The 57,671-nt window shown below is 72.9% G+C and carries 47 protein-coding genes (2 of these 47 only partly in view); 13 read left to right on the plus strand and 34 right to left on the minus strand.

Going from position 1 to position 57,671, the window contains the following annotated elements; genetic code table 11:
- From IF01_RS0101855 to IF01_RS0101865, 3 genes are all read right to left on the minus strand, one after another.
- Positions 1–65: the beginning of an NYN domain-containing protein gene (locus tag IF01_RS0101855; protein ID WP_030391422.1), read on the minus strand. 1,207 nt of this gene lie to the left of the window's left edge; only the first 65 of its 1,272 coding nucleotides appear in the window; the start codon lies at positions 63–65; the stop codon falls past the left edge of the window.
- A gap of 241 nt (positions 66–306) precedes the next feature.
- Positions 307–1,353: an aspartate-semialdehyde dehydrogenase gene (locus tag IF01_RS0101860; RefSeq protein ID WP_030391423.1), complete on the minus strand. Its 1,047-nt coding sequence runs from the start codon at positions 1,351–1,353 to the stop codon at positions 307–309.
- 108 nt (positions 1,354–1,461) lie between these two features.
- On the minus strand, positions 1,462–2,352 hold the full coding sequence (locus tag IF01_RS0101865; RefSeq protein ID WP_030391424.1) for a dihydrodipicolinate synthase family protein: 891 nt from the start codon (positions 2,350–2,352) through the stop codon (positions 1,462–1,464).
- Positions 2,353–2,424: 72 nt separating this feature from the next.
- Here IF01_RS0101865 and IF01_RS0101870 point away from each other — a divergent pair, with 72 nt between their 5' ends.
- Complete coding sequence (locus IF01_RS0101870; RefSeq protein WP_030391425.1) at positions 2,425–3,312, plus strand: LysR family transcriptional regulator; 888 nt, start codon at positions 2,425–2,427, stop codon at positions 3,310–3,312.
- A 37-nt stretch (positions 3,313–3,349) separates the two neighbouring features.
- Here the strand turns inward: IF01_RS0101870 and dnaE are convergent, their stop codons facing one another.
- Positions 3,350–6,919, minus strand: a complete 3,570-nt coding sequence (gene dnaE, locus IF01_RS0101875) for a DNA polymerase III subunit alpha (protein WP_051754815.1) — start codon at positions 6,917–6,919, stop codon at positions 3,350–3,352.
- A 191-nt stretch (positions 6,920–7,110) separates the two neighbouring features.
- On the opposite strand from dnaE, the gene IF01_RS0101880 reads away from it, so the two are divergent.
- Positions 7,111–8,439 carry a DUF2252 domain-containing protein gene (locus IF01_RS0101880; RefSeq protein WP_030391427.1) on the plus strand — a complete coding sequence of 443 codons (1,329 nt, stop codon included), beginning with the start codon at positions 7,111–7,113 and terminating at the stop codon, positions 8,437–8,439.
- Here IF01_RS0101880 and IF01_RS0101885 read toward each other — a convergent pair.
- Both IF01_RS0101885 and IF01_RS0101890 read right to left on the minus strand, forming a co-directional pair.
- The gene (locus tag IF01_RS0101885) at positions 8,436–9,659 is read right to left on the minus strand and encodes a hypothetical protein (protein WP_030391428.1); all 1,224 of its coding nucleotides are present in this window, start codon (positions 9,657–9,659) and stop codon (positions 8,436–8,438) included. The genes IF01_RS0101880 and IF01_RS0101885 overlap by 4 nt on opposite strands.
- 23 nt (positions 9,660–9,682) lie before the next feature.
- Positions 9,683–10,090 (minus strand): ATP-binding protein, encoded by a 408-nt coding sequence (locus IF01_RS0101890; RefSeq protein WP_051754816.1) that lies wholly within the window; start codon positions 10,088–10,090, stop codon positions 9,683–9,685.
- Between the two features lie 164 nt (positions 10,091–10,254).
- Between IF01_RS0101890 and IF01_RS0101895 the strand changes: the two genes are divergently transcribed.
- From IF01_RS0101895 to aspS, 3 genes are all read left to right on the plus strand, one after another.
- Entirely contained in the window at positions 10,255–11,130 is an 876-nt protein-coding gene (locus tag IF01_RS0101895; protein WP_030391430.1) for a helix-turn-helix domain-containing protein, read from the plus strand.
- Positions 11,127–11,354: a DUF397 domain-containing protein gene (locus tag IF01_RS0101900; RefSeq protein WP_030391431.1), complete on the plus strand. Its 228-nt coding sequence runs from the start codon at positions 11,127–11,129 to the stop codon at positions 11,352–11,354. The genes IF01_RS0101895 and IF01_RS0101900 overlap by 4 nt, the downstream gene beginning before the upstream one ends.
- Positions 11,355–11,616: 262 nt before the next feature.
- The gene (gene aspS / locus IF01_RS0101905) at positions 11,617–12,924 is read left to right on the plus strand and encodes an aspartate--tRNA(Asn) ligase (protein ID WP_030391432.1); all 1,308 of its coding nucleotides are present in this window, start codon (positions 11,617–11,619) and stop codon (positions 12,922–12,924) included.
- A gap of 308 nt (positions 12,925–13,232) precedes the next feature.
- Here the strand turns inward: aspS and IF01_RS0101910 are convergent, their stop codons facing one another.
- Positions 13,233–13,817 (minus strand): dienelactone hydrolase family protein, encoded by a 585-nt coding sequence (locus IF01_RS0101910; RefSeq protein ID WP_030391433.1) that lies wholly within the window; start codon positions 13,815–13,817, stop codon positions 13,233–13,235.
- A 193-nt stretch (positions 13,818–14,010) separates the two neighbouring features.
- On the opposite strand from IF01_RS0101910, the gene IF01_RS0101915 reads away from it, so the two are divergent.
- On the plus strand, positions 14,011–15,645 hold the full coding sequence (locus IF01_RS0101915) for an alkaline phosphatase D family protein (protein WP_030391434.1): 1,635 nt from the start codon (positions 14,011–14,013) through the stop codon (positions 15,643–15,645).
- An 85-nt stretch (positions 15,646–15,730) separates the two neighbouring features.
- Here IF01_RS0101915 and IF01_RS0101920 read toward each other — a convergent pair whose 3' ends face one another.
- The 6 genes from IF01_RS0101920 to IF01_RS41180 form a co-directional block, all read right to left on the minus strand.
- Complete coding sequence (locus IF01_RS0101920) at positions 15,731–16,597, minus strand: ABC transporter permease (RefSeq protein ID WP_051741992.1); 867 nt, start codon at positions 16,595–16,597, stop codon at positions 15,731–15,733.
- Positions 16,594–19,425, minus strand: a complete 2,832-nt coding sequence (locus tag IF01_RS0101925; RefSeq protein ID WP_030391436.1) for an alpha/beta fold hydrolase — start codon at positions 19,423–19,425, stop codon at positions 16,594–16,596. The genes IF01_RS0101920 and IF01_RS0101925 overlap by 4 nt, the downstream gene beginning before the upstream one ends.
- 124 nt (positions 19,426–19,549) lie before the next feature.
- A complete protein-coding gene (locus tag IF01_RS0101930) occupies positions 19,550–20,011 on the minus strand; it encodes a GNAT family N-acetyltransferase (RefSeq protein ID WP_030391437.1) in 462 nt (153 codons plus the stop codon).
- A 103-nt stretch (positions 20,012–20,114) separates the two neighbouring features.
- The gene (locus IF01_RS0101935; protein ID WP_030391438.1) at positions 20,115–21,053 is read right to left on the minus strand and encodes an RluA family pseudouridine synthase; all 939 of its coding nucleotides are present in this window, start codon (positions 21,051–21,053) and stop codon (positions 20,115–20,117) included.
- An 89-nt stretch (positions 21,054–21,142) separates the two neighbouring features.
- Positions 21,143–21,907 (minus strand): signal peptidase II, encoded by a 765-nt coding sequence (gene lspA, locus IF01_RS0101940; RefSeq protein WP_445972082.1) that lies wholly within the window; start codon positions 21,905–21,907, stop codon positions 21,143–21,145.
- Between the two features lie 147 nt (positions 21,908–22,054).
- Entirely contained in the window at positions 22,055–22,570 is a 516-nt protein-coding gene (locus tag IF01_RS41180) for a TraR/DksA family transcriptional regulator (protein ID WP_244215398.1), read from the minus strand.
- Between the two features lie 580 nt (positions 22,571–23,150).
- Between IF01_RS41180 and ileS the strand changes: the two genes are divergently transcribed.
- Positions 23,151–26,282: an isoleucine--tRNA ligase gene (gene ileS / locus IF01_RS0101950; RefSeq protein ID WP_030391441.1), complete on the plus strand. Its 3,132-nt coding sequence runs from the start codon at positions 23,151–23,153 to the stop codon at positions 26,280–26,282.
- A gap of 170 nt (positions 26,283–26,452) precedes the next feature.
- Here the strand turns inward: ileS and IF01_RS0101955 are convergent, their stop codons facing one another.
- From IF01_RS0101955 to rsmH, 16 genes are all read right to left on the minus strand, one after another.
- Complete coding sequence (locus tag IF01_RS0101955) at positions 26,453–27,793, minus strand: DivIVA domain-containing protein (protein ID WP_030391442.1); 1,341 nt, start codon at positions 27,791–27,793, stop codon at positions 26,453–26,455.
- 59 nt (positions 27,794–27,852) lie between these two features.
- Complete coding sequence (locus IF01_RS0101960) at positions 27,853–28,134, minus strand: YggT family protein (RefSeq protein WP_030391443.1); 282 nt, start codon at positions 28,132–28,134, stop codon at positions 27,853–27,855.
- A 94-nt stretch (positions 28,135–28,228) separates the two neighbouring features.
- The gene (locus IF01_RS0101965) at positions 28,229–28,831 is read right to left on the minus strand and encodes a cell division protein SepF (RefSeq protein ID WP_030391444.1); all 603 of its coding nucleotides are present in this window, start codon (positions 28,829–28,831) and stop codon (positions 28,229–28,231) included.
- A 227-nt stretch (positions 28,832–29,058) separates the two neighbouring features.
- Positions 29,059–29,865, minus strand: coding sequence for a YggS family pyridoxal phosphate-dependent enzyme (locus IF01_RS0101970; protein ID WP_078879577.1), 807 nt, complete (start codon positions 29,863–29,865; stop codon positions 29,059–29,061).
- Entirely contained in the window at positions 29,865–30,596 is a 732-nt protein-coding gene (gene pgeF, locus IF01_RS0101975; RefSeq protein WP_030391446.1) for a peptidoglycan editing factor PgeF, read from the minus strand. The genes IF01_RS0101970 and pgeF overlap by 1 nt, the downstream gene beginning before the upstream one ends.
- On the minus strand, positions 30,593–31,819 hold the full coding sequence (gene ftsZ / locus IF01_RS0101980; RefSeq protein WP_030391447.1) for a cell division protein FtsZ: 1,227 nt from the start codon (positions 31,817–31,819) through the stop codon (positions 30,593–30,595). Before ftsZ ends, pgeF begins: the two co-directional genes overlap by 4 nt.
- 410 nt (positions 31,820–32,229) lie before the next feature.
- The gene (locus tag IF01_RS0101985; RefSeq protein ID WP_051754818.1) at positions 32,230–33,006 is read right to left on the minus strand and encodes a cell division protein FtsQ/DivIB; all 777 of its coding nucleotides are present in this window, start codon (positions 33,004–33,006) and stop codon (positions 32,230–32,232) included.
- The gene (gene murG, locus IF01_RS0101990) at positions 32,999–34,105 is read right to left on the minus strand and encodes an undecaprenyldiphospho-muramoylpentapeptide beta-N-acetylglucosaminyltransferase (RefSeq protein ID WP_030391449.1); all 1,107 of its coding nucleotides are present in this window, start codon (positions 34,103–34,105) and stop codon (positions 32,999–33,001) included. The genes IF01_RS0101985 and murG overlap by 8 nt, the downstream gene beginning before the upstream one ends.
- Positions 34,106–34,111: 6 nt before the next feature.
- Positions 34,112–35,425 (minus strand): putative lipid II flippase FtsW, encoded by a 1,314-nt coding sequence (ftsW, locus tag IF01_RS0101995; protein ID WP_030391450.1) that lies wholly within the window; start codon positions 35,423–35,425, stop codon positions 34,112–34,114.
- A 136-nt stretch (positions 35,426–35,561) separates the two neighbouring features.
- Positions 35,562–37,028, minus strand: a complete 1,467-nt coding sequence (murD, locus tag IF01_RS0102005) for a UDP-N-acetylmuramoyl-L-alanine--D-glutamate ligase (RefSeq protein ID WP_051754819.1) — start codon at positions 37,026–37,028, stop codon at positions 35,562–35,564.
- Positions 37,025–38,086 (minus strand): phospho-N-acetylmuramoyl-pentapeptide-transferase, encoded by a 1,062-nt coding sequence (gene mraY / locus IF01_RS0102010; RefSeq protein ID WP_030391452.1) that lies wholly within the window; start codon positions 38,084–38,086, stop codon positions 37,025–37,027. The genes murD and mraY overlap by 4 nt, the downstream gene beginning before the upstream one ends.
- Complete coding sequence (locus IF01_RS0102015; RefSeq protein WP_030391453.1) at positions 38,086–39,486, minus strand: UDP-N-acetylmuramoyl-tripeptide--D-alanyl-D-alanine ligase; 1,401 nt, start codon at positions 39,484–39,486, stop codon at positions 38,086–38,088. The genes mraY and IF01_RS0102015 overlap by 1 nt, the downstream gene beginning before the upstream one ends.
- Complete coding sequence (locus IF01_RS0102020; RefSeq protein WP_078879579.1) at positions 39,483–41,144, minus strand: UDP-N-acetylmuramoyl-L-alanyl-D-glutamate--2,6-diaminopimelate ligase; 1,662 nt, start codon at positions 41,142–41,144, stop codon at positions 39,483–39,485. Before IF01_RS0102020 ends, IF01_RS0102015 begins: the two co-directional genes overlap by 4 nt.
- 6 nt (positions 41,145–41,150) lie before the next feature.
- Positions 41,151–43,517, minus strand: coding sequence for a peptidoglycan D,D-transpeptidase FtsI family protein (locus IF01_RS0102025; protein WP_078879580.1), 2,367 nt, complete (start codon positions 43,515–43,517; stop codon positions 41,151–41,153).
- Positions 43,514–44,140, minus strand: coding sequence for a cell division protein FtsL (ftsL, locus tag IF01_RS0102030; RefSeq protein ID WP_208624267.1), 627 nt, complete (start codon positions 44,138–44,140; stop codon positions 43,514–43,516). The genes IF01_RS0102025 and ftsL overlap by 4 nt, the downstream gene beginning before the upstream one ends.
- A gap of 45 nt (positions 44,141–44,185) precedes the next feature.
- A complete protein-coding gene (gene rsmH, locus IF01_RS0102035) occupies positions 44,186–45,160 on the minus strand; it encodes a 16S rRNA (cytosine(1402)-N(4))-methyltransferase RsmH (protein ID WP_030391457.1) in 975 nt (324 codons plus the stop codon).
- A gap of 506 nt (positions 45,161–45,666) precedes the next feature.
- Between rsmH and IF01_RS0102040 the strand changes: the two genes are divergently transcribed.
- From IF01_RS0102040 to IF01_RS0102055, 4 genes are all read left to right on the plus strand, one after another.
- Complete coding sequence (locus IF01_RS0102040; RefSeq protein ID WP_030391458.1) at positions 45,667–46,209, plus strand: beta-class carbonic anhydrase; 543 nt, start codon at positions 45,667–45,669, stop codon at positions 46,207–46,209.
- Between the two features lie 387 nt (positions 46,210–46,596).
- Entirely contained in the window at positions 46,597–47,562 is a 966-nt protein-coding gene (locus tag IF01_RS0102045; protein WP_037778790.1) for an AAA family ATPase, read from the plus strand.
- A 1-nt stretch (position 47,563) separates the two neighbouring features.
- Positions 47,564–48,886: a DUF58 domain-containing protein gene (locus IF01_RS0102050; protein ID WP_037778622.1), complete on the plus strand. Its 1,323-nt coding sequence runs from the start codon at positions 47,564–47,566 to the stop codon at positions 48,884–48,886.
- Positions 48,883–51,327: a transglutaminase TgpA family protein gene (locus IF01_RS0102055; protein ID WP_030391461.1), complete on the plus strand. Its 2,445-nt coding sequence runs from the start codon at positions 48,883–48,885 to the stop codon at positions 51,325–51,327. Before IF01_RS0102050 ends, IF01_RS0102055 begins: the two co-directional genes overlap by 4 nt.
- Positions 51,328–51,415: 88 nt before the next feature.
- Here the strand turns inward: IF01_RS0102055 and IF01_RS0102060 are convergent, their stop codons facing one another.
- The 3 genes from IF01_RS0102060 to IF01_RS0102075 all read right to left on the minus strand — a co-directional run bounded on the left by IF01_RS0102060 (position 51,416) and on the right by IF01_RS0102075 (position 53,670).
- Positions 51,416–51,808 carry an SCO2097 family morphological protein gene (locus IF01_RS0102060; protein WP_030391462.1) on the minus strand — a complete coding sequence of 131 codons (393 nt, stop codon included), beginning with the start codon at positions 51,806–51,808 and terminating at the stop codon, positions 51,416–51,418.
- Between the two features lie 408 nt (positions 51,809–52,216).
- The gene (locus IF01_RS0102070; RefSeq protein ID WP_030391463.1) at positions 52,217–52,969 is read right to left on the minus strand and encodes a methyltransferase domain-containing protein; all 753 of its coding nucleotides are present in this window, start codon (positions 52,967–52,969) and stop codon (positions 52,217–52,219) included.
- Positions 52,970–53,076: 107 nt separating this feature from the next.
- On the minus strand, positions 53,077–53,670 hold the full coding sequence (locus tag IF01_RS0102075) for an SAV_6107 family HEPN domain-containing protein (RefSeq protein ID WP_051754820.1): 594 nt from the start codon (positions 53,668–53,670) through the stop codon (positions 53,077–53,079).
- Positions 53,671–54,270: 600 nt separating this feature from the next.
- Here IF01_RS0102075 and IF01_RS0102080 point away from each other — a divergent pair.
- Together IF01_RS0102080 and IF01_RS0102085 are read left to right on the plus strand one after the other, a co-directional pair.
- Positions 54,271–54,906, plus strand: coding sequence for a DUF4126 domain-containing protein (locus IF01_RS0102080; protein ID WP_030391465.1), 636 nt, complete (start codon positions 54,271–54,273; stop codon positions 54,904–54,906).
- Between the two features lie 9 nt (positions 54,907–54,915).
- On the plus strand, positions 54,916–56,427 hold the full coding sequence (locus IF01_RS0102085; RefSeq protein WP_030391466.1) for a phytoene desaturase family protein: 1,512 nt from the start codon (positions 54,916–54,918) through the stop codon (positions 56,425–56,427).
- Between the two features lie 51 nt (positions 56,428–56,478).
- Here the strand turns inward: IF01_RS0102085 and IF01_RS0102090 are convergent, their stop codons facing one another.
- Entirely contained in the window at positions 56,479–57,483 is a 1,005-nt protein-coding gene (locus IF01_RS0102090; RefSeq protein WP_030391467.1) for a hypothetical protein, read from the minus strand.
- 143 nt (positions 57,484–57,626) lie between these two features.
- Positions 57,627–57,671 carry the 3' end of a methylenetetrahydrofolate reductase [NAD(P)H] gene (gene metF, locus IF01_RS0102095; protein WP_030391468.1) on the minus strand. The gene runs 870 nt beyond the window's last position, so 45 of the gene's 915 nt are visible here — the last part of the coding sequence; the start codon falls outside the window, past its right edge; its stop codon occupies positions 57,627–57,629.

Genomic DNA, 57,671 nt, shown 5'->3' on the forward strand with positions numbered 1-57,671 from the left:
GCGAGCAGGCTGGCGGCGGCGCCCAGCAGGTATCCGGCATCCACGAGGACGACACAGCGGTCCATCGCGCACCTCTTTCCGCTCGCCCTCGGGGTGGGGGCTCCGCCGGGCCGACGGTGCCGGGGTGGGCGCGCTCCGCCCGGCGGCCGGGCGGGGTGGGGTGAGGGGGTGCCCGCTGCCGCCCGATCGTTGGGTCACCTTTTCCCACTGACCCGCCCGCCGAACCTCGGGCTCCGCCGCTGTCCCGCGACAGGCCGAAGGGCCCCGTCCGGTCGTGGACGGGGCCCTTCGGCGGGATGCGGCAGGTCAGCCCCGGAGCTCGGCGGCGACCAGCTCGGCCAGCTGGACGGCGTTGAGCGCGGCGCCCTTGCGCAGGTTGTCGTTGGAGACGAAGAGCGACAGGCCGTTCTCGACCGTCTCGTCGACCCGGATCCGGCCGACGTAGCTCGGGTCCTGGCCGGCGGCCTGGAGCGGGGTGGGGATCTCGCTCAGCTCGACGCCGGGGGCGCCGGTGAGCAGCTCGACCGCGCGCTCGGGGCTGATCGGGCGCTCGAAGCGGGCGTTGATCTGCAGCGAGTGGCCGGAGAAGACCGGGACGCGCACGCAGGTGCCGGCCACCTTGAGCTCGGGGATGCCGAGGATCTTGCGGCTCTCGTGGCGGAGCTTCTGCTCCTCGTCGGTCTCGTTGGAGCCGTCCTCGACGATCGAGCCGGCCAGCGGGACGACGTTGAAGGCGATCGGGCGCTTGTAGACCTTGGGCTCGGGGAACTCGACCGAGGAGCCGTCGTGGGCGAGCGCGGCCGCGCCGTCGACGACCTTGGCGGCCTGCTCCTGGAGCTCGGCCACGCCGGCCACGCCGCTGCCGGAGACGGCCTGGTAGGTGGAGACGACCAGGGCGGCGAGGCCGGCCTCGTCGTGCAGCGGGCGCAGCACCGGCATGGCGGCCATGGTGGTGCAGTTCGGGTTGGCGACGATGCCCTTGGGGCGGTCGGCGATGGCCTGCGGGTTGACCTCGGAGACGACCAGCGGGACCTCGGGGTCGCGGCGCCAGGCGGAGGAGTTGTCGATGACGACGGCGCCCGCGGCGGCGGCCTTGGGGGCGAGCTCCTTGGAGGTGGAGCCGCCGGCGGAGAAGATCACGATGTCCAGGCCGGTGTAGTCGGCCGTGGCCGCGTCCTCGACGGTGATCTCGGTGCCCTGCCAGGGCAGGGTGCGCCCGGCCGAACGCGCCGAGGCGAACAGCCGCAGCTGCTCCACCGGGCCGACGCCGCCCGGGAGGTCCGCGCGCTGCGCCAGGATCTCGCGGACCACGCCGCCGACCTGACCGGTGGCCCCGACAATGCCGATCTTCATCCGTCTGCTCCTCTTGATGTCGCCGTTCGATGTCGCCGTGCACGGCCGCACTCCGCCCATCATGCCTTGTCACGGGCGTCGGACAGCCGGATATTCCACCCTGTGGTCTCAGTGGTCCAGACCACTGAGCAGTTCCAGCGCCCGCTCGACCTCCGCCGGCCCGGCCGGCAGCAGCGGCAGCCGCACGTCCGGCGTCGGGATCCGCCCCTGGGCGTGCAGCACCCCCTTGACCACCGCCGGGTTCGGCGCCGCGAAGGCCGCCACCGCCAGCCCGGCCAGCCGGTGGCCCAGCGCCCGGGCCCGCGCCGCGTCCCCGGCCCGCCACGCCTCGGCCAGCTCGACCCAGTGGGCGGTGGCCAGGTGGGCGGAGGCCAGGATGCCGCCGGCCGCACCCAGCGCGAGCAGCGGCGCGAACACCGCGTCGTCCCCGCCCAGCACCGAGAACCCGGCCGGAGCGGACGCCAGCAGCTCCACCACCGCCTGGTCCACCCCGCCGGTCGCGTACTTCACACCCACCACCCCGGGCAGCGCGGCCAGTTCCAGCAGCGCGGCACCCGACAGCTGCTGCCCGGTCCGGTAGGGGATGTGGTAGAAGACCAGCGGCACCGAGCTGGCCTCGGCCAGCGCCCGGAAGTGCGCCACCGTCCCGGCCTCGCCCGGCCGGACGAACGACGGCACGGTGACCAGCGCGCCCGCCACCCCCGGCACCCGCCCGGCCAGCCCGGCCAGCTCCTCGGCGGCCAGGGCGGTGCCCGGCCCGCCCGCGCCGACCAGCAGCGGCACGCCCCGGTCGGCGCAGAGCGCCGCGCAGACGCCGATCACCGCCTGCCGCTCGTCCGCCGTCAGCGCGGCCGGCTCACCGGTGGTGCCGAGCGCGACCAGACCGGCCGCGCCCTCGTCCAGCAGCGAGCCGGCCAGCTTCTCCAGCGCGTCCAGCGCCACCGAGCCGTCGGCCGCGAACGGGGTGACCAGGGGGACGAGAATGCCCTTGAGTTCCATGGCCACGATCCTGCGGCCGGGCGAACCTCCAGGTCCAGTTCATGTTTCCGACGCTTCTCGTAAGCTGGGCCGATGCTCGACGTCCGACGCCTGCGCCTGCTGCGCGAACTCGCCCACCTCGGCACCATCGCCGCCGTCGCCGAGGCGCTCAGCTTCAGCGCCTCGGCGGTGTCCCAGCAGCTGTCCGTGCTGGAGAAGGAGGCCGGCGTCCCGCTGCTCGAACGCACCGGCCGCCGGGTCGTCCTCACCCCCGCCGGACGCAACCTGGTCCGGCACGCCGAGGCCGTGCTCGAACGGCTGGAGCAGGCGGGTGCCGAACTCGCCCACGCCCGCGAGGGCCTGGCCGGCCCGCTGCGGATCGGCACCTACCCGTCGGCGGCCCGCGCGATCGTCCCGGCCGTGCTCGCCGAACTCGCCGGCTGGCACCCGGGGCTGGAGCCGATGGTGACCGAGGTCGACCCGGCCGAGGTCGCGGCGGCGCTGCGGGCCGGCGAGCTGGACGTCGCCCTGGTGCACGAGTACGACCTGGTCCCGGCCGACCCGGAACCCGGCCTGGCGGTGACCCGACCCGTCTTCACCGAACCGATGTACCTCGCCGCCCGCGCCCCCGGCACCGTCGCCGACCAGCGCGCCGAACCGTGGATCCTCTCCCCGCCCGGCACCCTGTGCCACAGCATGGCCGTCCGGGCCTGCGAGAGCGCCGGCTTCGCGCCCCGGATCCGGCACCGGATCGACGACTTCGCCACCGTGCTCGCCCTGGTGGCGGCCGGTCAGGGCGTGGCGCTGGTCCCGCACCTCGGCATCGACCGGCCCCCGCCCGGGGTCGTCCTCACCCGGCTGCCGATGTACCGCCGCACCCGCGCCGCCTTCCGCGCCGGCGCCGGGGCCCACCCGGCGATCTCCGCCTTCGTCTCCGCCCTGCACACGGCCGTCCCGGCCCCGCTGCGCAACTCCGCCTGAGCCGGGGGCGCCCGGCCCGGGCGCCCCCGCCGCAGCGTCAGCCCGCCGCGCCGCCCGGCCCGTTGGCGGCCCCGTTGGCGGCCAGACAGCTCGGCCCGAGCAGCTGCTTGAGGTCGCCGAACAGCGCCGGGTCCGACTTCACCCGGTGCCGGTCCAGCCGCAGCAGCGTCGTCCGGTGCTCCTCCTCCAGCCGGACCCGGACCTCCGTCGTCCCCCGGTGGCTGCTCAGCACCTCGCCGAGCCGCGCCACCAGCGGCGGCGTCACCTTGCCGTCCGGGATGATGATGACGATCGGCGGCTCGGCGTGCGCGTTCGACAGGTCGGGGGCGCTCAGCTCCATCCCCATCAGCCGCGGCACGTCCTCCCGCTTGTCCACCTTGCCACGGACGAACACCACCGCGTCCTCGACCAGTTGCGAGGACACCAGCTGGTAGCTGGCCGGGAAGAACATGCAGTCGATCGAGCCCGCGAGGTCCTCGACCGTCGCGATCGCCCAGGCGTTGCCCTGCTTGGTCATCTTCCGCTGGAGGCCCGAGATGATGCCGCCGATGGTGACGAACGACCCGTCCGGCCGCTCGGCGAGCTCCGCCACCGCGCAGTCCGCCTTCTCCGCGAGCACGTGCTCGATGCCGTGCAGCGGGTGCGAGGAGACGTACAGGCCCAGCATCTCCCGCTCCTGGGCGAGCAGGAAGGACTTCTCCCACTCCTCCTCGGAGAAGACGACGTCCAGCCCGAAGGTCGGCTCGTCGCTGGTCGCGTCGCCGCCGAAGAGGTCGAACTGCCCCTCGGCCTCCTTGCGCTTGATGCCCACCACGTTGTCGATCATCGGCTCGAACTCCGCGCTCAGGCCCTTGCGGGTGTGCCCGAGCGAGTCGAAGGAGCCGGCCTTGATCAGCGATTCGACGGTCCGCTTGTTGCAGACCACCGACTCCACCTTGTCCAGGAAGTCCGGGAAGGAGGTGAACTTCCCCTTGGCCCTCCTGGTCCGGATCATCGACTCCACGACCGGCCCGCCGACGTTGCGGATCGCGGTCAGGCCGAACCGCACCGTGGTGTCCCCGTGCGGGGTGAAGTCCGCGTCCGACTCGTTGACGTCCGGCGGCAGGACGTTGATGCCCATCTTGCGGCACTCGTTGAGGTAGACCGCCGACTTGTCCTTGTCGTCCTTGACCGAGGTCAGCAGGCCCGACATGTACTCGGCCGGGAAGTTGGCCTTGAGGTACGCCGTCCAGTACGAGACCAGCCCGTACCCCGCCGTGTGCGCCTTGTTGAACGCGTAGCCGGAGAAGGGGACGAGGACGTCCCACACCGCCTGGATCGCCGCGTCCGAGTAGCCGCGCTCCCGGCACCCCTTCTGGAACGGGACGAACTCCGCCTCCAGGATCTCCTTCTTCTTCTTGCCCATCGCCCGGCGCAGCAGGTCGGCCTGGCCGAGCGAGTAGCCGGCCAGGATCTGCGCCGCCTTCTGCACCTGCTCCTGGTAGACGATCAGGCCGTAGGTGGGCCGGAGCACCTCCTCCAGGGGCGCCTCAAGCTCCGGGTGGATCGGGGTGATCTCCTGCTGGCCGTTCTTGCGCAGCGCGTAGTTCGTGTGGGAGTTGACGCCCATCGGGCCGGGCCGGTACAGCGCCAGTACGGCGGAGATGTCCTCGAAGTTGTCGGGCTTCATCAGCCGCAGCAGCGAGCGCATCGGACCGCCGTCGAGCTGGAAGACGCCGAGCGTGTCGCCCCGGGCCAGCAGCTCGTAGGTCGGCTTGTCGTCCAGGGGCAGCTCAAGAAGATTGATCTTGATGCCCTTGTTCTTCTCGATCGCCTTGACGGCGTCGTCCATGATCGTCAGGTTGCGCAGGCCGAGGAAGTCCATCTTGAGAAGGCCGAGGCCCTCGCAGGTGGGGTAGTCGAACTGCGTGATGGTGACGCCGTCGGTGTGCCGGGTCCAGACCGGAATGTGGTCGGTCAGCGGCTCGGCGGACATGATGACGCCCGCCGCGTGCACACCGGGCTGGCGGATCAGGCCCTCGATGCCGCGCGCGGTGTCGATCACCTTCCGCACGTCGGGGTCGTTCTCGTACAGCCCGCGGATCTCCCCCGCCTCGCTGTAGCGCGGGTGGCTGCTGTCCGTGATGCCGGACAGCGGGATGCCCTTGCCCATGACGTCCGGCGGCATCGCCTTGGTGATCCGGTCACCCATCGCGTAGGGGTAGCCGAGGACCCGCGAGGAGTCCTTGATGGCGGCCTTCGCCTTGATGGTGCCGTAGGTGACGATCATGGCGACCTTGTCGGATCCCCACTTCTCGGTCACGTACCGGATCACGTCACCGCGCCGGCGCTCGTCGAAGTCGATGTCGACATCGGGCATGGAGATGCGCTCGGGGTTGAGGAAGCGCTCGAAGATCAGACCGTGCGGGATCGGGTCCAGGTCGGTGATGCCCATGGCGTACGCGACCAGCGAGCCGGCCGCCGAACCACGGCCGGGGCCCACCGCGATGCCCTGCCCCTTCGCCCACATGATGAAGTCCGCGACCACGAGGAAGTACGCCGGGAACCCCATCTGCACGATGGTGTCCATCTCGTACTCGGCGAGCTTGCGGTGCTCCTCGTCGTACCCGTTCGGGAAGCGCCACTCCATGCCCTGCCAGACCTGCGACCGGAAGAACTCCGCCTCGGACCCGAAGCCCTCCGGGATCGGGAAGCGCGGCATCAGATTGCGGAACTCGAACATGCCCGCGGTGTCGACCCGCGAGGCCACCAGCAGCTGGCTGTTGCGGCAGCCCTCCTGCCAGGCGTCCGACTGGTCCAGCGCGTACATCTCGGCGGCCGACTTGATGTAGTAGCCGGTGCCGTCGAACCGGAAGCGGTCCGGGTCGGAGAGGTTCTTGCCGGTCTGCACGCAGAGCAGCAGGTCGTGCGCGCCCGCGTCGGCCTCGGTGGTGTAGTGCGAGTCGTTGGTGACCACCGGCGGGATCCCGAGCTTGCGCCCGATCTCGATCAGCCCGTCCCGGACCCGCTTCTCGATGTCGAGGCCGTGGTCCATCAGCTCCAGGAAGTAGTTCTCCCGGCCGAAGATCTCCTGGTACTCGCCGGCCGACCGCAGCGCCTCGTCGAACTGCCCCAGGCGCAGCCGGGTCTGCACCTCACCGGACGGGCAGCCGGTGGTCGCCATCAGGCCGCCGGAGAGCTCGGAGATCAGCTCCTTGTCCATCCGCGGCCACTTGACCAGCCAGCCCTCGGAGTACGAGCGCGAGGTCAGCTTGAAGAGGTTGTGCAGGCCCTCCTTGTTCCGGGCCCAGATGGTCTTGTGGGTGTAGGCGCCGGACGCCGAGACGTCGTCCCGCTTCTGGTGCGGCTGGCCCCACAGGATCCGTTTGGTGTTCGAACGGGACTCCGGGGCGACGTACGCCTCGATCCCGATCACCGGGGTGATGCCCGCGCCGGTGGCCTGCTTGTGGAACTCGGCGGCGCCGTACATGTTGCCGTGGTCGGTCATCGCGACATGGGTCTGCCCGAGCCGCTCGACCTCCTTGAACATCTGCTTCAGCCGGGCTGCGCCGTCCAGCATCGAGTACTCGGTGTGGACGTGCAGGTGCGCGAACGGCTGATCGCTCAAGGCGGGGCCTCCGTAGGCTCGTACTGGCAGCTGGGGAGCCGGTGAACGCGCAGGTCACAGAGGACGCCCGGAAACAATTGCGGCCCGAGCCACTCACCGGGCCCGGACCAGCACTCACACGTTCACGCTCCTACTCTAGCCTCCTGAGGCTGCCCTGTTACCGGCCACCCGCCGAGCCCGAAGGATCCCGAATGTCGCAACCGCCGACCCCCGCCACCGACCGTGCCGAGACCATCCTCGGCGTCTTCGACACGGCCTTCGGCGACCTCCTCGCCCAGGACCCGGCGGCGTTCCGGGTGAAGTTCCGCAAGATGGCCGCCTCCGCGTTCGCCTTCTACCGGGGCACCGCCGCCCTCTACTACGCGGACCTCACCACCGCCCCGTTCGATTCCTACGGCGCGTCCTTCCTCGACGACCGCACCGGCCGGGTCTGGATCCACGGCGACCTCCACGCGGAGAACTTCGGCACCTACCTCAACGCCGAGGGCCGGCTCGTCTTCAACGTCAACGACTTCGACGAGGCCTACGTCGGCGCCTTCACCTGGGACGTCCAGCGGCTCGCCGCCTCGCTCGCCCTGATCGGCTACGCCAAGGCCCTCTCGGACACCACCATCACCGAACTGGTCACCGCCTTCGCCGAGGCGTACCGGGCCCGGATCGCCGCCCACGTCACCTCCGGCGACGCCGACCCGTACACCCTGGACACCGCCACCGGCCCGATCCTCGACACGCTCCGCAAGGCCCGGCTGCAGACCCGGGTCTCCCTGCTCGACGGCGACACGGTGGTCGAGGACTACGACCGCCGCTTCCGCCTCGGCGGCGGCGCGTTCGAACTGGACGCGGCCACCAAGGCCGAGGTCCTCGCCGCCTTCGAACGGTACCTCGCCACCCTGCCGCCCTCCTCCCGGGTCAGCCCCACCGCCCTGCGGGTCAAGGACGTGGTCGGCCGCCGGGGCATCGGCATCGGCTCGGCGGGGCTCCCCTCCTACAACGTCCTCCTCGAAGGGCACACCGACGCCCTCGAGAACGACGTGATCATCTACATGAAGCAGGGCCAGAGCCCAGCCGTGTCGCGGCACGTCGACGACCCCGCCATCGCCGGCTACTTCGAGCACGAGGGCCACCGCACGGTGATCTCCCAGCGCGCCCTCCAGTCCCACAGCGACCCGTGGCTCGGGTACACCACGCTGCGGGGCCGGGGCCAGCTGGTCGCCGAGGTGTCGCCGTACGCGACCGACCTCGACTGGCGGGACCTCAACGAAGTCCCCGACCTGCTCGCCGTCACCCGCTACCTGGGCCGCGCCACCGCCACCATGCACGCGGCGGCGGACGAATCGTCCAGCGGCCACACCCTGGTCCCGTTCTCCACCGAGCACGCGATCCACGAGGCCGTCAGCCGCGACGAGGCGGGCTTCACGGCGATGCTGGTCGACTTCGCCCACGCGTACGGCGCCCGCGCCCGCGCCGACCACCAGCTCTTCGTCGACCTCTACCGCAACGGCCGCATCCCGGGCCTCTAGGACTGCCCGGTCAGGGCCGCCAGCCGCTCGCGCGCGGCGGCCCTGACCGCGGGCTCCTCCAACTCGTCGTCCCTGAGGTACTCCAACCTCCCCCGCACCTCGGGTTGATCCGGAGCCCGCTCGACCCCCAACAACCGGGCGTCGTCCTCACAGTCCCAAAGACACTCCACGTACACCGACTCCAACCCCGTCGGGTCGATCTCCCCCAACGCCTCCAGATAGCTCACCCGCTCGTAGGAGTGCGGAGTCCACAGCCAGAACCGCCTGAGCAGCGACACCGCCCCCCGCGCCTCGGCGCCGAACCGCGCCAACCCGTCGGCCGTCCGCTTCGGCCCGCACCACCGCCGCTCCACCCAGTCCCGCTCCAGGTCCGCGACGAGTACGGGGATGTCCTCGGCCTCCCCGCACTCGGCCAGCACACTGAGGCCCCGCAGCCGCAACCACTCCGGCTCCGTCACCGCGGCCCACTCCCGCGCGGCGGGCACCGCCAGCGCCCCGAGCTTGTCGACCACCCCGATCAGCGGCCACAGCATGTACTTCCCGTCCGCCGTACCCAGCGACGGCACCAACGGGATCACCCCGGGCTCCGGCCCCCGGTCGTCCAGTACATCGAGCGCGGCGGTCCTCCGCTCCTTCGACTCCCCGGGGTCCGCCAGCAGCTCCAGGAGCCCGGCGCTGTCGACCTCCGCCAACGGCTTCGGCCCCCGGGGCCCGCGCACCGGACGCGGCCCGGCCAGCCCCCACCGGTCCCACGGATCGGCCCACAACTCCGCCCGGTCCCGGTCGCCCAGCCGCTCGCGGGCCGTGCCCTCCAGGTCGTCCCACCACTCCACCGGCCACCGGTGCGCCATCTCCTCCAGCGCGGCGACCCAGTGCTCCCCCTCCTCCGCGTATGCCCGCAATACCTCCCGGGCCTCCCCCGACCCGTCCAGCGCCAGCAGCGCCAGCACTCGGGCGGCCCGCTCGCTCGACTCCTCCCCCGCGCCGAGCCCCTCCGCCACCGGCCCGAGCGGCAATTCCAAGTCCCGCACCAGCCGGGCCAGATACAGCGCCCGCTGATCCACGGAGTCCCACCGCCAGTCCCACCGGATGCACCCGTGGACCAGCTCGGCAGCAGCGGCCGGATCCTCGGCGGCCATCCGCGCCCCGAGCCCCCGCCCCCGCTGCACCAACCCGATCAACGACCCCGCCGGCGCATACCGCCCGTCACTCATCACCATCCCCCCATCCTCCCCCGGGACGTTCAGCAGCCGGACACCTCCACCAAGGCGCAGACCACCTTCCCCTCCGGCAACGGCTCCCACCACCAGCACCGCGCCAACTGCCGCAGCATGACGAGCCCCCGCCCGTGCTCCCCGGGCTCCCGCCACACCCGCCGACCGAAGAACCCCGGGTGCGAATCACTGACCCGGATCACCACGGCACCCGCCTCGGCCACCTGGATCCCGACACCGACGACCTGCCCGCCGGCATGCGAGACCGCGTTGGTCACCAGCTCGGTGACCACCAGCTCCACTTCGAGCGGATCGGCGAGCTCGATGCCCCATCCTCTGATCTCGGCCACCGTTCTGTGCCGCACGTAGCCGACGGCTTCGTCCCGCGAGGGAACAACCCATGAGACCTGTCGGGATTCGGTCCTGATGGACGGCACCGGATGCCTCCTATGAGATCACGCACCGACACGAGCCGCGACGATGCCCTCACGTATCGCTACCTCCGGCAGCATGCCTCGACGCTCTCGAGATGGGCAATATGCCCAGTAGATTTTCCCCCATTCGAGTTGCTCAAGGGTCTTCAGGTGGCACACTGCTGCCCATGGCATGGAAGAGGAACCCGGCACCACCATCGGTGTACCGACGTCAGCTCTCCGCTCGCTTCAAGGAGTTGAGAGCGCAGGCCGGCCTGACGCTGACCGAGGTGTCCGCCGTGGTGGAGGTCAGCCAGGGCTCGCTGAGCCGCATCGAGAACGGCGACCGTGGGACAACCCCGGTGCTCGCGAAGGCTCTTCTGGACTGCTACGGCATAACCGACCCTGCAGCCCGCGAGGACATCCTCGACCTGGTCCGCGCCGACGCGGCGCAGCGGCAACCGTGGTGGAGGAAGTACTCCGCCGTCATCAACACGACGAAGTACGGCGGCTACCTGGCCCTGGAGTCCAGTGCGAACTCCCTCCGGACCTACGAAACCGAACTCGTTCCCGGTCTCCTGCAGACCGAGGAGTACGCCCGGCAGGTCATCGCCAACATGCGCTTCGACCTCACTCCGCCGCAGATCGAAGCCCTCGTCGAGGTGCGGATGGGCCGCCGCCACCTGCTGGAGGGCGAGAACGCCATCAAGCTGTGGGCCGTGATCGACGAAGCGGCGCTTCACCGGATTCCGGAACCCGCCGTACTCTGCGGCCAACTCGAGCACCTGCTCGCCATGGCAGAGCGGACGAACATCACCGTGCAGTTCCTGCCGTTCAGTGCGGGACTCCACCCCGGCCTCGACGGCCCGTTCGTTCTGATGGGCTTTCCCGACCCCAACCCGGAGGTCGTGTGGATGGAGAATGGCCCCAACTCGGTGTACTTCGAAGGTGCGGACGAGGTCGACCACTACACCGAGGTCTTCGACCACCTGCGAGCGCGCGCTCTCGGCCCGCCCGAGACCCATGCCCATCTGACCGGCCTGCTCAAGGAGAAGCGCACATGATCAACAAGCCCAACCCCGCCGAGCTCGACTTCTCCGATGTCATCTGGGAGAAGTCCCCGTTCAGCGGCGGCAGCGACAACTGCGTGGAGTTCGGCGTGATCGGCCAGTTCATCGCCATCCGCGACTCCAAGACCCCGACGCAGACCCCACTCGTCTACACCCGCGCCGAAATCGCCGCCCTCCTGGACGGCGCGAAGTCCGGCGCCTTCGACCACCTGCGCTGAACCCACTCCCACGGCCGCCTTCGTCGCACACGACGAAGGCGGCCGAAGTCTTCCCGCATATCCCGCCCGTGCCGAAGGAACCGCCTCCATGGGCAGCCAGTTCCCGCAGCCTGCCAGGTCCGGCCTCGCTGGATCGCGACGGGCGTTAATCCGGAGGCACCCGCGCGACCCCTCCGGTTATCGTGGCGCCAGTCCCCGGGCGGCCGTCTACCGCCCGACCCAGTGGCGCGACCAACGCGCCCGCAATCAGGGAGTTGCCGTCATGACGCGTACCCTCGTCGCAGAACTTTCCAGCCACCTCGACGGGACGGTCACCGTCTACGGCTGGATCAACACCCTCCGCCTCCAGCGGCGCATGCAGTTCGTGCTGGTCCGCGACCACACCGGCCTCGTCCAGGTCACCCATGCCAGGGGCGGCGAGGGTGACGGGATCGAGGCGGCCTTCGAGAGCGTCACCACCGAGTCCGCCGTGAAGATCACCGGCAAGGTCGTCGGCAACCCCCACGTCAAGCTCGGCGGGCTGGAGATCGTCCCCGAGCGCGTCGAGGTCGTGTCACCCGCCGAGCCGAAGCTGCCCATCGACGAGCACACCGGGCTGGACCAGCGCCTCGACTGGCGTTTCCTCGACGTCCGCAGGCCCTCGCAGCAGTTGGTGTTCGCCGTCCAGACCACGGTCGAGCAGGCCATGCGCGAGGTCACCGCCGAGGAGGGCTTCACCGAGCTCCACACCCCGAAACTCATGGGCACCGCCTCCGAGTCCGGGGCCGAGGTGTTCAAGGTCGACTACTTCGACCGCACCGCCTACCTCGCCCAGTCCCCGCAGTTCTACAAGCAGATGGCCATCGCGGGCGGCATCGACAAGGTCTTCGAGATCGGCCCCGTCTTCCGCGCCGAGCCGTCCTTCACCTCCCGCCACGCCACCGAGTTCACCGGCGTCGACACCGAACTCGCCTGGATCGACGGTGTGGAGGACGTCATGGCCTTCGAGGAACGGCTCCTGCGACGCGTCCTCCAGCGGGTCTCGGAGCGCCACGGCGACGCCGTCGCCGAGCACTTCGGTGCCCGGGTCACCGTCCCCGAGCAGCCGTTCCCGCGCGTCACGATGGCCGACGCCCTCACCAGGCTCCGGGCCACCGGCTGGGACCCCGAGGGCGTCAAGGAGGACCTCGACCCCGAGGGCGAGCGCAGGCTCTCCGCCCTCGTCACCGAGGAGTCCAGGCACGAGTTCGTGTTCGTCACCCGCTTTCCCGCCTCCGTCCGCCCCTTCTACCACCTGCGGCCCGAGGACGACCCCACCGTCACGGAGTCCTTCGACCTGCTGTGGAAGGGCGTCGAGATCACCACCGGCGCCCAGCGCGAGCACCGTCACGAGCGCCTGGTCGCCCAGGCCCGCGAGAAGGGCATGGACACCGGGCCGCTCGCCGGCTACCTCGACTGCTTCCGCTTCGGCACCCCGCCCCACGGCGGATTCGGCCTGGGTCTCGGCAGGCTGCTGATGCTGCTGCTCGACGCCCCCAGCATCCGCGAGGTCACGTTCCTGTTCCGCGGCCCGCACCGTCTGGAGCCGTGAGCCCTGAGCCCTGAGCCGGGGCAGACCGGCGCCGAGCCTTGCGCAGGAAGTCGGCCACGCCGACTTCCTGCACAACAGGCACCACGGACTAGGCCCTCTCTTTCGGATCACGTCGGACGAGCGGGCGTCTCCCCCAGCCTTCGGCCGGGAGGTACCCCCATGCGTGCGTGCATCGGCGGTGCGGAGGAGGGAGTCCATGCGGTGGGGGCACCTCCCGGCCGGAGGCTGGGGGCCATCGGCGACCGACGACAAGCCGGCGAGGTGCGTGCTCCGGCGGCGACCGCCTGGCGTGATCCGAAAGAGAGGACCTACGCCGCGTCCAGCTCCGCCAGGAAGTCCAGCGCGACCGCCCAGGTCTGCTCCGCCGCCTCGGCGTCGTAGTCCGGCAGCTCCGGGTCGGTGAAGAGGTGCCCGGCGCCGCGGTAGCGGTGCACCTCGACGTCCGCGCCGGCCTTGCGCATCCCCAGGTACCAGGCGTTCAGCCAGTCCTCCGACTCGAACGGGTCCGGCTCGGCCACGTGCAGCTGGACCGGGATCGCGGTGGCGGCGTCCTCGCGGATGTCCGAGGTGCCGTGCAGGAGCAGCAGACCGACGGCCTTCTCGTCGGCGAGCGCGAGGTTCTGGGCGAGCGAGCCACCGAGCGAGAAGCCGGCGTAGACGAGCGGTGTCCCGGCGCCCAGCAGCGGGGCCGCGGCCCCGACGGCCCGGCGCAGCAGTTCGTCGCTGCCGATCTCCTCCTTGTGGGCCATGGCCTCCTCGACGTCGTCGAAGGTCCGCCCGTCGAAGAAGTCGGGGGTGTGCACGGTGTGCCCGGCGGCGCGCAGCCGGTCGGCGGCGGCGTGGACCGCAGGGCGCAGGCCGTACACGGAGTGGAGGAGCAGGACGTGTGCCACGGGCGGGACTTCCTTGCGACGGGGGCCGGAACAGCCTCCCATCATCGCGCATGTCCGCCGGGTGACCGCGCCCACCCGGCGGGATGGCGGGACGTCACGTCGCGGTGAAGCGACAACGAACAGTCAGTTCAGCATATGGAACACTGCATTACCCGCCGGTAGCCTGTCCGCCGTGACTGACCTTGTCAATGACATGACCGCCGCCCGCCCCCACCGACGCCAGGTGCTCAAGGCCACCGCCGTCGTCGCGGGCGCCGCCGCCCTACCGCTCGCCCTCGGCGCGACCGCCCAGGCCGCCACCGCCCCGCAGTTCCTCCACGGCGTCGCCTCGGGCGACCCGCTGCCCGACGGCATCCTGCTCTGGACCCGGGTCACCCCGGCCCCCGAGGCGGTGCCCGGCTCCGGCCTCGGCGCCGGCACCGAGGTCCGCTGGGAGATAGCCGCCGACAAGGGCTTCACCCGGATCGCCGCGAGCGGCACCGTGACCAGCGACGCCGCCACCGACCACACCGTCAAGGTGGACGTCCGCGGCCTCACCCCGGACAGCGCCTACTGGTACCGCTTCACCGCCGGCGCGACCGTCTCCCCCGTCGGCCGCACCCACACCACCCCGACCGCCGACGCCGCCCTCGACCGGCTCCGCTTCGGCGTCGCCTCCTGCGCCAACTGGGAGGCCGGCTACTTCTCCGCGTACCGCCACCTGGCGGCCCGCGGCGACCTCGACGCCTTCCTCTTCCTCGGCGACTACATCTACGAGTACAAGAGCGGCGAGTTCTGCGCCCGCGGCTCCGTGGTCCGCCCGCACGCCCCCGCCCACGAGATCCTCAGCCTCGCCGACTACCGCACCCGGCACGGCCGCTACAAGACGGACGAGGACCTCCAGGCGCTGCACGCGCAGATCCCGACCATCGCGATCTGGGACGACCACGAGTTCGCCAACGACGCCTGGTCCGGCGGCGCCGAGAACCACACCCCGGGCACCGAGGGCGACTGGACGGCCCGGATGGCCGCCGCCAAGCAGGCCTACTTCGAGTGGATGCCGGTCCGCCCGTCCATCGCCGGCACCACCTACCGCCGGCTGCGCTACGGCAAGCTCGCCGACCTGCACCTGATGGACCAGCGCTCGTTCCGCTCCCAGCAGGTCAAGGTCGGCAACGGCGACGTCGACTCGGCCGACCGCACCCTCACCGGCCGCGCCCAGATGGACTGGCTGAAGTCCGGCCTCGCCGCCTCCGACACCGCCTGGCGCCTGATCGGCAACGAGGTGATGATCTCCCCGGTCGCCCTCTTCTCGCTGCCGGACTACCTGCTGCGCCCGCTGGCCAAGCTGCTCGGCCTGCCCGGCGAGGGCCTGGCCGTCAACACCGACCAGTGGGACGGCTACACCCACGACCGCCGCGAGCTGCTCGGCCACCTGAAGTCGAACGGCATCACCAACACGGTGTTCCTGACCGGCGACATCCACTCCGCCTGGGCCTCGGACGTCCCCGAGGAGGCCGCCACCTACCCGCTGTCGGGCAGCGTCGCCACCGAGTTCGTGGTCACCTCGGTCACCTCGGACAACGTCGACGACTTCCTCAAGGTCGCGCCGCAGACCCTCTCGCTGGTCGCCGCCGCCGCGATCAAGGGCGCCAACCGCCACGTCCAGTGGGTCGACCTCGACTCCCACGGCTACGGCGTCCTCGAGGTCACCCCGGCCCAGACCCAGATGGACTACTACGTCCTCTCCGACCGGACCCGCAAGGACGCCACCACCAAGTGGTCGCGCTCCTACCGCACCAGGTCCGGCACCCAGCAGGTCGAGCGGGTCTACTCCCCCGTCAAGTAGCCCCGGAGCAGTCCCGCGAACGACGGACCCCGCCCGCCGTCCCCCGGCGGGCGGGGTCCGCCTCTCCCACGCCTCCCGAACCGCGCTACGACACCACGTCCTTGCGCGCGAAGCCCCGGAACGCGAGCGCCAGCAGCACCACCGCGTAGGACAGCGACAGCGAGACCCCCTGCAGCATCCCGCCCCACTCCATCCGCGGCTGCAGCGCGTCCGCCCACGCCCACTGCCAGTGCGCCGGCAGCCAGGCCCGCAGGTCGCCCAGCGCGGTGATGGCGTCCAGCACCCCGGCGACGATCGAGGCGAACACCGCCCCGCCGACCGCCCCCAGCGGCGCGTCCGTGGCGGTCGAGAGCCAGAACGCCAGCGCCGCGATCACCACCTCGCTCAGGAACACGAACGCCACCGCGACCGCCAGCCGGGGCAGCGCCTCGCCCGCGGTCAGGCTCGCCCCGGCCGGCAGCCGCAGGTCGCCCCAGCCGTACGCCGCCGTGCCGACCGCCAGCCCGACCAGCGGCAGCAGCACCACCGCCGCCGCCGAGAACAGCAGCCCGACCAGGAACTTGCGCATCAGCAGCCGCGCCCGCGGCACCGGCGCGGCCAGCAGGTACCGCAGCGAGGACCAGCTGGCCTCCGAGGCCACCGTGTCGCCGCAGAACAGCGCGACCGGGATCACCAGCATGAAGCCGGTGCCCATGAAGAGCATGGTGGTCGCGAAGTTCGGCCCGGACGAGGTCGCGAGCTCGATGAACGTGGTCCGGTCGGCCCGCCCGGGCGTCCCGGCCACCGCGAACGCCGCCAGCACCACCAGCGGCATCGCGGCCAGCACCCCGCCGATCACCATCGTGCGGCGCCGCCGCAGCTGGCGGACCACCTCGACCCGGAACGGCAGGGTCCGTCCGGGCCGGTAGCCGGCCGCGTGATCGGCCGACACCTCAGCAACCGCGGCACTCACGCCGTACCTCCGATCAGCGACAGGAACGCGTCCTCCAGCCGGCGCTGCGGCCCGGCCGACTCCACCGGCACCCCGAGCCGCACCAGCTCGGCCAGCAGCCTGCTCGCCGCCATGCCGTCCAGCCCGACCAGCAGCCCGCCCTCCACGGCCTCCGCCGTGCCGACCCCGTCCAGCGCGGCGACCTTGTCGGCCGCCGCCGCCAGCTCCACCGCGTCGTACGACGCCCCGGTGCCGATCAGCAGCTGCGTGCCCGCGCCGACGATCTCCGCGACCGCGCCCGTGGTGACCAGCCGGCCCCGGTCCATCACCACCAGGTCGGTGCAGCTCTGCTCGACCTCGGCCAGCAGGTGGCTGGAGACGATGACGGTCCGCCCGGCCGCCGCGTACCGGATCATCACCTCGCGCATCTCGCGGATCTGCGGCGGGTCGAGCCCGTTGGTCGGCTCGTCGAGGATCAACAGGTCCGGCAGCCCCAGCATGGCCTGGGCGATCGCCAGCCGCTGCCGCATGCCCTGCGAGTAGGTGCGCACCGCCCGGTCCAGCGCCTCGCCGAGCCCGGCGATGGCCAGCGCCTCGTCCAGGTGGGCGTCGGCCTCGGGACGGCCGGTGGCCTGCCAGTAGAGCCGCAGGTTGGCCCGCCCGGTGAGGTGCGGCAGGAAGCCGGCACCCTCGACGAAGGCGCCGACCCGGGAGAGCACGGGTGCCCCGGGCCGGATCAGATGGCCGAAGATCCTGATCTCGCCGGCGTCCGGCCGGATCAGCCCCATCAGCATCCGCAGCGTGGTGGTCTTCCCGGCGCCGTTCGGGCCGAGCAGGCCGAGCACCTGGCCCCGTTCCACCCGGAAGCCCAGCTCGCGGACGGCGTACCGGTCGGCGGCGCCCTTGTAGCGCTTGCTCAGACCGGTGATCACCAGCGGCACCCCGGCGAGCTCCGGGTCGTACGCGGGTCCGTGCGCGCGCCGCCCGGCCCTGGCCGCCCGCAGCCGCGGCACCAGCACCAGCCCGGCGGCCAGCGCGAGCGCGACCAGCGGCAGCACCCAGGTCCGGTTCGGCAGCGGCGCGGCCTCGGTGACCAGCCCGTCGACGGTGGGCAGGACGACCGGCCCGGTGACGGCCGCCCGGTAGGTGGCCGGCTCGACCGGCGAGGCGTACGCGAGGTCGGTGGAGGCGAGCACCAGCCGCAGCCGGTGCCCGGCGTCGAAGGTGTGGTCGACGGTGGGCAGCGCCACGGTGACGCTCCGGCCGTCGGGGGCGTCCGCCCCGGTCACCCGCAGCGGGGCGGACAGCTGCTGCGGCAGGCTCTGCTTGCCGTCGGGGGCGACGTCGTACAGCTTGGCGAAGAGCACCGCGTCCGGCCGGTCGGCCCGGACCTTGACCGGCACCGTCGGCTGCCCGGTCAGGTGGACCGAGGAGTCCAGCGGCGCCGACTCGAAGGTGGCGAACTGGCCGGGGAAGTCAAGCGCGAGACCGGCGCCCAGCGCGGACACCTGGCCGAGCAGGCCGCCGAGGCCGGGCACGGCGGAGATGTTGGACGGCGCGCCGCCCGGCGGGTTGGCGAAGGCCTGCTCGGGAGCGCCGTCCGGGGCCTTCAGCTCGAACTGCCGCGAGCCGGTGCCGCCGAGGCCGGGGTAGCTGTCGGCGGTGGCGCCGCGCAGCACCGCCTGGAAGCCGGTGGAGTCGACCCCGCCGGTCCGGGTCACCCGGAACGCCGCGCCGGTGCCGGCCGCGCCGTCGCCCGCGCCCCCGGCACCCTTCAGATAGCGGTCGAACCAGGCCGTGACCCGGTCGTCCACCCGGTCGCTGGTGTCGGTCGCGCCGTCGTGCCCGCCCGCGAACCAGTCCACCGCCACCGGGGCGCCGTTGGCGGCCACCGCCTTGGCGATCGCGTCGCCCTGGTCGAGCGGGAACAGCGAGTCCTGCTGGCCCTGGACCACCAGCGTGGGCACCTTGAGCCGGTCCGCGACCGACGAGGGGCTGGACCGGTCGAGCAGGGCCACGGCCTCCGGATCGGCGTGCCCGGCGGTCGCCACCCGGTCGTACATCCGGCACAGCTCGTCCAGGAACCGCCCGCAGCCGACCTGCCCGTCGCCCTGCTCGGGGGCGAGGGCCGGACGCGCCGCGCCGCCGGACGGGCCGAGCTCGCCCACCGAACCGGTGGTGAAGAAGATCCCGGACCACAGCTTCTTGAACACGCCGTCGACCGCGCCCGAGCCGCGCACCCCCTGCGGGAACAGTGCGTCGGCCAGGTTCCACCAGGTGATCGCACTGGCCACGGCGTCGATCCGCCCGTCGTACGCGGAGCCGAGCAGCGCCACCGCGCCGCCGTAGGAGGCACCGGTGATGCCCACCCGGGGGTCGCCGGGCCCGTCCAGCTGGACCTCGGGGCGCTGCGCCAGCCAGTCGACCAGGTGCTTGACGTCCTCGACCTCGCGGTCCGGCGCGTTCAGCCCGATCTTCCCGCCGGAGCGGCCGAAGCCGCGCGCCGACCAGGTCAGCACCGCGTACCCCTGCCGGGCGAGCTTCTGGGCGCGCTCCCGCTCGCCCTCCTTGGAGCCGCCGAAGCCGTGCCCGAGCAGGACGGCGGGGCGCGGGCTGCTGCCGGTGGTGAAGAAGGAGGTGTCGAGCTGGACGATCTGCGAGCTGCCGGGGGTCTCGGCCATCGCGAGGAAGCGGTCCTCCTGGCGGACGGGCTGTTCGCCCCCGGCGGCTACGGCCGCGGCCGCTCCGACCCCGACGACGGCCGTCAGGGCCACCGCCCCGGCCACCAGTCTCCGTCCGGCGACCGTCCCACGGCCTCGCCACCGGCGCCACGCCCCACCGAGCTCCATGGGCGTGATCGTAGTCGCCCCCGGAGTAGGCGTCCGATAAGAACAGCGGCCGCACGGCACCCGGGAACGCGCGAACCCCCGGGAGCTCTCCCGGGGGCCGCGCCCTGCCTGTCGTCCGCGGGCGCTACAGCACCCGGGTCATCGTCCGGTGCGGAATCCCGGCGTCGTCGTACACCGGTCCCTCCGCCGCGTACCCGAGGCGCTCGTAGAACCCGAGCGCCTGCACCTGGGCGTGCAGCTCCAGCTCGCCCGCCCCGCGCTCCCGCCCGGCGGCCTCGACGGCCCGCACGAGCTCGGCGCCGAGCCCGGTCCCCCGGGCGGTCTTCAGCACGGCGAGCCGACCGAGCAGCACCCGGCCGGCGACCCCGCCGGTGATCCCGAGCGCCTGCTCCCCGAAGATCAGCCGCGCCGTGCCGACGGGCTCACCCTCCGGCCCGACCGCCAACAGGTGCTCCGAGGTGGGGTCGAGGTCGTCCCACTCCAGCTCCTCGGCGATCCCCTGCTCGACGATGAAGACCTCCCGCCGGACCTCGTGCACCAGCGCGAGGTCGGCCTCTCCCCGCGCGACCCTGATCGTCACCGTCATCCCGCGTACTCCTCAGCTCTCCGACCCGACCCCGCAACCGGGCCCTGCGACAGGGCCCTGCGACAGGGCCCTGCGACAGGGCCCTGCGACCCGACCCCGCGACTCAGCTCTCCGACGCGATGATGTCCAGCGCCTTCCGCAGGTCCGCGGGGTACTCGCTGGAGAACTGCACCCACTCGCCGTCCGACGGGTGCTCGAAGCCGAGCGAGACGGCGTGCAGCCACTGCCGGGTCAGCCCGAGCCGCTTGGCCAGGGTCGGGTCGGCCCCGTAGGTGATGTCGCCGACGCAGGGGTGGCGCAGCGCGGACATGTGCACCCGGATCTGGTGGGTGCGGCCGGTCTCCAGCTTGATGTCCATCAGCGAGGCGGCCCGGTAGGCCTCGATCAGGTCGTAGTGGGTGACGGACGGCTTGCCCTCGCGGGTGACCGCCCACTTCCAGTCCGCGCTGGGGTGGCGCCCGATCGGCGCGTCCACGGTGCCGCTGAGCGGGTCCGGGTGGCCCTGGACGAGCGTGTGGTACTTCTTCTCGGTCACCCGGTCGTGGAACTGCCGCTTGAGGTCGGTGTAGGCGCGCTCGGACTTGGCGACCACCATCAGCCCGGAGGTGCCGACGTCGAGCCGGTGCACGACGCCCTGGCGCTCGGCGGCGCCGGAGGTCGAGATCCGGTAGCCGGCCGCGGCCAGCCCGCCGATCACGGTGGGGCCGGTCCAGCCCGGGCTCGGGTGCGCAGCGACGCCGACCGGCTTGTCGACGAGCACGATGTCGTCGTCGTCGTGGACGATGCGCATGCCGTCGACCGGTTCGGCGACGATCTGCACCGGCGCGGCGGGGGCCGGGATCTCGACCTCCAGCCAGGAGCCGGCGGTGACCCGGTCCGACTTGCCGGCGACGGCCCCGTCGAGCGTCACCTTGCCCTCGGCGGCCAGCTCGGCGGCCTTGGTCCGGGAGAAGCCGAACATCCGGGCGAGGGCGGCGTCGAGGCGTTCGCCCTCCAGGCCGTCGGGAACGGGGAGGCTTCGGGTCTGCGCTGCGGTACTCACCCGTACGAGTATGCCGGACGCGCGGGCCCCCGCCCGCGCCATGCCCGGCGGGGAGCGGAGGCCGCCGCGCCCTGCTGGCCCTCGTCCGCCTACTGGTCCTTGTCCGCCTGCTCGCCCTTGTCCGCCTGCTGGTGCACGGTGCCGTCCGGGTTGCTGCCCCGGAAGGAGAGCAGGACGACCAGGATGCCGCCGCAGACGATCGCCGAGTCGGCGAGGTTGAAGACCGCGAAGTGCTGGACGGAGATGAAGTCGACCACGTGCCCGCGGAAGACGCCGGGCGAGCGGAACAGCCGGTCGGTCAGGTTGCCGAGCGCGCCGCCCAGCAGCAGGCCGAGCGCGATCGCCCAGGGGAGGCTGTAAAGCCGCCGGGCGATCCGCCAGATCACCACGATGACCGCCGAGGCGATCATCGTGAAGACGACGGTCAGCGCCTGCCCCATGCCGAAGGCGGCGCCGGAGTTGCGGATCACCTGGAAGGTCACCACATCGCCGATCACCTTGATCGCCGAGTGGTTCTCCAGCCTGGCCACGACCAGCAGCTTGCTGCCGAAGTCGACCAGGAAGGCGAGCAGTGCGACGACCAGGAGCACGCCGATCCGCCTGCGCCCCTTCGGCTCCTCCGCCGCGGCCGGCTCGACCGGCAGCGACGCCGGGGCCGACACCGGGACCGGCGCCGGAGAGGAGACCGGGGAAGAGACCGGAGCGGACGCGGGGGCCGCGGCCGCCTCGGGGGCCTCCGGCCGGGCCGGGGCCCCGTCACCGGGCCCGGCCACGTCCCCGGCCGGGGCCACGACGTCGGCGGGCGTGGGGACTGAGTCGTCCCGCGTCTGGGGGGAACCTTGCGTACTGATGATCCGCTCCGCTGCCGTGACGTGGGGGGCCGATGGGCCGGTGGGAAACCCGATCTCCGAGGGATCATCCGACGGATCGGGCGACGTTACGGGGTCGAGCCTACGGCAAGCCCGACCCCTCCCGTCGTCCCGGTCGGCCGCCCGGAGCGGTCAGCGGCGTTCCTGCTTGGCCTTGCACTGGACGCAGAGCGTCGCCCGCGGGAAGGCCTGCATCCGTGCCTTGCCGATGGCCTGGCCGCAGGACTCGCAGGTGCCGAATCCGACGCCCTCCAGCCGGGCCAGCGCGTGCTCGGTCTGGGCGAGGCTGTCGCGGGCGTTGTTGGCCAGCGCCACCTCGCTCTCGCGCGAGATGTTCTTCGTACCGGCGTCCACCTGGTCGTCGCCGGCCCCGTCGTTGGAGTCCCGCATCAGGCCGGTGATGGCCGCCTCGGCCGCGTCGATCTCCTGCTGGAGCCGCTCCAGGTCGTTGATCAGCTCGGCGTGCAGCTCGCGCACCTCCTCGGAGGTCCACGGGTCCTCGCCGGGACGGACCGGCAGCTCGGCCGGGTCGACCGACTCGGCACCGCCGGTACGGGCGGTGGCCCCGGCCCCGGCCGGGGTACGGGTGCGGCCGGGGGCCACGAGAGTGGTGTCGGTGGTGTTCTTGCGCCGTGCGGTAGTGGTCACGGTCCCCTCCCCTGGATCGCCTGCCACGGCCTTGCGTGCCCGCTTGGTGGCGGTACCCGCGACGGTTGTCTTCTCAGCCATGGCTTCGACCCCATCTACGAACGAATCGAGCCGCCGGTTCCCGGCGGCCTCCAGTGCCGGAACGATAATCCCGATCAAAAATGGTCACAACATGACATACCGACGCCTCACCATGATCCCACCCAGCCAGCCGCCACACGCGACACGCCCATCGCGCCGAACAGAGTTGTGCCCCCCGCCCCGGCGCGCCGAAACCGACTTGCGACGGCCGATACACTGGGCCTGCAAGGCGCAGATGGGGACGAGTACCGCAGTACGCAGCCACCAGCGACCCGGGGACGGTGCGAGCCCGGGGGTGTGCACCGCGCGAAGATCACCCCGGAGCCGCCGGAAGAACGGTCCGCGATCCCCTTCGTCGGCCCGCTAGACCCGGCAGCAAGCCCAAACAAGAGGGCCGCGGACACCATCGCGGCCAAGGAGGGTGGTACCGCGGGGCGGCATGCCGTCTCGTCCCTCCGTCGGATCCCGTCCATGCATCCGCCGGAGGTAGACGCCCGTTATGGCCAGCTCCTACAACCCCGTCCCCGCGCAGGTCGACCTGCCCGCCCTCGAACACCGGATCCTGTCGTTCTGGCAGGACAACAAGGTCTTCCAGCGCAGCCTGGAGCAGTCCGAGGGCCGTCCCGAGTGGGTCTTCTACGAGGGCCCGCCGACCGCCAACGGCATGCCCGGCGCCCACCACATCGAGGCCCGGGTCTTCAAGGACGTCTTCCCCCGGTACCGGACGATGAAGGGCTACCACGTCGCCCGCAAGGCCGGCTGGGACTGTCACGGCCTCCCGGTCGAGCTCGCCGTCGAGAAGGAGCTCGGCTTCTCCGGCAAGCAGGACATCGAGGCGTACGGCATCGCCGAGTTCAACGCCAAGTGCCGCGAGTCGGTGACCCGCCACACCGACGCCTTCGTCGAGCTCACCAACCGGATGGGGTACTGGGTCGACCTCGACCAGGCCTACCGCACCATGGACCCGTCCTACGTGCAGTCCGTCTGGTGGTCGCTCAAGCAGATCTTCGACAAGGGCCTGCTGGTCCAGGACCACCGGGTCGCCCCCTGGTGCCCGCGCTGCGGCACCGGCCTCTCCGACCACGAGCTGGCCCAGGGCTACGAGACCGTCGTCGACCCCTCGGTCTTCGTCCGCTTCCCGCTGACCAGCGGCCCGCTGGCCGACCGGGCCGCGCTGCTGGTCTGGACCACCACCCCGTGGACCCTGGTCTCCAACACCGCCGCCGCCGTCCACCCCGAGGTCACCTACGTGGTGGCCACCGACGGCACCGAGCAGCTGGTGGTCGCCGAGCCGCTGCTGGCCAAGGCCCTCGGCGAGGGCTGGGAGGCCACCGGCGAGTCCTTCACCGGCGCCGAGATGGAGCGCTGGGCCTACCGCCGCCCGTTCGACCTGGTCGAGATCGAGAACGCGCACTACGTCCTCAACGCCGACTACGTCACCACCGAGGACGGCACCGGCATCGTCCACCAGTCGCCCGCCTTCGGCGCCGACGACCTCGCGACCTGCCGCAAGTACGGCCTGCCGGTGGTCAACCCGGTCCTCACCGACGGCACCTTCGCCCCCGAGGTCCCGCTGGTCGGCGGCCAGTTCTTCAAGAAGGCCGACGAGGCCCTGGTCGCGGACCTCAAGGAGCGCGGCCTGCTCTTCCGCCACCTCCCGTACGAGCACAGCTACCCGCACTGCTGGCGCTGCCACACCGCGCTGCTGTACTACGCGCAGCCGTCCTGGTACATCCGCACCACCGCGGTCAAGGACGCGATGATCCGGGAGAACGAGGCCACCAACTGGTTCCCGGACAACGTCAAGCACGGCCGCTTCGGCGACTGGCTGAACAACAACATCGACTGGGCGCTCAGCCGCAACCGCTACTGGGGCACCCCGCTGCCGATCTGGCGCTGCGAGGAGAACCACCTCACCTGCGTCGGCTCGCTGGCCGAGCTGTCCGAGCTCACCGGCACCGACCGGAGCGGCCTCGACCCGCACCGCCCGTTCATCGACGAGGTCACCTTCGACTGCCGTGAGTGCGGCGGCACCTCGACCCGGGTGCCCGAGGTCATCGACGCCTGGTACGACTCGGGCGCGATGCCCTTCGCCCAGTACGGCTACCCGTACCAGAACAAGGAGCTGTTCGAGAAGCGCTACCCGGCGCAGTTCATCTCCGAGGCGATCGACCAGACCCGCGGCTGGTTCTACACCCTGATGGCCGTCGGCACCCTGGTCTTCGACAAGAGCTCGTACGAGAACGTCGTCTGCCTGGGCCACATCCTGGCCGAGGACGGCCGCAAGATGTCCAAGCACCTGGGCAACATCCTGCAGCCGATCCCGCTCATGGACCAGCACGGCGCCGACGCCGTCCGCTGGTTCATGGCCGCCGGCGGCTCGCCCTGGTCGGCCCGCCGGGTCGGCCACGGCACGATCCAGGAGGTGGTCCGCAAGACCCTCCTCACCTTCTGGAACACCGTCGCCTTCCAGGCCCTGTACGCCCGCACCTCCGGCTGGGCGCCGTCCGCGGCCGACCCGGCCCCGGCCGACCGCCCGCAGCTGGACCGCTGGGTGCTCTCCGAGCTGAACACCCTGGTCCGCGAGGTCGACGCGGCCTTCGAGGCCTACGACACCCAGCGCGCCGGCAAGCTGCTCTCCGCCTTCGTCGACGACCTCTCCAACTGGTACGTCCGCCGCGGCCGCCGCCGCTTCTGGCAGGGCGACGCCGCCGCGCTCGCCACCCTGCACGAGGCGCTGGAGACCGTCACCCGGCTGATGGCCCCGCTCACCCCGTTCATCACCGAGCAGGTCTGGCAGGACCTGGTCGTCCCGGTCGTCCCCGACGCCCCGGCCTCGGTCCACCTGGCCTCCTGGCCGCAGGCGGACGAGTCGCTGATCGACACCGACCTCTCCCGCCACATGGCGCTGGTCCGCCGGCTGGTCGAGCTGGGCCGGGCCACCCGCGCCGAGTCGGGTGTGAAGACCCGCCAGCCGCTGTCCCGCGCGCTGGTCGCCGCCCAGGGCTGGGACGAGCTGCCCGAGGACCTGCGCGCGCAGATCGCCGAGGAGCTCAACGTCTCCGCCCTGGAGTCGCTCGCGAACGTCGGCGGCTCGCTGGTCGACACCACCGCCAAGGCCAACTTCCGCGCGCTGGGCAAGCGTTTCGGCAAGGGCGTGCAGGACGTCGCCAAGGCGGTCGCCGCCGCGGACGCCGCCCGGCTCGCCGCCGAGCTGCGGGCCGGGGGCACCACCTCGGTCGAGCTGAACGGCGAGACGGTGGCCCTGTCCCCGGACGAGGTGATCATCACCGAGACCCCGCGCGAGGGCTGGGCCGTCGCCAACGAGTCCGGTGCCACCGTCGCGCTGGACCTCGCGATCACCCCCGAGCTCAAGCGCCTCGGCGTCGCCCGGGACGCGATCCGCCAGATCCAGGAGGCCCGCAAGAACTCCGGCCTGGACGTCGCCGACCGGATCGTGCTGCGCTGGCGGGCGAGCAACGACGAGACCGCCGAGGCCATCGCCGAGCACGGCGCGCTGGTCGCCGAGGAGGTGCTCGCCACCGACTTCGCCGCCGGCGCCGCCGACTGGGAGTCCGACACCTTCGCCGACGAGTCCCTCGGCCTCGCCTTCCAGCTGCGCAAGGCCTGACCGACCCCGGAGCCGCCGTCGCCCACCGGGCGGCGGCGGCTCCGCCGTTCCCCGACCCGTCAGGAACGGGCCGCCGCACGCACGGAAGCGGCAGGCCCCGCACACACGAAAGCGCCCCCTCCCCGACCCCGAAGGGTCGAGCAGGGGGCGCCTGTGCCGACGGCTACCGCTTAGTTGTCGCCGTCCTCGTCGATCAGGAAGCCCCGCATCGGAGCCGGCGCCTGCTGCATCGGCTGCGGCGGCTGCGGACGGACGGCCGCCATCGGCTGGGTCATCCCGGCCGGCTGCATCTGCGGCGCACCCGAGTTGCCCGCGGCCGACGGCCCGCCGAAGCTCGGCGCACCGTTCCCGCCGAAGGCGCTCTGCCCGCCGAAGGACGGCTGGCCGCCGAACGACTGCTGGCTGCCGCCGAAGCTCGGCGACGGGCTGCTCATCGCGCTCGCACCGGCCGGAGCCATCGACGACGCGGCCGGCGGCAGCGAAGCGGTGGCCGGGATCCGCGGCGGCGCGAGCGAGTCGTCCGCCTGCGACTCCAGCTGACGCAGCTGGGTCTCCAGGTAGGACTTCAGGCGCGTCCGGTACTCACGCTCGAACGCCCGCAGGTCCTCGACCTTGCGCTCCAGCGTGGCGCGGGCGGACTCCAGGGAGCCCATCGCGACGCGGTGCTTCTCCTGCGCGTCCCGCTCCAGCGCGTCGGCCTTGGCGCGGGCGTCCCGCTCCAGGCCCTCGGCGCGGCTGCGAGCCTCGCCGACGATCTTGTTGGCCTCGGAACGGGCCTCGGAGATCGCCTGGTCCGCGGTCTGCTGGGCGAGCGCCAGCACCCGGGCGGCGCTGTCGCCACCGGGGTTCTGCTGCTGCTGCATCGGGGCGCCCATCGGGCCGCCCATCTGCTGCGGGCCGCCCATGGGGCCGCCCATCTGCTGCATCTGCTGCTGGCCCATGCCCTGGCCCATCGGGTTGCCCATGCCCTGCGGGCCGCCGGGGCCGCCCATCGGCTGGAGCATCTGACCGCCCATCGGCTGGACCAGCTGCTGCTGGCCGCCCATGGTCTGGCCCATCTGCTGCTGCTGGCCGGGGCCGCCCATCGGGCCGCCCTGACCGGCGGGGAGCTGCGGGGCGCCGGACGGCAGGCCGAGCGGCTGGTTGCCCATCTGCTGCTGCTGCGGACCGGGACCCATCTGCTGCTGCTGCGGACCGCCCGGGCCCATCTGCTGCTGCGGACCGGGGCCACCCTGCTGGCCGGGAACCGGCGGGCCGGATATGGCGGCCGGCACCGGGGCGCCGGGGCGCGCGTCCTGCGGCGGCTCCTTGCGCATGTTGGCCTGGTTCTGCGCGGCGGCACGGGTCGCGGCGGCCAGCTTGGCGCGCAGGTCCTCGTTCTCGCGGAGGAGACGGGTCAGCTCCGCCTCGACCTCGTCGAGGAAGGCATCGACCTCGTCCTCGTCATAGCCTTCGCGCAGGCGGACGGTCGTGAACTGCTTGTTCCGAACGTCCTCGGGGGTCAATGGCATCTCTTCACCTCAACGTGATCGTCGGCACACCGGCATCCTGTCGCATCGCTCACCTACGACTAGGGCCGCACAAGCGAGATCAGGACATACACAATGATCATCAGTACGAAGAAGGACAGGTCGAGCGCCACGCCCCCGAGACGCAACGGCGGAATGAACCGCCGCAGAAGCTTGAGCGGCGGATCCGTGACAGTGTACGTGGCCTCCAGGACCAGGACCATGGCCTTGCCGGGCCGCCACGAACGCGCGAACTGGAAGACCCAGTCCATCACCAGCCGCACGAGCAGGAACACCAGGAAGACGGTCAGTGCGTAATAGAGCACCTCCCACACGATCTCCATCGCGCTTCCCTCTCCCCGGTTGTCGGCCCTCGGGCCGCTCTCGCCTGTCGCTAACTCACTGTCGATCAGATCCACACGTAAAGTCGTGGTCGGGTCAGCTCTGGTTGAAGAACCCACCCTCGGCGATCCGAGCCTTGTCCTCCGCCGTGACATCGACGTTAGCAGGCGACAGGAGGAACACCTTCTGCGTCACGCGCTCGATACTGCCGTGCAGACCGAAGACGAGTCCAGCGGCGAAGTCTACGAGCCGCTTGGCGTCGGTGTCGTCCATCTCGGTCAGATTCATGATCACAGGAGTCCCGCCACGGAACTGTTCCCCGATGGTACGGGCCTCGTTGTAGGTCCTCGGGTGCAGCGTGGTGATGCGGTAGGGCTCTCGTTCGTTCACTACCTTGGGCATGATCACCGGGGCGCTCTTCTCCAGGTTGTGGCGGCGTTCGGGTGTGATGGACGACACTGGTGCCATCCTCGGGGTCTCCTGGCGAATCGGGACCGCGGCCGGCACCGGCTGCGGGGTGATGGAGGAGACCGGCGCGGGCGCCGGGGAGGCCGGCCGCGGAATGTCCTCGGTCCGTCCGGTCCGGATCGGCTCGGGGTCCGCGTCGTAGTCGTCGTCGGGGTCGTACCCCTGGCCGTCGTACGTCTCGTCCTCCACGAGGCCGAGGTAGACCGCCATCTTGCGCATTGCGCCGGCCATGCTCCTGTCTCCTCCGCTTGTGGTGGACCGACTCCGTCCCGACGGCCGGGCCGAACGGCCCCGTCCGCGGATTCCGCGGTCCGCCCACGACGCTTCGTCAGGCCGACGGCCAATCAGAGTTCGTGGATGAGGGCCGCGGAGCAACGATCCACGGTTGGCTAGCGCTCCGATAAGCTGCTAGCTTCTGTCCTATTTTGTCCTGCAGTCTGATCTACTACCCGGTGACGTTACCTGAGGGGTGACCGCACTCCGAGTACCGCCGTTCCGACGCGCACATGTGTCGCTCCGGCGGCAATGGCCTGCTCCAGGTCGCCGCTCATCCCTGCCGAGACCATGGTGGCAGCCGGATGGGCCGCTCGTACTGCGGTTGCGATTTCCGCCAGCCGATCGAAGGCCGCAGCCGGATCGCCGGCCAGCGGACCCGCCAGCGGAGCGACCGTCATCACACCGTCCATGCGCAGTCCGGGCGTGTCGGCGATCGCGTCGGCCAGCGCGAGCACGTCCGCCGGGGCGACCCCGGCCCGGTGCCCGCCCTCGCCGGCCTCCTTGTCCAGCGCCACCTGCACCAGGCAGCCCAGGTCGGCACGTTCGGCCTTGACGACCGCGGCGCCGAGCGACTCCACCAGCCGCACCCGGTCCACCGAGTGGACGTGGTCGGCGTAGCGGACCACCGAGCGGACCTTGTTGGTCTGCAGCTGGCCGACGAAGTGCCAGTCAAGAGGAAGGTTTCTGCACTGCTCCGCCTTGGGTCCGGCGTCCTGGTCGCGGTTCTCCGCGACGTCGGTGACGCCCAGCCCGGCCAGCAGCGCGCTGTCCTCGGCGGGGTAGGTCTTGGTGACCACGATCAGCCGGACCTCGTCGCGGGCCCGCCCGGCGGCGGCGCAGGCGTCGGCGATCCGCCGCTCGACGACCTCCAGGTTGGTACCGAGTTCCTCGTACCGGGCCCGCTGGCCCTCCGTCAGCGCGTCGAGCCAGGACTTGTCCGGGAATCGGGCGGAATCGCCCGGGAACGGTCCGTAGATGTCATTCGTCATCAGTGTGAAGAGCCCAACCAGACGTAGCTCGCGAGCCGGCCTGTGCGCTGCTCGCGCCGATAGGAGTAGTGGTCGGCGGATTCGAGGGTGCAGACCGGTGACAGCACCGGCCCGGTGACGCCCGCGGCGGCCAGCTGGGCCGCGACTCCCGCCGGCACGTCCAGGGCCGGGGTCCCCCAGGAGGTCACCGCGTGGGCCTCGGGCACCCGCCCGGCGACCTCGGCCCGCAGCTGCGCGGGCACCTCGTAGCAGCGGCCGCAGACGGCGGGGCCGGTGGCGGCGGTGATCCGCGCGGGCTCGGCACCGAGCGCCACCATCGCCCCGACCACCGCCGGCACCACACCGGCCGCGAGGCCGGGCCGTCCGGCGTGGGCCGCGCCGACCACCCCCGCGACCGGGTCCGCCAGCAGTACCGGGGTGCAGTCCGCGGTCAGCACGGCCAGCGCCAGCGGCCGGTCGGTGACCACCGCGTCGACCGTCGGGGCCTCCCCCGCCGGCTGGCGCTCCGTCACGACGGCGACGTCCGCCCCGTGCACCTGGTTCATCCACACCACGTCGGCCGGGTCGAGGCCGAGCTCGCGGGCCGCGATCGCCCGGTTCTCCAGGACGGCCGCCGGGTCGTCCCCCACCGCGCCGCCGAGGTTCAGCTCCCCGTACGGCGAAGTGCTCACCCCGCCCCACCGGGTGGTGAAGGCGAAGTGAGCACCGTCGCGGACCGCGTGGTCGATCACTTAAGGAAGTCCGGCACGTCGAGTTCCTCGGCCGGGCTCTCCACGAACGGCTGCCGGGCCGGCTGCACCTGCGGCGGCACCGGGGCGGCCGTGGTGGTGGCCGGCGACTCGGCCGAACGGGAGGAGGCGCTGTCGCCCTCCGAGCGGGAGGTGACCGAGCCGATGCCGCCGTACGAGGGCCGGCCTGCCGGACGCTCCGGGGTGCCCGAGGAGGCCGGCGGGTTGGCCGGGGCCGCGCTCGCCTTGACCACCGGGTCGCGGACGATCGCCGGCGGCTGGCCGCCGTCGAAGCCCGCCGCGATGACGGTGACCCGGACCTCGTCGCCCAGGGCGTCGTCGATGACGGCACCGAAGATGATGTTGGCCTCGGGGTGGGCCGCCTCGCTGACCAGCTGGGCGGACTCGTTGATCTCGAACAGGCCGAGGTCGGAGCCGCCGGAGATGGACAGCAGCACGCCGCGGGCGCCGTCGATCGAGGCCTCCAGCAGCGGCGAGGAGATCGCCATCACGGCGGCCGCCTTGGCACGGTCCTCACCGCGGGCCGAGCCGATGCCCATGAGCGCCGAACCGGCGTCCGACATGACGGACTTGACGTCGGCGAAGTCGAGGTTGATCAGACCCGGGGTGGTGATCAGGTCGGTGATCCCCTGGACGCCGGAGAGCAGCACCTGGTCGGCGGAGCGGAACGCGTCCAGCACGCTGACCTGGCGGTCCGAGATGGACAGCAGCCGGTCGTTGGGGATGACGATGAGGGTGTCGACCTCTTCGCGCAGGGAGGCGATGCCGTCCTCGGCCTGGTTGGCGCGACGCCGGCCCTCGAAGGTGAACGGACGGGTGACCACGCCGATGGTCAGCGCGCCCAGCGAGCGGGCGATGTTGGCGACCACCGGCGCGCCGCCCGTGCCGGTGCCGCCGCCCTCGCCGGCGGTGACGAAGACCATGTCGGCCCCCTTGAGGACCTCCTCGATCTCCTCGCGGTGGTCCTCGGCGGCCTTCCGGCCGACCTCGGGGTTGGCGCCGGCGCCGAGGCCCCGGGTGAGTTCACGGCCCACATCGAGCTTGACGTCGGCGTCGCTCATGAGGAGGGCCTGCGCATCGGTGTTGATCGCGATGAACTCGACGCCCTTGAGACCGACCTCGATCATCCGGTTGATGGCGTTGACACCACCGCCGCCGATACCGACGACCTTGATGACTGCGAGGTAGTTCTGCGGTGCTGCCACGTCGAAGGCCTCTCGCCTCGAATTTCCAGGTCGGCCCGAATGCCCGATCAGGGCCGGACCGACGGATGTCGATGGGTAGGGAGCCTGGTTCCTGACGTAATGTCCGAAATGCCGACCGCCGACCCCAACCCTAAACTTGACCTTTAGGGTTAGTGCTGTGCCTCTGTCACATCACCAGGGAACACAGTCTGGTGAGACAGGACACTAGGTGGCTCCGGCCACGTGTTTCAACGAACACGCCGAGCTTCCCTTTTTCTTTTGAGCCTATGTGATCATCGACCGGCGGATGACACCGGGGTGACCACCAAGGGTCGGGCCGACACGAAGCCGCGTCAACCCCGCCCGCGGCCCGCCGCCGTCCTTCCGAACGGCGCGCTCCACGTGCACCCTTGGGCACAGAACCTACCGGATCATCCGGACACCGCAGGCGCGTCCGGAGCGCTCACGTCGAAGTTCGTACCCTTCTGACGCAGCAGCGCCACCAGCGCCCGGGCTTTGCGATCCGTCTGCTCGGGGCTCCCCCAGCGCACCGTCGCACCCCCGGCCAACTGCAGCTGGATGTCGTCGAACGAATGCACAAGAACGGCCCCGGCCCGCTGCCGGACCTCCTCCGGCAGCCCCGCCGCCACCGCCACCGCGCCCTCGACCAGCTGCGTCCGGCCGATCACCGACTCGGTGTCCAGCGCCTGCTGGCTGAGCCTCAGCTCCACCACCGGCACCCCGGACGGGGCGGCCGGCTCGGTGGCGAAACTCACCCCGCCCGCGTCGACCTGGGTGAAGCGGCCGTCCTCGCCCTTCACCGCGGCGACCGCGGTGCGCTGGGTGACCTTCACCCGGAGGGTGTTCGGCCAGCCCCGCCAGACCTCAGCCCCGGCCACCCGGGGGATCGCCTCCACCCGCGCGCGGGCGTCGTCGAGGTCCACCCGGGCCAGCGGCCCCGAACCGACCCCGCCGATCGCCGTCCTGACCTCGTCGGCCGTCAGCCGCTCGTCCTGGAGGCCCTGCACCGCGACGGAGCGCACCTCCAGCACCGAGGAGAAGAAGACCAGCCAGGACAGCACCCCGAACAGCAGCGCGACCAGGGCGCCCAGCACCACCACACCCCGCCGGGAGAGCCGAAGCCGAGGAGCGTGCTCCTCGGCCTCGAACTCCTCGTCCAGGGGGTCGGCGAGCCGGGCGTCAGCCACGACGGCGGCCGCCCCGGGCAGCCTCGATGGCCTCGTAGACCATGCCGACGAGCAGCTCGTCGGCGTCCCGGCGGCCGAACTCGGCGGCCGACCGGCTCATGTCCCACAACCGCTGCGGGTCCGTCAGCACCGGCAGCACGTTCTGCAGCACCCAGTCGGGGTTCAGCTCGGCGTCGTCGACCAGCAGGCCGCCGCCGGCCTTCACCATCGGCTGGGCGTTCAGCCGCTGCTCGCCGTTGCCGATCGGCAGCGGCACGAAGGCGGCCGGCAGGCCGACCGCGGCCAGCTCGGCCACCGTCATGGCGCCGGCCCGGCAGAGCATCATGTCGGCCGCCGCGTAGGCGAGGTCCATCCGGTCCAGGTACGGCACCGCGCGGTACGGCGGCATCCCCGGGATGTCGTCCACCTGGGGCAGCTCGTTCTTCGGGCCGACCGCGTGCAGGATCTGCACCCCGTACTGCTGGAGCCGGGGAGCGATCGCGGTGATCGTCTCGTTCAGCCGGCGGGCGCCCTGCGAGCCGCCGGTGACCAGCAGCGTGGGCAGCCGCTGGTCGAGGCCGAAGTAGTGCCGCGCTTCGGGGCGGGCCGCGTTCCGGTCCAGGGTCGCGATGGTCCGGCGCAGCGGGATGCCGATGTACCGGGAGTCGCGCAGCTTGCTGTCCGGCGTGGAGACGGCGACGAAGTCGCTGTACCGGGCGCCGATCTTGTTGGCCAGGCCGGGCCGGGCGTTGGCCTCGTGCACCACGATCGGCACGCCGGCCCGCTTGGCGGCCAGGTAGGCGGGCATCGCGACGTAGCCGCCGAAACCGACCACGGCGTCCGCCTTCACCCGCTCGATGATCTCCTGGGCGGCCCGGACGGTGCCGCGCAGCCGGCCGGGTACGGTGATCAGCTCGGGGGTGGGCTTGCGGGGCAGCGGGACGGCCGGGATCAGCTCCAGCTGGTAGCCGCGCTCGGGGACCAACCGGGTCTCCAGGCCGCGCTCGGTGCCGAGGGCGGTGATCCCGACGGACGGGTCGTGCCTGCGGAGGGCGTCCGCGAGGGCCATGGCCGGCTCGATGTGACCGGCGGTCCCCCCGCCGGCGAGTACGACATGCACCGAAATTCACCGCTCCCTGCGTGCCGGTCCTGGGACCGGGCGCGCTGTGGTTCGTCGTCGTGGCAGCACCCGGGCCAGCTGCTTCCTGATCCGGGAGTTCTTGCTCCGGGCGGCCAGGGCCGCCTTCGCTCCCGAGCTGCTGCGTGCCAGGCAGAGCAGCACCCCGATCGCGGACATGGCCGACAGCATGGCGGAACCGCCGTAGGAGAACAGCGGGAGCGGGACGCCCGCGATGGGCAGCAGTCCCAGCGCCGACCCCAGGTTGATCACGGCCTGAGCCATGATCCAGGTGGTGGCGGCCCCCGCGGCGTACCTGACGAAGGGATCCCTCGTACCGATGGCCACACGGATACCCGCGTAGCCTAGTGCCGCGAAGAGACCGATCACCGACAGCGTCCCCACCAGACCCAGTTCCTCGCCGGTGGTGGCGAAGATGAAGTCGGTGTGCGCCTCCGGGAGCTGGCCCCATTTCTCGACGCCGGCGCCGAGTCCGGAGCCGAACAGGCCCCCGAGGCCGAACGAGTAGACGCCGTGCAGGGCCTGGAAGCAGGAGCCGGCCGGGTCGAGCTTGGTCACCCCGATGCAGGAGAGCCGCTCGGCCCGGTGCGGGACGGTGACCACCAGCGCGGTGCAGACGACCACGGCCACGCCGAGGGTGGCGACGAACAGCCGCAGCGGCGCGCCGACCATCCAGAGCAGCCCGAACAGCATGGCCACCAGGATCATCGTGGTGCCCATGTCGCCGCCGAGCATGATCAGCATCAGCAGCAGCAGGGTGCCGGGCACCAGCGGGATCAGCAGGTGCTTCCACTCGCCGAGGGTGCCGGTCTTCTGCTTGCGCGCGAGCAGGTCGGCGCCCCAGAGGACGAGGGCGAGCTTGGCGAACTCGGAGGGCTGGAACTGGAACACGCCGAAATCCAGCCAGTTCCGGTTGCCGTTGACCTCCATGCCGATGCCGGGGATCGCCACCAGCGCCATGGCCCCGATCACCGCGAGCATCACCGGGTAGACGATCACCCGCAGCACGGCCACCGGGACGAGGGCGAAGCCGAGCAGCAGCGCGAAGCCGAGCACCACCGCGAGCAGCTGCTTGTAGAAGTAGAACTGGGTCGAGCGGTGCTGGCCCAGCGCGAGGATCTGCGAGGCCGAGAAGACCATCATCAGACCGAGCACGACCAGCAGCAGCGCCGTGCCGGCGATCAGCAGGTACGGCGTCAGCGGCCGGTCCAGGGTGTACCGCGCGCGGGCCCGGAAGGCCTGCAGGCGGGCCAGCGGACCGGCCGACTTGTAGGCGGTGGTGGTGGCCGAGATCACCCGCAAGGGCTCGGCCGGGCGGCCCTTCTCCGGCGCGCTCGAACCGCCCGCCCTGCCGCTCCCGGCCACAACGCTCCCCTTGTTTCGTGCCTCGCCGGCCTCCGGCGGGCGCGGCGACGGCGGCCGGAGGCCGTCCGTCCCGCTACTGGTCCCCGTCCGCCAGCTCCCGGACGGACGCGGCGAAGAGGTCTCCGCGCTCGCCGTAGTTGGTGAACATGTCCATCGAGGCACAGGCCGGGGCCAACAGCACCGTGTCACCCGTTCGGGCGAGCGAAGCGGCCGCGCGGACCACCTCGGTCATCGCCACCGCGCCAGTCTGGCCCTCGGCCGCCTCGATCACCGGGACATCCGGCGCGTGTCGCGCCAGCGCCTCCCGGATCAGCGCGCGGTCCTCGCCGATCAGTACGGCGGCCCGCAGCCGGTCGGCCGCGCCCCGCACCAGGTCGTCGAACTCCGCGCCCTTGGCCAGGCCGCCGGCGATCCAGACCACCGGCCGGTACGCGGCCAGCGAGGCCGCGGCGGCGTGGGTGTTGGTCGCCTTGGAGTCGTCGATCCAGGTGACCCCGTCGACCACGGCGACCTCGGCGATCCGGTGCGCGTCCGGGCGGAAGGCCCGCAGGCCCTCGCGGACCGCCTTCGGCTCCACGCCGTAGGCGCGGGCCAGCGCGGCGGCGGCCAGCGCGTTGCTGATGTTGTGCGGGGCCGGCGGGCTGACGTCCTCGACCGAGCCGAGCTCGGCCGCGTTCTTGGCCCGGTCGGCCACGAACGCCCGGTCCACCAGCAGGCCGTCGACCACGCCGAGGTTCGACAGGGCGGGTGCGCCGAGGCCGAAGCCGACCGCCCGGCAGCCCTCCTCGACGTCGGCCTCGCGGACCAGCGCCTCGGTGGCCGGGTCGGCCAGGTTGTACACGCAGGCGACGGTGTTGCCCTGGTAGATCCGGCCCTTGTCGGCGGCGTACGCCTCCATCGAGCCGTGCCAGTCCAGGTGGTCGGGGGCCAGGTTGAGCACGGCCGCCGAGTGCGGGCGCAGCGAGGACGCCCAGTGCAGCTGGTAGCTGGAGAGCTCGACGGCGAGCACGTCGTAGGGCTCCTCGGCGAGCACCGCGTCCAGCACCGAGACGCCGACGTTGCCGACGGCGGCGGTGCGCCGGCCCGCGGCGGTCAGGATCGAGGCGAGCATCTGGACCGTGGTGGTCTTGCCGTTGGTGCCGGTGACCGCCAGCCAGGGGGCCGGTTCGCCGGTGGCGGGGTGCGGCCGGCGCAGCCGCCAGGCCAGCTCGACGTCGCCCCAGATCTCCAGGCCGGCCCGCTCGGCGGCCTCGAACAGCGGGCTGCTCGGCGGCCAGCCGGGCGAGGTGACGACCAGCCGGGTGCCCTCGGGCAGGGTGTCGCCGTCGCCGAGGCGGACGGTGACGCCGAGCGCCTCCAGTTCGGCGGCGCGGGCCCTCAGGCCCTCGCCGGAGCCGCCGTCGACGACCGTGACCAGGGCGCCGAGGCCGTGCAGGACCCGGGCGGCGCTGATGCCGGAGACGCCGAGCCCGGCGACGGTGACCGGCAGGCCGGTCCAGTCGGGCAGATCAGGCAGGTCGGGCAGGTCGGAGTCGGTCATCCGGTCACCCATCCCGCGTAGAAGAGGCCGAGGCCGACGGCCACGCACAGGCCCTGGATGATCCAGAACCGGACCACGACCAGGACCTCGCTCCAGCCCTTGAGTTCGAAGTGGTGCTGCAGCGGGGCCATCTTGAAGACGCGCTTGCCGGTCATCCGGAACGAGCCGACCTGGATGATCACCGAGAGGGTGATGATCACGAAGAGGCCGCCCAGCAGGACGAGCAGGATCTCGGTGCGCGAGCAGATCGCCAGACCGGCCAGCGCGCCGCCGAGGGCCAGCGAGCCGGTGTCGCCCATGAAGATCTTGGCGGGCGAGGTGTTCCACCAGAGGAAGCCGAAGCAGGAGCCCATCAGGGCGGCGGCGACCACCGCGAGGTCCAGCGGGTCGCGGACGTCGTAGCAGTTGGCGGTGGCCGAGGAGACGTAGGCGCAGCTCTGGCCGTACTCCCAGACGCCGATGAAGGTGTAGGCGCCGAAGGCCATCACCGAGGCACCGGTGGCCAGGCCGTCCAGACCGTCCGTCAGGTTGACGCCGTTGGAGGTCGCGGCGATCAGGAAGTACGCGAAGATGACGAACAGGACCGGGCCGACGGCCCACTCGAAGTCCCGGACGAAGGAGAGGTGCTCCGAGGCCGGGGTGCGGCCGGCGTTGTCGGGGAACTGCAGGGCCAGCACCGCGAACGCCAGGCCGACGATGGACTGGCCGGCCAGCTTGGCCTTGGCCCGCAGGCCCAGGGAGCGGCGCTTGACGACCTTGATGTAGTCGTCGAGGAAGCCGACCAGGCCCAGACCGGTCGTCAGGAACAGCACCAGCAGGCCGGAGGCGGTCGGGCTCTCGCGCGTTATCGCCTTGGTGGCGAAGTAGGCGATCAGGGTCGCCAGGATGAACGCGATGCCGCCCATGGTGGGCGTGCCCTTCTTGCTGTGGTGCGCCTTGGGGCCGTCGTCGCGGATGTACTGGCCGTAGCCCTGCCGGGCGAGCAGCTTGATCAGCGCGGGGGTACCGGCCAGCGACAGGATCAGACCGATCATGCCGGAGAAGAGGATCTGCTTCATTACTCGGCCGCACCGTCCGCGAGGAGGGCCTCGGCCACCTTCTCCAGCCCCACCGAACGGGACGCCTTCACCAGCACCACATCCCCCGGCCGCAGCTGACTGCGCAGCAGTTCGACCGCCGCGTCCGCGTCGGACACCAGCACCGACTCCTCACCCCACGAACCTTCGTTCCTCGCGCCCAGTTCCATGCAGGCCGCCTCGCGTCCGCCGACCGCCACCAGCTTGGTGACGTCGAGCCGGACCGCGAGCCGCCCGATGGCGTCGTGCTCGGCCAGGCTGTCCTCGCCGAGCTCCCGCATCTCGCCGAGCACCGCCCAGGTGCGGCGGCGCTCCGGGCCGCGCCCACCCATCGAGATCAGCGCCCGCAGCGCGGCCCGCATCGAGTCGGGGTTCGCGTTGTAGGCGTCGTTGACGACGGTGACACCATCGGCCCGGTCGACGACCTCCATGCGCCAGCGGGACAGCGCACCCGCCTCGCTCAGTGCTTCGGCGGTGTCGTCGACGGTCATCCCGAGCTCCGTCGCCACCGCTGCGGCGGCGAGGGCGTTCGAGACGTGGTGCTCACCGTACAGGCGCAGCTGCACGGGTGCGGAACCGGCCGGGGTGCTCAGCGTGAACGATGGACGTCCGGTGGAGTCGAGGCGAACATCCTGTGCCCGGACGTCGGCCTCGGCGGACTCGCCGAAGTACACCACCCGGGCCTTCGTCCGGGAGGCCATCGCGCGCACCAGGCGGTCGTCCGCGTTGAGGATCGCGACGCCGTCGGCGGGCAGGGCCTCGACCAGCTCGCCCTTGGCCTCGGCGATCGCCTCCTGGGAGCCGAACTCGCCGACGTGGGCGGTGCCGACGTTGAGCACCAGGCCGATCCGGGGCGGGGTGATCGAGGTGAGGTACTCGATGTCGCCCTTGTGCCGGGCACCCATCTCCAGCACCAGGTGCCGGGTGGTGTCCTCGACCCGCAGGGCGGTCATCGGGTGGCCGATCTCGTTGTTGAGCGAGCCCGGCGGGTAGACGGTGTCGCCCAGGCGCTGGAGCAGCTGGGCGATGAGGTCCTTGGTGCTGGTCTTGCCGGCCGAGCCGGTCAGCGCGACCACTGCGGCGTCGGCGCGGCCGACGACGGCGCGGGCGAGCTTGCCGAGCGCGTCCACCACGCTGTCGACCAGGACGGTCGGGCCGCCGACCGGGCGGGAGGCCAGCACCGCGACGGCGCCGGCCGCGAGCGCCCGGTCCGCGTAGTCGTGGCCGTCCACGTTCTCGCCGGCGAAGGCCGCGAAGAGACCGCCGGGGCGGACCTTGCGGGAGTCGACCTCGACCGGGGCGGTCACCAGGGCGTCCGGGTCGGCGTCGGTCAGGGTTCCCCCGACTGCGGCGGCCACCTCGGCGAGGGTCAGTGCGATCACGGCTGGTCCACTCCTCGGGTGCCCTGGCTGCCCTGCGCGGCCGTGGTCCGCACGATGGACTCGCGCAGCACCTCCCGGTCGTCGAAGGGGCGGATCTCGTCTCGTACGTACTGGCCGAGCTCGTGGCCCTTGCCCGCCACCAGCACGGTGTCACCGGCCTGGGCCCGGGCGACCGCCAGCTCGATCGCCTCGGCGCGGTCCGGCACGACCAGCACGGCGCCGCGCTCGGCCTCGGGCACCGCGGCGGCGCCGTTCAGCATGCTGGCGAGGATCGCCAGCGGGTCCTCGCTGCGCGGGTTGTCGCTGGTCAGGACGGCGGTGTCGGCGAGCCGGGCGGCGATGCCGCCCATCGGGGCGCGCTTGTGCGGGTCGCGGTCGCCGCCGCAGCCGACCACCACGTGCAGCCGGCCCTTGGTGACCTCGCGCAGCGAGCCGAGGACGGCCTCCAGGGCGTCCGGCTTGTGGGCGTAGTCGACCACCGCGACGTACGGCTGTCCGGCGTCCACCCGCTCCAGCCGGCCGGGCACCCCGGGGACGGCGGCGACACCGGCCACGGCCGACTCCAGCGGGAGTCCGGCGGTGGCCAGCAGCACGATCGCGGCCAGCGCGTTGGCGACGTTGAAGGGGCCGGGCAGCGGGACGGCGGCGTCGGCCTCGACACCGCCGGGGCCGAGCACCCGGAAGGTCGAGCCGACCGGGCCGAGCTGGACGTCGACCGCGCGCCAGTCCGCCTCCGGGGCGCCGGTGGCGGAGAAGGTGGCGACCGGGATCTTCGCCTCGGCGGCGAGTCGGCGGCCGTAGGCGTCGTCCAGGTTGACCACGCCGGCGCGGGACTTGCCGGGCTGGAAGAGCCGGGCCTTCGCCTGGAAGTAGTCCTCCATGTCCGGGTGGAAGTCGAGGTGCTCGGGGGTCAGGTTGTTGAACAGCGCGACGTCGTAGACCACGCCGTCGGTGCGGCCGTAGACCAGGGCGTGGCTGGAGACCTCCATGGTCACCGCGTCCGCGCCGCGCTCGCCCATCACGGCGAGGATCGCGTGCAGGTCGGTGGCCTCGGGGGTGGTGCGCTCGCTCTTGATCCGCTCGTCGCCGACCCGCATCTCCACGGTCCCGATCACCCCGGGGTGGCGCCCGGCGCCGCGCAGGCCGCCCTCGACCAGGTACGAGGTGGTGGTCTTGCCGTTGGTGCCGGTGAGTCCGATCATCAGCAGCCGCTCGGAGGGGCGGTCGTAGACGGCCGCGGCGAGCTCGCCCATCCGGGCCCGGGGCCGGTCGACGACCAGCAGCGGCAGACCGGTGCCGGCCGCCAGCTCGGCGCCCGCCGGGTCGGTGAGCACCGCGACGGCGCCGGCTCCGGCGGCCTGTCCGGCGAAGGCCGCGCCGTGGTGGTTGGCCCCCGGGAACGCCACGTAGAGGTCGCCGGGGCGGACCTCGCGGGCGTTGTGGGTGACGCCGGTGACCTCGGGCCCCTCGACGGGGTCCAGGCCCAGCAGACGGGCGACCTCGGCGAGCGTCCGGGCGCCGGTCCGCGTGGGGCGGGGCGGGCTCACGGTGTTTTGATCGGGTTTCGGCACGGCGGAGAGGCTATCCGCCGAAGGGTGTCCAGGGCCAAACCGGCCCTTTTGCACACCGGCGGCCGCACCCGCCAGGTCGTTGTCCATGGTCGATCACGGCTTCCACTCGACGGGCAGGTTGGGCGCCTCGCTCCCGCTCGGCGGGACCTGGAGGGTCTTGAGGGTGAACTCCATCACCTGCTTGAACACCGGGCCGCACAGCTGGCCGCCGAAGTGGCCGTTGACCGGGTCCTGGATCACGCAGGAGACGGTGACCCGGGGCTGGTCGGCGGGCGCGAAACCGATGAAGGAGGCGGTGTACCCGCGGTACCCGCCGTTCTTCGGGTCCACCCGGTTGGCGGTGCCGGTCTTGCCGGCGACCCGGTAACCCGGGATCGCGGCCTTGCCACCGGTGCCCTGCTCGTCGGAGACGACCGATTCCAGCATCTCGGTGAGGGTCTTCGCGGTCTGCTCGCTCACCACCCGGGACTGCGCGCCCGCCGGGGCCGGCGTGTACTTGCCGTCCGGCGCGGTGGTGCCCTGGACCACGCTGGGCGCCACCCGGACACCGCCGTTGGCGATGGTGGAGAACACCGAGGTGGCCTGGAGCGCGTTGACCGACAGGCCCTGGCCGAACGGGATGGTGTACTGCTTGGACGCCTTCCAGTCCTCCGGCTTGTCGAGCAGTCCGGCGGTCTCGCCGGGGAAGGCCAGACCGGTCTGCTGGCCGATGCCGAACTTCCGCAGGTAGTCGTAGAGGACCCGGTTGGCCTCGGGCTGGGTGGCGCCGAGGGTCTGGGCGGCCTCGATGGTGCCGATGTTGGAGGACTTGGCGAGCACGCCGGCCAGGGTCAGGTACCAGGTGTCGTGCTCGACGTCGTCCTTGAACGCCACGTCGCCGCGCACCAGCGGGTACGGCACGGTGACCTTGGTGTCCCAGGTGGCCTTGCCGGTGTCCAGGACGGCCGCCATGGTCATCAGCTTGGCGGTGGAGCCGGGCTCGTAGGCGTCCTGCAGGGCGGCGTTGCCGAGCTGCGAGTTCTTGGCCGTGCTCAGGTCGTTCGGGTTGAAGCCGGGCGAGGTCGCCATCGCCAGGACCTGGCCGTTCTTGACGTCCTGGACGATCACATAGCCCTTCTCCGCCCCGGCGTTGGCGACCTGGTCGGTGATGGCGCGCTGGGCCGCCCACTGGATGTCCCGGTTGACGGTCAGCCGCAGGTCGGTGCCGGGCACGGCGGGCTCCAGCGAGCCGCCCGCGGTCGGCACCAGCCGGCCGCCGGCCTGGGCGTAGCTGCTGTGGCCCTCCTTGCCGGCCAGCTGGTTCTGGAACTGCTGCTCCAGCCCGCCCGCGCCCTCGCCCTCGGCGTTGACGAAGCCCACCAGGTTCGCGGCCAGCCCGTCGGAGGGGTAGACCCGCTTCTGGGTGTCCCGGTTGAAGACGCCGGCCAGCGGATTGACGCACTCGTTGTCGACCCGGGTCCGGCCGCCCTCGTCGACGGGCTTGTTCAGCAGCCGCTTCTGGGCCTGGCAGGCACGCGAGCCGGCCTGCTTCTCCAGGCTGGACTTGAGATCGGTGATCTGGTTCTTGACGTCCGGGGTCTGCTGGGCGGCGAGCCGCTTGTAGCGGGTCTTCGGCGTGCGCAGATCGGCGGCGATCTTCTCCTTGGGCACGCCGAGGATCGGCGCCAGCAGGGCGGCGGCCTGCTCGGGGGCGTCGGGCAGGCCGGTCGCCCCGGGGGTGAACATCGCCGGGTCGGCGGTGATGTCGTAGGCGTCCACGGTGGTGGCCAGCGCGACGCCGTCGGAGGACGTTATCGAGCCGCGCTCGGCGGTGATCGGGATGTTCAGGTAGCGGTTGGTGTTGGCGTCGGAGGCCAGCGCGTCCGAGTCCAGCAGCTGGAGCTGGACCAGCCGCCCGGCGAAGACCGAGAACACCACCGACAGCACGACGGTGATCACCCGCAGCCGGCGGCGCGGATCGGCCAGCCGGATCCCCCGGGAGGCCGGACGGCGCTGCGGGGGGCGGCGTCGCGGCGGCGCACCGGCCGCCGGGCGCCCCTCGGCGCGGCGCTGCTGCGGGGGGCGCACCCCGCGCACGGCGGGACGGACCGTCGCGGCCGACGGCTGCCCGCTGCGCGCGGGGCGGCCCTCGGCGGACTGCGGACGGGGCCGGCGGCCCCCGGCGGGCTGGTCCTTCGGGGACTGCCCGCGCGCGCCCTGGCCCTTGGCGGCCGACGGTTTCGGCGGCTGCGACCTGGCGGCGGCCGGCCTGGGCGCCTGCGGCTTGGGGGGCTGCGACTTGGACGGCTGGGGCTTCGCGGGCTGCGCTCCGGGGGGCTGCGGCTTGGGGCTGCGGGCCCGCCCGGCGGCCGGCGGCTTGCCGCCGGACTGTCCGCGCGGGACGCCCGGGCGCGGCGCGGCGCCCTTGATCGTCCGGCGCCCGCCGGCGCCGCCGCCGGAGGGCTGACGGGGCGTGCTCATCGGGCGCCACCCCCGCCCGCGGCCGGGGCCGTCCTGGCCGGACCGGGGTTGACCTGCACGGTGACGTCGCCGCCGGCGCCCGGCACGGCCGACGGGGCCGCGGTGGCGGCCGGCGCCGCCGGGGAGGGCTGGACACTCGGCTGGGCACTCGGCTGGACGGCCGGCTGGGGCGTCGACTGGCCCGGCGCGGGCTGCTTTCCGGGCCACGGTTCCACGGTGGACCGTTTCACCGGCGGACTGTCCTGGGCCGGCTTCGGCGTGCCGACCACCGCGCCGCCGTTCGGCAGGTCGAGGAAGGCCATCCCGCCGGCCGGCACCATGCCCAGCTCCACGGCCCGGCGCGACAGCGCGTCCGGCGCGGAGTTCTGGTCGATCTGGTGCTGGAGCCCCTGCTGCTCGTCGGTCAGCACGGTGGTCTGCCGGTTCAGCCGCGACAGCTCGAAGGAGCCCTCGTTGAGCGCGGTGTTCAGGGCGAGCAGCCCGAGCAGCCCCGCCCCGAGCAGCAGCACCACCAGCACCGCGAACGGCGTCCGCCCCCGTACCGACCGGCCCGGGCGCACGGTGATCCGCGCCCTGCCGCCCTGCCCGGGGAGCACCCGGCTCCCCGCCCCGCCTCCGGCCACCGGCCCCACCGTCTTCCTCCGCCCTTCGGACCGCCCCGGTTCCGGTCAGCCCCGGGTGCTTCGGTCCCTGATCCTCTCCGCCACCCGCAGCCGCACGGGTGCGGCACGCCGGTTCTCCTCGATCTCCTCCTCGGTGGCCTGCTCGGCACCGCGGGTGATGAGCTTCAGCCAGGGCTGGTGCTCCTCGGGGACGAACGGGAGCCCCGGCGGCGCGGTGCTGGTCGCGCCCGCCGCGAGGTACTGCTTGACCAGGCGGTCCTCCAGCGACTGGTAGGACATCACCACGATCCGTCCGCCGAGCGCCAGCACGTCCAGCGCCCCGGGGATCGCCCGGTCCAGGACCTCCAGCTCGCCGTTGACCTCGATCCGCAGCGCCTGGAAGGTCCGCTTGGCCGGGTTGCCGCCGGTGCGGCGGGTGGCGGCCGGGATGGCGTTGCGCACCAGATCGACCAGACGCGCGCTGTTGGTGAACGGTTCCTTCTCGCGCTCGCGGAGGATGACCGAGGCGATCTTCCCGGCGAACCGCTCCTCGCCGTAGACCTTGAGGATCCGGGCCAGCTGGCCGTGGCTGTAGGTGTTGAGCACCTCGGCCGCGCTGATCCCCCGGGTCTGGTCCATCCGCATGTCCAGCGGCGCGTCCTGCGCGTACGCGAAGCCGCGGTCGGCCTCGTCGAGCTGCATGGAGGAGACGCCGAGGTCGAAGAGGATGCCGTCGACCCTGGGGATGTCCAGGCGCTCCAGCACCTCGGGGATCTCGTCGTAGACCGCGTGCACCAGGGTGGCCCGGTCGCCGAAGGGGGCCAGCCGCTCGCCGGAGAGCTTGAGCGCGGCGGTGTCGCGGTCCACCGCGACCAGCCGGACGTCCGGGAACTGGGTGAGCAGTGCCTCGCTGTGGCCGCCGAGGCCGAGGGTGGCGTCCACCACCACCGCTCCGGGCCGGGAGATCGCCGGGGCCAGGGCGTCCATGCACCGCTGCAGCATCACCGGGACGTGCTTGGGACCCGGATCGTTGGTGCTCATGCGCTGTGGCGCCCTTCCTCGGTGCGAAAGCCGCCCGACGTCCGGGGAGCCCCGCCCATTCTGTCCCACCGGGAGGTGGAGCCGTCGCACGGGCCGGGCCGCGCGGCCCGTGGTCCCCGCCCGCTCCTGGGGAAGGCCGTGCCCGCCCGGCGCCGGGGAAGGTGCGCCAGGTGGTACGGGGAGCGGGTGGAGGCCGCGGGCCGCGTCGGTCGCGCACGGCCGGAAAGGCCCGGTTGACGGGCCTCGGCGGGTGTGCTCCACTGCGCCGCAACTCTATCGCGCGCGCCCCTCCAGTCAATGGTCCGCTCCGGCGCACCACCCGGGCGGCGGTACGGATCACCGCAGGTCGCGAGGGTGCTCGTGGCACATGCCAGCCGCCCGGGCGCGACCGGACGGACGGCGCGCACCCCGGCGGACGGCGTTGTGGACATGCCCTCGGTCACAGGCACCCGCTCTGTAGCAATCAGCCCCACCACGACCGGGTAAATCGCACTAACGTCTTCACCATGACAGTGACCCCCGACCGGCCCACGCCGACCGCCGCTGCCGATTCCGCCACCCCGACCATCATCGACCGCTTCGTCGCCTCCAACCGCGACTACGCGGTGACCTTCCGGGACGGCGGCATGGACGCCCGCCCGGTGCAGAAGATCGCCGTGGTGGCCTGCATGGACGCCCGCCTCGACCTGTTCGCCGCCCTCGGCCTCGAACTCGGCGACGCCCACGTCATCCGCAACGCGGGCGGCGTGGTCACGGACGACACCATCCGCTCCCTCACCATCAGTCAGCGCGCCCTCGGCACCCGCTCGGTCGCGCTGATCCACCACACCGGCTGCGGCCTGCTCGGCCTCACCGAGGACTTCCGGCGCGAACTGGAGCTGGAGGTCGGCCAGCGCCCGCAGTGGGCGGTCGAGTCCTTCGTGGACCTCGACGGCGACGTCCGGCAGTCCATGCAGCGGGTCCGCACCTCCCCGTTCCTGCTGCACACCGACGACGTGCGCGGCTTCGTGTTCGACGTCCACACCGGTCTGCTGCGCGAGATCGACTGACCCCCGCCCGTCCGACCGGCCCGGCCGACGGCGTCCGGGCCGCCGGACACCCCCCGGCCCGGCACCCGGGGGACGCGCGGGCAGCCCTCCCGGAGGCGGGCGCACAGGAACAGGGTGACTTCCTCCGCCCCGCAGGGGAGAATGCGCCTGCCGGTCTGACCCCGAACCACCTGGGGAGGCCTGCCGCAGGCCGTACCCCGGCACCGGCTCCCCGACACGGAACCGCGACCGGAGGGGCCGCGTCCAGCATGGGGTGGGGGCCGGGCTCGGACGGAGCCGGTCATTGGTGTGCCAGGGAGCGTACGGGTGACGAGCTACAGCGATCAGGCCGATCTCAACGGTCGTGCGGGAGGCGACCGGGAGGCGGCGGAGCACCGCCCCGTCGGTCTGCCGGAACTCGCCGCCGTCGTCGACCGGATCCGCGCCAACATCGAGAGCGTGATCGAGGGCAAGCCGGAGGCCGTCCGGATCGCCCTGACCGTCCTGCTCGCCGAGGGCCACCTGCTGCTGGAGGACGTGCCCGGCGTCGGCAAGACCATGCTGGCCAAGGCACTCGCCCGCTCGGTCGACTGCACCGTGCGACGGATCCAGTTCACCCCGGACCTGCTGCCCTCGGACGTCACCGGCACCAACATCTTCGACCAGCAGCAGCGGGACTTCGAGTTCCGCCCCGGCGCGATCTTCGCCCAGATCGTGGTCGGCGACGAGATCAACCGCGCCTCGCCGAAGACCCAGTCCGCGCTGCTGGAGTCGATGGAGGAGCGCCAGGTCACCATCGACGGCACCAGCTACCAGCTGCCCTCGCCGTTCATGGTGGTCGCCACCCAGAACCCGGTGGAGATGGAGGGCACATACCCCCTCCCGGAGGCCCAGCGGGACCGCTTCATGGCCCGGATCTCGATGGGCTACCCCAGCGCCGAGGCCGAGTTCGCGATGCTCGACGTGCACGCCGGCGCCAGCCCGCTGGACGACCTCCAGCCGGTCGCCCACGCCGCCGACATCCTCAAGCTGATCGACCTCGTCCGCACCGTGCACGTCGCCGACCCGGTCCGCCGCTACGCCGTCGACCTGGTCGCCGCCACCCGCACCAGCCACGAGCTGCGCCTCGGCGCCTCCCCCCGGGCCACCCTGCACCTGGTCCGGGCCGCCCGCGCCGCCGCCGCCCTGGACGGCCGCGACTACGTCACCCCGGACGACATCCAGCGCCTCGCCGTGCCGGTGCTCGCCCACCGGCTGATGCCGACCGCCGAGACCCAGCTCAGCCGCCGCACCTCCGAGCAGATCGTCACCGACCTGGTCGCCCGTCTGCCGCTGCCGCGCCCGCAGGGCGGCCCGGCCGTCCGGAGGGGCTGAGGTGGGCCCGTCCGACGAACCGTCGGGCCTGCGCGCCGGCCTGCGCGGCCTCACCACCCGGGGGCGCTCCTTCCTCGCCGCCGGACTGACCGCGGTGGTCTGCTCCTACCTGCTCGGCCAGGACGCGCTGCTGCGCGTGGGGGTCCTGCTCGCCGCGCTGCCGCTGGCCGCCGCGCTGCTGCTGGCCAACACCCGCTACCGGGTCGCCAGCGGACGCCGGCTCAGCCCGCACCGCTCGGTGGCCGGCCAGGAGGCCCGGGTGCACCTGCGGGTGGACAACGTCTCCCGGGTGCCCACCGGCCTGCTGCTGCTGGAGGACAAGGTCCCGTACGTGCTCGGGCCCCGGCCCCGGTTCGTGCTGGACCGGGTCGAACCGCGCGGCCACCGCGAGGTCTCCTACCGGGTCCGCTCCGACCTGCGCGGCCGCTACCCGCTCGGCCCGCTCCAACTGCGGCTCTCCGACCCGTTCGGGATGTGCGAGCTGAACCGTTCCTTCGCCGCCTCCGACGTGCTCACCGTCGTCCCGCAGGTACTGCCGCTGCCGTTCGTGCGGCTCACCGGCGAGTGGGCCGGGCAGGGCGAGAGCCACACCCGCTCGCTCGCGCTGGCCGGCGACGACGACGTCATCCTGCGCGAGTACCGCTCCGGCGACGACCTGCGCCGGGTGCACTGGAAGTCCACCGCCCGCTACGGCGAGCTGATGGTCCGGCGCGAGGAGCAGCCCCGCAGGGCCCGCGCCACCGTCCTGCTGGACACCCGCGAGACCGGCCACCGGGGCAGCGGCCCCGCCTCCTCCTTCGAATGGGCGGTCGCCGCCGCCGCCTCGGTCTCCGTCCACCTGCTGGAGCGCGGCTACCAGACCCGCCTGCTCACCGACACCGGCCTCGCCGTCCCCGGGGTCCAGGCGGACAACGGCCACACCGCCGCCGACACCTCCGGGGTGATCCTGGACGCGCTCGCGGTGGTCGACCTCTCCGACGGCGCCGGGCTCTCCCGCGCCGAGGAGCCGCTGCGGGCCGGCGGCGAGGGCCTGCTGGTGGCCGTCCTCGGCGAGCTCGACGAGGAGCAGACCGCCCGGCTCGCCCGGCTGCGCGGCCGCACCGGCGGCGCCGTCGTCCTCCTGCTCGACACCGGCACCTGGGCGGGCCTGCGCCTGCTCTCCCCCGACACCGGCGGCGAGGAGTTCCGCGACCGGGCCCGCCGGCTGCGCGAGGCCGGCTGGACGGTGCTGACCGTCCGCGCGGGCGACTCCCTCCCCGACCTCTGGCGCGCCGCCGACCGGCCCGAGTCGTCCGCCCCCTACCGAGAAGAGGCCGGCGCGTGACCACCCGGGCCAAACTGACCGTGTACTCGGCGCTGGCCACCGCCCTGGCCGCGCTCTGCCTCACCCCGCTGCTGACCACCAAGGGCTGGATCACCCACGCCTTCCTGGTGGTCGCGGTCGTCGCGGCGGTCGGCGCCGGACTGCGGCGCACGCCGTTCTACCGGTGGACCGTCCCGGCCGGCCAGTTGCTGGCCCTGTTCCTGCTGCTGCTGATCGGCTTCGCCTCCTCGGCCGCGGTCTTCGGCGGCCTGGTGCCCGGCCCCGAGTCGGTCCGGCTGCTCGGCCGGATCCTCTCCCAGGGGCTCCACGACGTCCGTGACTACGCCATCCCCGCCCCGCCCAGCCCCGGGCTGCGGCTCATCCTGGTCGGCTCGGTCGGTCTGATCGCCGTCGTGGTGGACACCGTCGCGGTCACCTACCGGCGCTCGGCGCTGGCCGGGCTGCCGCTGCTCGCGCTCTACTCGATCGGCAACGGCCTGGCCGGGGACGACGGGAACTGGCTCTGGTTCGCCACCGCCGCCGCCGGCTACCTGGTACTGCTCTTCGCCGAGGGCCAGGACCGGGTCTCCCGCTGGGGCCGGATCTTCCGCGGCTCCGAGCGGGACGGCGAAGGGAGCGGCACGCTCGGCCGGAGCGGCCAGCAGGTCGGCGTCCTGGCGCTGGCGCTCGCCCTGCTGCTGCCGGTGTTCCTGCCGCGCTGGGACTCCGGCCTGGTGCACAGCGGCACCGGCACCGGTGCCAGCACCGGCGGTGCGGTCAGCAGCCTGGACCCGCTGATCACCCTGACCGGCGCGATCCCCAAGCCGCGCAACATCGAACTGTTCAGCTACAAGTCCGACAGCCCGGCCGCCGACTCCACCTATCTGCGCACCGGTTCGCTGGACGCCTTCGACGGCGTCGGCTGGAAGCGCAGCTCGGGCGCCACGGTGCCGTTCGCCGGCACCTTCCCCGCCCCCGAGGGGCTGCGCAGCGCCGACCTGGCCGAGCAGCTGAAGGCCGAGGTCCGGATCGGCTCCCAGCTGGAGGACGCCTGGCTGCCGATGCCCTACCCGGCGGTCGGCGTCACCCTCCACGACAACTCCGCCTGGCAGCTCGACCCGGTCACCTCCAGCCTCCTGCCGGCCAGGGAGAAGGCGATCAAGGGCCTCAACTACACCGTCAACGCCCTGGACGTCCGGCCGACCGCGACCGTCCTGCGCACCGTGCCGACCCCGCCCGAGCGGATCCGCGACCAGTACCTCGTGGTGCCGCGCGACCTGCCGCCGGTGGTCCGGGACACCGCCCTGCGGGTCACCGGGAAGGCGAAGACCGGGTACGACAAGGCGGTCGCCCTGCGCGACTGGTTCACCGGCCCCGAGTTCACCTACGACGCCACCACCAGGACCGACAGCGGCAGCGACGCGATGAAGGACTTCCTGGAGCGCCGCCGCGGCTTCTGCGTCCACTTCGCGTCCACCATGGCCGTGATGGCCCGCATCCTGGGCGTCCCGGCCCGGGTCGCGCTCGGCTTCACCCCCGGCAACACCAAGGGCAGCAACGTCTACTCGGTGACCGACGCGATGTACCACGCCTGGCCCGAGCTGTACTTCGAGGGCTACGGCTGGCTGCGCTTCGAGCCCACCCCGACCCGCGGCGTCCAGCCCGACTACTCGGACCCGGTCTCCTCCCCGGCCACCCAGCCGACCACCCAGCCGACCGTCGAGCCGCAGGCCAGCGCGCCGGTCCAGCTGCCGTCCGCCAACCCGGACTGCGACGCGAAGCTGCGCCGGACCGGGGACTGCGGTGAGCGGCCCGAGAGCGCCGGGGCCGCCGGCGAGGAGTCCTGGCTGCTCTCCGGGAAGGTCCTGACCGGCCTGGCCGCGGTCGCGCTGGTGCTGCTCCTGCTGCTCACCCCGATGGTCTGGCGGGCCCGGCTGCGCCGGCGCCGGCTGGGCGGGAGCGGGCGGCGGCGCCCCGGCGGGCCGGGAGCGGTCCCGCTCACCGACGCGCAGGTGCTGGCCGCCTGGGACGAACTGATCGACTCCGCCTGGGACCTCGGCATCCCGCCGGACGACTCGCGCACCCCGCGCGCCGCCGCCCGCCGGATCGCCGAGGCCGCCGAGCTGGACGAAGGCGCGACGGCGGCCGCCGGCCGGGTGGCACTGGCCACCGAACGGGTGCTCTACGCCCGTTCCGCGGAGGTCGGGGACCCGCTCGCGGCCGACGTCAGGACCGCCAGGGAAGGCCTGCGGGCGCACGCCGGACGGCGCGGCCGGATCCGGGCCCTGCTGCTGCCGGCCTCCTCCGCGCAGTTGCGGTGGCGGATCTCGGAAGCCCTGCTGACGGCCCGGCTCGCGGTCGGCGGCCTGCTCGCCCGGGTGGCCGGCGCGGTCACCGGGCCGGTCCGCCGGCTGACCGCCCGCCGCCCCGGCCGGGGCGGCCGCGGCGGCCCGGCGTCCTGACCCCGGACGCGGATACGAAGAGGGCGGGCAGTCGGTCGACTGCCCGCCCTCTTCGCGTCCGTACCGGCGGCGGTACGGACCTCAGGTCTCAGAATCCGCCACCGGTCTGCTCGTCGCGCCGGCGCTGCCAGCGCTGCTCGACCCGGTCCATCATCCCCGCCTTGCGGCGCGGCGCGGCGGCCGGACCGGCTTGCTGCGCCTGCCCGGCGGGACCGCGGCGCCAGCCCGTCACGGCGAAGACGGCGCACCCGAGCATCACCAGGAAGCCGACCACACTGACCCAGATCTGATTGGGTACGACCATGCCGCCCATCAACAGGCCGATACCGACCACGAAGCCGCCGACGGCGAGATAGACCCGTCGACGGGTGTAGGTGCGCAGACCGGTTCCCTCGAGCGCCGTAGCGAATTTGGGATCTTCGGCGTACAGCGCTCGCTCCATCTGGTCGAGCAGTCGCTGCTCGTGCTCCGAGAGCGGCACGGAGTCCTCCTACTCGTCGGTCGCGGGTGCGACCGGTCCGCCGCCCCGGTCGGGGTGGCAAGTCCAATCAGCCTTCAGAACACGCGGTCGGACGCCTGTGCGGGGGCCCGGGCCCGTGTCGTCCATATGCCCCGAGCATCCGGCGGTCATGCTTTCCGGCTTTACCCAGATCATACGGTCCACGGGCTCGCGACGGAGTGGTCGACCACGCGTGGGCCCGGCCACTTCGGCGGCTCCTCGCCGCACCACACTCAACGCGGCGGCGGCCGGACTAGTGCCCGATCCGATGGAATCGGTCCGGACCTGGGGAGATCCCGAGGAGAAGGCGGGGAAACGAGCGGGGGACGCGCCGTCGGTCCGTCGGCGAACGGTGGGAGTTCCGTCGGCGAACGACGGCGGTCCGCCCGGTCAGCCCAGGGTGGCCAGCAGGTGGAGCTGGGTCGCCACGGCGTGGAAGGCCGGCTGCCCGGCGGCGGCCTCCTCCAGCTTGAGCAGCGCCTCCATCGCGCCGGGCTCGGTGTCCACCAGGACGCCCGGGACGAGGTCGGCGAAGACCCGGACGCCGTGCACCGACTCGACCCGCAGGCCGGCCCCGACCGCCAGCCGGTCCAGCTCCTCACCGGTGAAGCGGCGCGGCATCGGGTCCTGCTCGCCCCAGCGGCCGTCGGCGGCGCCCAGCACCGCGCGGGCCTCGGCGAAGTGGCCGCCGAGCGCCCGGGCCAGCACCGCGCCGTTGCGGTTGGCGGCCAGCAGGCTGACGAAGCCGCCCCGGCGCAGGGTGCCGGCCAGGCTGCCGAGCGCCTCCGCCGGGTCGTCCACGACCTCCAGCACGCCGTGGCAGAGCACCGCGTCGACGGTGCCCGGCGGAACCAGCTCGGGGAGCGTCTGGGTGTCGCCCTGGACCGCGCGGACCAGATCGGTCACGCCGGCCTCGGCGGCCCGGCGCTCCAGGGCGAACAGCGCGTCCGGACTCGGGTCGACCACGGTGACGCGGTGGCCCAGCCGGGCCACCGGCACGGCGAAGTTGCCGGTGCCGCCACCGGTGTCGACCACGTCGAGGACCGGCTGGTCCAGCTCGGCCACCCGCTTCTCCAGGGCGGCCCGCACCACCTCCCACACCACGGCGGTACGCAGGGCGCTGCGGGGACGCGTCGGGTACAAGGCGAGGCTCCTTGGCACGTGCAGGGTCGATCAGGTTGTCCCCAACCTTAGACCGACCGCTCCCCCTCCCCTGTCCCCCGCCCCGCTCCGAGCGGCCCCGCCCCCGGTCAACCGGCCTCCCGGGTGTCGGCGTCCGCCCCGTCCTCCCCGCCCGCGCCGTCCAGCGGCAGCCGCGGGGCGGGCGGGGCGGCCCGCAGGCCGAGCAGGCGCTCGACCAGCCGGAGGAACAGGGCGGAGTTGCGGATCAGGTCGTCGGCGTCACGGGCCGAGGCGGCCCCCTTGATGCCCGCCTCGGCGGCCGCCCTGCGGCGCGCGCCCGCGGCGAAGTACGGCGCCCACTCGGCGAGCTCGGGCGCCACCTCGGGCAGGACCTCCCAGGCGCTGCGGATCGCCCGGCGGCGGCGTTCGCTCTTCTCCGGGCGGCCGCGCACGGCGAGCACCGCCGCCACCGTGCGCAGCGCCGCGAGGTGCGCGGCGGCGTACCGCTCCAGCGGGTCCGGCAGGGAGCGGGCGCGGTCGAGGGTGCGGTGGGCCTCGGCCAGCAGGTCGAGTGCGGCGGGCGGGGCGGCGAGGCGGCGCAGCACCGGGTCGGCCCCGGTGTCGGCGGCCGGACGGTGGGCGGAGGCGCGCGGCGCGGCCCCCGGTCGGTAGGCGGCGGAGTGGAGGCGGGCGGTGACGTGCTCAGGGTGACTGATGGTCATGGTCTCCCCCGTTCCGAGGCAGCGCGCGGACCGGGTGGTCCGTGCTCCTCCATCGTGAACCGCACCACTGACAATTCGGCCCGCTGTCAAATCGGCCCGCTGTCACATAGGCCCGGGGCGACTCGGCCTCCTGGCAGTGCGGTCCGGCGGCGACTCGCCCCGGGAGCGGTCCGGTCGCCCTCGCCGGTCGCCGAAGCGCCGTCCCCCACGGACGGCGCTTCGGAACTCCCGGTCCCCCCGGAGGTGCCGGTCCCCCCTGACCCGCTCCGCCGCCCCGTGCCGGCGGTGCGCGGTCTCCGACCGGCTCCGGGGCGGACACCCCCCTCGACACGCTTCCGCCGGTCCCCCGTGACCGCCGGACGCCGATCGTCCGCCCCTCGGGCCGCAGGCGCCCGACGCGCCGCCGTCCCGGTGCCACCACTGTGACGTCTTCGCAGGTCGCGGGGCATCCGTGCAGGTACTCAATCGCCGGTCTGAGTATCCGTACTCAGACCGGCGGGGGCGGGAACCGCGGGCCCCGGCGGCGGCGTCCCGGTACGGTACGGCGAGGCCGGACCGAACACCGGACCGGGTCGCGAGCAGGAAACGGACGGGGAACCGATGACGATCGTCCCGCTGATCTTCACCAGCGGACTGGCGAGCGGGATCAACGCGTACGCGGTGGTCCTGCTGCTCGGCCTGCTGGGCCGGTTCGGCGGGGCCGACTCGGTCCCGCCGGCCCTGGAGCGCACCGATGTGCTGATCGCGGCCGCCGTGCTCTTCCTGCTGGAGGCGGTGGCCGACAAGATCCCCTACGTGGACACCGTCTGGGACGCCGTCCACACCGTGATCCGCCCGATCGCCGGCGCCACCGTCGGCGCCCTGATCGCCGCCGCCACCACCGACCCGGGCTCGCTGGGCGAGGTCGCGGCGGGCGCGATGGGCGGCACCACGGCGCTGGTCAGCCATCTGGTGAAGGCCTCGCTGCGGATGGCGGTGAACACCTCGCCGGAGCCGGCCAGCAACATCGTGGTCTCGCTGGCCGAGGACATCTCGGTGGCCGGGCTGGTCACCCTGGCGATCTTCCACCCCTGGCTGGCCGCCTCGATCTCCGCCGTACTGCTGCTGGTCGGCATCCTGCTGGTGTGGTTCGCGATCAACCGGATCCGCGCCTTCCGCGCCCGCCGCCGCGAACGCCGCACCGCCCGCGCCGCCGCCGGACGCCCGGTGGCGGAGGAGGCTCCCTACCGGACCTAGGATCGAGCCATGGCACGGATCGTCATCATCGGCGCAGGTATGAGCGGACTCGCGGCGGCCTCGCGGCTGGCGACCCTCGGACACAAGGTGACGGTCTGCGAGGCACGGGACACCTACGGCGGCATGGTCGGCCGCTACGAGCGGGACGGCTTCGCCTTCGACACCGGCCCCGGCCTGCTCACCCTGCCCGCCGTCTACCGCGACCTCGCGCTGAAGACCGGGCGCGAGCCGCTGGAGGAGCTGGTGCGGCTGCGCCCGGTCGATCCGGAGAGCCGGCACCTCTTCCCCGACGGCACCGCGGTGTCCCTCCCCAACGCCTCCCGGGGCGGGGTGGTCCGGGCCCTGGACGAGGCCTTCGGCCCCGGCACCGGGGAGCGGTGGGCCGCCGTGCTCAACCACGGCCGCACGGTCTGGGAGGCCACCCGCCGCCCGCTGCTGGAGGAGCCGCTGCCGGCCGACCCCACGCCGCTGCACACCGACCCGTACCCGGTGCCGGGCGCGGCCCCGGCCCGGCGCGGCCTGTTCGGCCGGCGGCGCGCCCCGCGCCGGTGGACGCTCGCCGACGTCGCCGCGGAGGAGCTCGGCGGACACCCCGGGCTGACCGCCCTGCTGCACGAGCACGCGCTGCGGTTCGGCCTCGATCCGCGCACCGCCCCCGCCGGGGCCACCGTGCTGCCGTACATGGAGCAGTCCTTCGGCGTCTGGTACGTCGAGGGCGGCCTGCGCGCCCTGGCCGACGCCTTCTTCCGCCGCTGCGAGCAGCGCAAGGTGGAGTTCCGGTTCGGGACGCCGGTCGCCCGGGTGGTCGTCGAGGACGGCCGGGTGACCGGTGTGCAGACCAAGGGCGACCGGATCGACGCCGACCTGGTGGTCTCCTCGATCGACGCGCGAGTGCTGCACACCCAGTGGATGGGCCCGGCCGAGAGCTCGGACGACTGGCCCGAATCGGCCTCCCGGCTGCACTGCGTGCCCGGGCGGGTCGTGGTGCTGCTGGCGCTGCGCGGCGAACGCCCGGAAGGCACCCCGCACCGCACGGTCGTGCACTCCCCCGACCCGGCCACCGAGCTGGCGGGGCTGTTCGACACCGGAACGCCGATGGGCGACCGGCCGACCGTCCAGGTGCTGCGGCCGGACGACCCCTCGCTGCACCCGGCGGGGCACGAGGCCGTGGTGCTGACCGCGACCACTCCGTCGCTGGACCTCGACTGGGGCGTGCCCGGCGTCCCGGAGGCCTTCGCCGACCGGATGCTCGACCAGGTCGACGCGGCGGGTCTGGGGCTGCGCGAGCGGATGCTCTGGCGGGTGGTCCGCACGCCCGAGCACACCGAGCGCGAGACCGGCTCCTTCTTCGGCTCCGTCCCGCCGCCGGCCCTGGCGGGCCTCGACGGCGGCCTGCTCCAGGCTCCGAACGAGGACTACCCCGGCCTCTACCTCACCGGCGGCGCCGCCCACCCCGGCGGCGGGCTGGCCCGGGTCGGCATGTCCGCCTGCATCGTGGCCAACCTCATCGGCCCGGCCTGAGCCCCACCCGGGGCCCCGCCCGGCGCCCCGCCTGAGCCCCGCCGCCCGGGCTCAGCCCTGGTGCTGCTGCCAGGTGGGCTGCTGCTGGTAGCCGTACTGGTCGTACTGCGGCTGCTGCGGGATGCCGGTGGTGTGCTGCTGGTCGGGCTGCTGCTGGGCCTGCCACTGCTGCTGCTGTTGCTGCTGGTCGTAGCCGTACTGGCCGGTGTGCTGCGGGTCGTTCAGCGGATCGTGCTGCTGCTCGTGCGGCTGGGGCTGCTGGTAGGCCGCGTAGGGGTCCGGCTGCTGCTGGTAACCGCCGTACGGGTCCTGCTGCTGGTAGCCGCCGTAGCCCTGGTCGTAGCCGAACACCGGCTGCTGCTGGGCCTGCCACTGCTGCTGTTGCTGCTGGTCGTAGCCGTACTGGCCGGCCTGCTGCTGGAGCTGCTGCTGCGCCGGGTCGTAGCCGCCCTGGTAGGCCTCCGCGTAGGCGTCCTGCTGGGGCTGCTGGGACTGCTGCGACAGCGCCTGGGCGGTCTCGACCGCGTGGAGCACCTCGGTCTGCTGCTGCTCGTAGTAGGCGGCGGCGTAGACCCCGTCGGCGGCCAGCTCCTGCATCTCGAAGGCGGCGGTCTGCTCGACGGGCACCTCCTCCGGCAGCCGGGGCGCGCTGTCCGCGGCCGGCCGGGCCTCCTCGACGGCGCCGACCTCGCCGACCCGCTCCGCCGCGACCACGGTCGCGGCGGCGACCGCGCCGCCGCCGGTGAGCGCGCCGAGCAGCGGCACCTTGGCGAGCGGCCCGGGCAGGCTCCCGTCTGCGCGGCGCAGCGACCAGCCGGCCGCGTACCCGCGCTTCACCGAGAGCGTCACGAAGGTCTGGCCCACCGCGAACATCGCGGCGCCGCCGCCGATCACCGGGACCGAGCCCATCGCCATGCCGCCGGCCACCGCGAGGAAGCCGACCAGGGCGAGGCCGCGCCAGTGCAGCGGGGCACGGTTCTGGAACAGCAGCTCGGCCACCAGCCAGAGCGCGACCACCGCCAACGCGGCGTACAGCAGCAGGTACCCGATCCCCATCCCGCCCGCTACCTCCAGTCGCGTGCCCGCGCCCGCCGCGCGTGTGCCGCGACTGTACCCGTTCAACGGCCCGGGTACCGCATCGCGTTCCCACCCGTCGGGCGTACCGGGAAGGACGTCCCGAAGGGTGGGAAGCGCGCAGCTCAGCGCTGGTGCAGACCGAGGTTCTGGTAGATCTCCAGGGTCGC

This window comes from Kitasatospora purpeofusca, from assembly GCF_000718025.1.
In the GTDB taxonomy this organism is placed as follows: domain Bacteria; phylum Actinomycetota; class Actinomycetes; order Streptomycetales; family Streptomycetaceae; genus Kitasatospora; species Kitasatospora purpeofusca.

Bases quoted from the DNA above. Each gene is read 5' to 3' on its own strand.
- aspS (WP_030391432.1), top strand. From the start codon at position 11,617: ATGACGCGTACCCTCGTCGCAGAACTTTCCAGCCACCTCGACGGGACG.
- IF01_RS0101900 (WP_030391431.1), top strand. From the start codon at position 11,127: ATGATCAACAAGCCCAACCCCGCCGAGCTCGACTTCTCCGATGTCATC.
- IF01_RS0101895 (WP_030391430.1), top strand. From the start codon at position 10,255: ATGGCATGGAAGAGGAACCCGGCACCACCATCGGTGTACCGACGTCAG.
- IF01_RS0102090 (WP_030391467.1), bottom strand. From the start codon at position 57,483: ATGGGGATCGGGTACCTGCTGCTGTACGCCGCGTTGGCGGTGGTCGCG.
- IF01_RS0102040 (WP_030391458.1), top strand. From the start codon at position 45,667: ATGACAGTGACCCCCGACCGGCCCACGCCGACCGCCGCTGCCGATTCC.
- murD (WP_051754819.1), bottom strand. From the start codon at position 37,028: ATGACCGACTCCGACCTGCCCGACCTGCCTGATCTGCCCGACTGGACC.
- IF01_RS0101925 (WP_030391436.1), bottom strand. From the start codon at position 19,425: ATGGAGCTCGGTGGGGCGTGGCGCCGGTGGCGAGGCCGTGGGACGGTC.
- IF01_RS0101930 (WP_030391437.1), bottom strand. From the start codon at position 20,011: ATGACGGTGACGATCAGGGTCGCGCGGGGAGAGGCCGACCTCGCGCTG.
- rsmH (WP_030391457.1), bottom strand. From the start codon at position 45,160: ATGAGCACCAACGATCCGGGTCCCAAGCACGTCCCGGTGATGCTGCAG.
- IF01_RS0101880 (WP_030391427.1), top strand. From the start codon at position 7,111: ATGTCGCAACCGCCGACCCCCGCCACCGACCGTGCCGAGACCATCCTC.
- IF01_RS0101960 (WP_030391443.1), bottom strand. From the start codon at position 28,134: ATGGAGATCGTGTGGGAGGTGCTCTATTACGCACTGACCGTCTTCCTG.
- IF01_RS0101915 (WP_030391434.1), top strand. From the start codon at position 14,011: ATGACCGCCGCCCGCCCCCACCGACGCCAGGTGCTCAAGGCCACCGCC.
- IF01_RS0101860 (WP_030391423.1), bottom strand. From the start codon at position 1,353: ATGAAGATCGGCATTGTCGGGGCCACCGGTCAGGTCGGCGGCGTGGTC.
- IF01_RS0101870 (WP_030391425.1), top strand. From the start codon at position 2,425: ATGCTCGACGTCCGACGCCTGCGCCTGCTGCGCGAACTCGCCCACCTC.
- IF01_RS0102020 (WP_078879579.1), bottom strand. From the start codon at position 41,144: ATGGACAACGACCTGGCGGGTGCGGCCGCCGGTGTGCAAAAGGGCCGG.
- IF01_RS0101865 (WP_030391424.1), bottom strand. From the start codon at position 2,352: ATGGAACTCAAGGGCATTCTCGTCCCCCTGGTCACCCCGTTCGCGGCC.
- IF01_RS0102085 (WP_030391466.1), top strand. From the start codon at position 54,916: ATGGCACGGATCGTCATCATCGGCGCAGGTATGAGCGGACTCGCGGCG.
- IF01_RS0102080 (WP_030391465.1), top strand. From the start codon at position 54,271: ATGACGATCGTCCCGCTGATCTTCACCAGCGGACTGGCGAGCGGGATC.
- IF01_RS0101970 (WP_078879577.1), bottom strand. From the start codon at position 29,865: ATGACGAATGACATCTACGGACCGTTCCCGGGCGATTCCGCCCGATTC.
- IF01_RS0101965 (WP_030391444.1), bottom strand. From the start codon at position 28,831: ATGGCCGGCGCAATGCGCAAGATGGCGGTCTACCTCGGCCTCGTGGAG.
- IF01_RS0102025 (WP_078879580.1), bottom strand. From the start codon at position 43,517: ATGAGCACGCCCCGTCAGCCCTCCGGCGGCGGCGCCGGCGGGCGCCGG.
- mraY (WP_030391452.1), bottom strand. From the start codon at position 38,086: ATGAAGCAGATCCTCTTCTCCGGCATGATCGGTCTGATCCTGTCGCTG.
- ileS (WP_030391441.1), top strand. From the start codon at position 23,151: ATGGCCAGCTCCTACAACCCCGTCCCCGCGCAGGTCGACCTGCCCGCC.
- IF01_RS0102075 (WP_051754820.1), bottom strand. From the start codon at position 53,670: ATGACCATCAGTCACCCTGAGCACGTCACCGCCCGCCTCCACTCCGCC.
- IF01_RS0101955 (WP_030391442.1), bottom strand. From the start codon at position 27,793: ATGCCATTGACCCCCGAGGACGTTCGGAACAAGCAGTTCACGACCGTC.
- IF01_RS0101885 (WP_030391428.1), bottom strand. From the start codon at position 9,659: ATGGTGATGAGTGACGGGCGGTATGCGCCGGCGGGGTCGTTGATCGGG.